Origin of the sequence: Burkholderia anthinoferrum (assembly GCF_002925705.1) — a bacterium.
In the GTDB taxonomy this organism is placed as follows: Bacteria; Pseudomonadota; Gammaproteobacteria; order Burkholderiales; family Burkholderiaceae; genus Burkholderia; species Burkholderia semiarida.
The window spans coordinates 57,672-115,342 of record NZ_LFZP01000049.1 but is presented as its reverse complement, the minus strand read 5'-3'; the positions used below and the strand labels follow the sequence as shown (position 1 = coordinate 115,342).

At 68.2% G+C, this 57,671-nt stretch carries 47 protein-coding genes and 1 pseudogene (2 of these 48 cut by a window edge); 24 read left to right on the top strand and 24 right to left on the bottom strand.

The genetic code is table 11. The features are described from left to right. Positions 1 to 465: the 3' portion of a winged helix-turn-helix domain-containing protein gene (locus C5F75_RS19490; RefSeq protein WP_059584682.1), read on the top strand. Its footprint begins 747 nt before the window's first position; 465 of the gene's 1,212 nt are visible here — the last part of the coding sequence; its start codon lies off the left edge, out of view; its stop codon occupies positions 463 to 465. Positions 466 to 525: 60 nt separating this feature from the next. Here C5F75_RS19490 and fabI read toward each other — a convergent pair whose 3' ends face one another. Genes fabI through C5F75_RS19470 form a run of 4 tightly spaced genes read right to left on the bottom strand, consistent with a single transcriptional unit; the run spans position 526 to position 4,636 of the window. Then, positions 526 to 1,287 carry an enoyl-ACP reductase FabI gene (gene fabI, locus C5F75_RS19485; protein WP_104012628.1) on the bottom strand — a complete coding sequence of 254 codons (762 nt, stop codon included), beginning with the start codon at positions 1,285 to 1,287 and terminating at the stop codon, positions 526 to 528. A gap of 28 nt (positions 1,288 to 1,315) precedes the next feature. Continuing rightward, positions 1,316 to 2,437, bottom strand: coding sequence for an alpha/beta fold hydrolase (locus C5F75_RS19480; protein WP_104012627.1), 1,122 nt, complete (start codon positions 2,435 to 2,437; stop codon positions 1,316 to 1,318). Positions 2,438 to 2,445: 8 nt separating this feature from the next. After that, a complete protein-coding gene (locus tag C5F75_RS19475; RefSeq protein WP_104012626.1) occupies positions 2,446 to 3,654 on the bottom strand; it encodes an acetate/propionate family kinase in 1,209 nt (402 codons plus the stop codon). A 10-nt stretch (positions 3,655 to 3,664) separates the two neighbouring features. Further along, positions 3,665 to 4,636, bottom strand: coding sequence for a phosphate acetyltransferase (locus C5F75_RS19470; protein ID WP_104012647.1), 972 nt, complete (start codon positions 4,634 to 4,636; stop codon positions 3,665 to 3,667). 148 nt (positions 4,637 to 4,784) lie between these two features. Here C5F75_RS19470 and atpG point away from each other — a divergent pair, with 148 nt between their 5' ends. Then, a complete protein-coding gene (gene atpG, locus C5F75_RS19465; protein WP_099317684.1) occupies positions 4,785 to 5,654 on the top strand; it encodes an ATP synthase F1 subunit gamma in 870 nt (289 codons plus the stop codon). Between the two features lie 10 nt (positions 5,655 to 5,664). Then, the gene (atpC, locus tag C5F75_RS19460) at positions 5,665 to 6,123 is read left to right on the top strand and encodes an ATP synthase F1 subunit epsilon (RefSeq protein ID WP_099317685.1); all 459 of its coding nucleotides are present in this window, start codon (positions 5,665 to 5,667) and stop codon (positions 6,121 to 6,123) included. A gap of 27 nt (positions 6,124 to 6,150) precedes the next feature. Here the strand turns inward: atpC and C5F75_RS19455 are convergent, their stop codons facing one another. Together C5F75_RS19455 and C5F75_RS19450 are read right to left on the bottom strand one after the other, a co-directional pair. After that, the gene (locus C5F75_RS19455; protein ID WP_006480837.1) at positions 6,151 to 6,369 is read right to left on the bottom strand and encodes a DUF1653 domain-containing protein; all 219 of its coding nucleotides are present in this window, start codon (positions 6,367 to 6,369) and stop codon (positions 6,151 to 6,153) included. 57 nt (positions 6,370 to 6,426) lie between these two features. Beyond that, positions 6,427 to 6,870 (bottom strand): GNAT family N-acetyltransferase, encoded by a 444-nt coding sequence (locus C5F75_RS19450; RefSeq protein ID WP_104012625.1) that lies wholly within the window; start codon positions 6,868 to 6,870, stop codon positions 6,427 to 6,429. Between the two features lie 162 nt (positions 6,871 to 7,032). On the opposite strand from C5F75_RS19450, the gene C5F75_RS19445 reads away from it, so the two are divergent. Both C5F75_RS19445 and C5F75_RS19440 read left to right on the top strand, forming a co-directional pair. Continuing rightward, a complete protein-coding gene (locus C5F75_RS19445) occupies positions 7,033 to 7,656 on the top strand; it encodes an HAD hydrolase-like protein (protein WP_059584673.1) in 624 nt (207 codons plus the stop codon). 385 nt (positions 7,657 to 8,041) lie between these two features. Further along, the gene (locus tag C5F75_RS19440) at positions 8,042 to 8,620 is read left to right on the top strand and encodes a DUF4142 domain-containing protein (RefSeq protein ID WP_060310633.1); all 579 of its coding nucleotides are present in this window, start codon (positions 8,042 to 8,044) and stop codon (positions 8,618 to 8,620) included. Between the two features lie 111 nt (positions 8,621 to 8,731). On the opposite strand, the gene C5F75_RS19435 is transcribed toward C5F75_RS19440, so the two are convergent. Then, positions 8,732 to 9,331 carry a GNAT family N-acetyltransferase gene (locus C5F75_RS19435; protein ID WP_104012624.1) on the bottom strand — a complete coding sequence of 200 codons (600 nt, stop codon included), beginning with the start codon at positions 9,329 to 9,331 and terminating at the stop codon, positions 8,732 to 8,734. Between the two features lie 60 nt (positions 9,332 to 9,391). After that, complete coding sequence (locus tag C5F75_RS19430; RefSeq protein ID WP_059639790.1) at positions 9,392 to 10,306, bottom strand: LysR family transcriptional regulator; 915 nt, start codon at positions 10,304 to 10,306, stop codon at positions 9,392 to 9,394. 108 nt (positions 10,307 to 10,414) lie between these two features. Here C5F75_RS19430 and lysA point away from each other — a divergent pair, with 108 nt between their 5' ends. Continuing rightward, complete coding sequence (gene lysA / locus C5F75_RS19425) at positions 10,415 to 11,668, top strand: diaminopimelate decarboxylase (RefSeq protein WP_104012623.1); 1,254 nt, start codon at positions 10,415 to 10,417, stop codon at positions 11,666 to 11,668. 132 nt (positions 11,669 to 11,800) lie between these two features. Here the strand turns inward: lysA and C5F75_RS19420 are convergent, their stop codons facing one another. Then, positions 11,801 to 12,688 carry a DMT family transporter gene (locus C5F75_RS19420; RefSeq protein ID WP_104012622.1) on the bottom strand — a complete coding sequence of 296 codons (888 nt, stop codon included), beginning with the start codon at positions 12,686 to 12,688 and terminating at the stop codon, positions 11,801 to 11,803. A 124-nt stretch (positions 12,689 to 12,812) separates the two neighbouring features. On the opposite strand from C5F75_RS19420, the gene C5F75_RS19415 reads away from it, so the two are divergent. Beyond that, a complete protein-coding gene (locus C5F75_RS19415) occupies positions 12,813 to 14,276 on the top strand; it encodes an aminotransferase-like domain-containing protein (RefSeq protein WP_060310629.1) in 1,464 nt (487 codons plus the stop codon). A gap of 42 nt (positions 14,277 to 14,318) precedes the next feature. Here C5F75_RS19415 and C5F75_RS19410 read toward each other — a convergent pair whose 3' ends face one another. Together C5F75_RS19410 and C5F75_RS19405 are read right to left on the bottom strand one after the other, a co-directional pair. Beyond that, a complete protein-coding gene (locus C5F75_RS19410) occupies positions 14,319 to 15,752 on the bottom strand; it encodes a nicotinate phosphoribosyltransferase (RefSeq protein ID WP_104012621.1) in 1,434 nt (477 codons plus the stop codon). Positions 15,753 to 15,825: 73 nt separating this feature from the next. Beyond that, positions 15,826 to 16,866 (bottom strand): bifunctional nicotinamide-nucleotide adenylyltransferase/Nudix hydroxylase, encoded by a 1,041-nt coding sequence (locus C5F75_RS19405; RefSeq protein ID WP_027789549.1) that lies wholly within the window; start codon positions 16,864 to 16,866, stop codon positions 15,826 to 15,828. 191 nt (positions 16,867 to 17,057) lie between these two features. Here C5F75_RS19405 and C5F75_RS19400 point away from each other — a divergent pair, with 191 nt between their 5' ends. Next, on the top strand, positions 17,058 to 17,510 hold the full coding sequence (locus tag C5F75_RS19400; protein WP_059584660.1) for an SRPBCC family protein: 453 nt from the start codon (positions 17,058 to 17,060) through the stop codon (positions 17,508 to 17,510). Here C5F75_RS19400 and speD read toward each other — a convergent pair. The 5 genes from speD to C5F75_RS19380 are packed head-to-tail and all read right to left on the bottom strand — an operon-like array spanning position 17,473 to position 21,010. Beyond that, the gene (gene speD / locus C5F75_RS19395; protein ID WP_104012620.1) at positions 17,473 to 17,889 is read right to left on the bottom strand and encodes an adenosylmethionine decarboxylase; all 417 of its coding nucleotides are present in this window, start codon (positions 17,887 to 17,889) and stop codon (positions 17,473 to 17,475) included. The two genes, C5F75_RS19400 and speD, sit on opposite strands and share 38 nt — an antisense overlap. Then, positions 17,886 to 18,035: a hypothetical protein gene (locus tag C5F75_RS36830; protein WP_155634559.1), complete on the bottom strand. Its 150-nt coding sequence runs from the start codon at positions 18,033 to 18,035 to the stop codon at positions 17,886 to 17,888. The genes speD and C5F75_RS36830 overlap by 4 nt, the downstream gene beginning before the upstream one ends. Further along, positions 18,032 to 19,546, bottom strand: a complete 1,515-nt coding sequence (locus C5F75_RS19390) for a DUF4178 domain-containing protein (RefSeq protein WP_104012619.1) — start codon at positions 19,544 to 19,546, stop codon at positions 18,032 to 18,034. The genes C5F75_RS36830 and C5F75_RS19390 overlap by 4 nt, the downstream gene beginning before the upstream one ends. A gap of 9 nt (positions 19,547 to 19,555) precedes the next feature. After that, positions 19,556 to 20,596, bottom strand: coding sequence for an SPFH domain-containing protein (locus C5F75_RS19385; RefSeq protein WP_060310622.1), 1,041 nt, complete (start codon positions 20,594 to 20,596; stop codon positions 19,556 to 19,558). Positions 20,597 to 20,623: 27 nt separating this feature from the next. Further along, positions 20,624 to 21,010 carry a DUF350 domain-containing protein gene (locus tag C5F75_RS19380; RefSeq protein ID WP_006480820.1) on the bottom strand — a complete coding sequence of 129 codons (387 nt, stop codon included), beginning with the start codon at positions 21,008 to 21,010 and terminating at the stop codon, positions 20,624 to 20,626. 121 nt (positions 21,011 to 21,131) lie between these two features. Between C5F75_RS19380 and C5F75_RS19375 the strand changes: the two genes are divergently transcribed. The 4 genes from C5F75_RS19375 (at position 21,132) to C5F75_RS19360 (ending at position 25,599) form a co-directional block, all read left to right on the top strand. Beyond that, positions 21,132 to 22,646: a polyamine aminopropyltransferase gene (locus tag C5F75_RS19375; RefSeq protein WP_104012618.1), complete on the top strand. Its 1,515-nt coding sequence runs from the start codon at positions 21,132 to 21,134 to the stop codon at positions 22,644 to 22,646. After that, positions 22,646 to 24,265, top strand: a complete 1,620-nt coding sequence (locus C5F75_RS19370) for an FAD-dependent oxidoreductase (RefSeq protein ID WP_104012617.1) — start codon at positions 22,646 to 22,648, stop codon at positions 24,263 to 24,265. The genes C5F75_RS19375 and C5F75_RS19370 overlap by 1 nt, the downstream gene beginning before the upstream one ends. Positions 24,266 to 24,389: 124 nt before the next feature. Then, entirely contained in the window at positions 24,390 to 25,154 is a 765-nt protein-coding gene (locus tag C5F75_RS19365) for an N-acetylmuramoyl-L-alanine amidase family protein (protein ID WP_104012616.1), read from the top strand. 55 nt (positions 25,155 to 25,209) lie between these two features. Next, positions 25,210 to 25,599, top strand: a complete 390-nt coding sequence (locus tag C5F75_RS19360) for a lysozyme inhibitor LprI family protein (protein WP_059584645.1) — start codon at positions 25,210 to 25,212, stop codon at positions 25,597 to 25,599. 133 nt (positions 25,600 to 25,732) lie between these two features. Here C5F75_RS19360 and C5F75_RS19355 read toward each other — a convergent pair whose 3' ends face one another. The 3 genes from C5F75_RS19355 to C5F75_RS19345 form a co-directional block, all read right to left on the bottom strand. After that, the gene (locus tag C5F75_RS19355) at positions 25,733 to 27,079 is read right to left on the bottom strand and encodes a glutamine synthetase family protein (protein ID WP_059584643.1); all 1,347 of its coding nucleotides are present in this window, start codon (positions 27,077 to 27,079) and stop codon (positions 25,733 to 25,735) included. Positions 27,080 to 27,236: 157 nt separating this feature from the next. After that, complete coding sequence (locus C5F75_RS19350; protein WP_059584641.1) at positions 27,237 to 27,794, bottom strand: helix-turn-helix domain-containing protein; 558 nt, start codon at positions 27,792 to 27,794, stop codon at positions 27,237 to 27,239. A gap of 17 nt (positions 27,795 to 27,811) precedes the next feature. Then, positions 27,812 to 29,101 carry an NAD(P)/FAD-dependent oxidoreductase gene (locus C5F75_RS19345; RefSeq protein ID WP_059584639.1) on the bottom strand — a complete coding sequence of 430 codons (1,290 nt, stop codon included), beginning with the start codon at positions 29,099 to 29,101 and terminating at the stop codon, positions 27,812 to 27,814. 155 nt (positions 29,102 to 29,256) lie between these two features. Here C5F75_RS19345 and C5F75_RS37660 point away from each other — a divergent pair. From C5F75_RS37660 to C5F75_RS36825, 5 genes and pseudogenes are all read left to right on the top strand, one after another. Then, positions 29,257 to 29,373 (top strand): annotated as a pseudogene (locus tag C5F75_RS37660) (IS5/IS1182 family transposase); the annotation flags it as partial. A gap of 398 nt (positions 29,374 to 29,771) precedes the next feature. Continuing rightward, a complete protein-coding gene (locus C5F75_RS36420) occupies positions 29,772 to 30,095 on the top strand; it encodes a hypothetical protein (protein ID WP_124657755.1) in 324 nt (107 codons plus the stop codon). 182 nt (positions 30,096 to 30,277) lie between these two features. Continuing rightward, complete coding sequence (locus tag C5F75_RS36415) at positions 30,278 to 30,994, top strand: hypothetical protein (RefSeq protein WP_146075218.1); 717 nt, start codon at positions 30,278 to 30,280, stop codon at positions 30,992 to 30,994. Continuing rightward, on the top strand, positions 30,991 to 31,638 hold the full coding sequence (locus C5F75_RS36410; protein WP_124859842.1) for a hypothetical protein: 648 nt from the start codon (positions 30,991 to 30,993) through the stop codon (positions 31,636 to 31,638). Before C5F75_RS36415 ends, C5F75_RS36410 begins: the two co-directional genes overlap by 4 nt. 163 nt (positions 31,639 to 31,801) lie before the next feature. Further along, complete coding sequence (locus C5F75_RS36825; RefSeq protein WP_180278250.1) at positions 31,802 to 31,945, top strand: hypothetical protein; 144 nt, start codon at positions 31,802 to 31,804, stop codon at positions 31,943 to 31,945. 16 nt (positions 31,946 to 31,961) lie between these two features. On the opposite strand, the gene C5F75_RS19335 is transcribed toward C5F75_RS36825, so the two are convergent. Further along, positions 31,962 to 34,244, bottom strand: a complete 2,283-nt coding sequence (locus C5F75_RS19335; protein ID WP_181035445.1) for a TonB-dependent siderophore receptor — start codon at positions 34,242 to 34,244, stop codon at positions 31,962 to 31,964. A gap of 505 nt (positions 34,245 to 34,749) precedes the next feature. Here C5F75_RS19335 and C5F75_RS19330 point away from each other — a divergent pair. From C5F75_RS19330 to C5F75_RS19320, 3 genes are all read left to right on the top strand, one after another. Further along, positions 34,750 to 35,253: a sigma-70 family RNA polymerase sigma factor gene (locus tag C5F75_RS19330; protein WP_099317930.1), complete on the top strand. Its 504-nt coding sequence runs from the start codon at positions 34,750 to 34,752 to the stop codon at positions 35,251 to 35,253. Continuing rightward, positions 35,250 to 36,233, top strand: a complete 984-nt coding sequence (locus C5F75_RS19325) for a FecR family protein (protein WP_099317700.1) — start codon at positions 35,250 to 35,252, stop codon at positions 36,231 to 36,233. Before C5F75_RS19330 ends, C5F75_RS19325 begins: the two co-directional genes overlap by 4 nt. A 277-nt stretch (positions 36,234 to 36,510) precedes the next feature. Then, complete coding sequence (locus tag C5F75_RS19320; protein WP_104012614.1) at positions 36,511 to 37,272, top strand: response regulator transcription factor; 762 nt, start codon at positions 36,511 to 36,513, stop codon at positions 37,270 to 37,272. Between the two features lie 63 nt (positions 37,273 to 37,335). Here the strand turns inward: C5F75_RS19320 and C5F75_RS37655 are convergent, their stop codons facing one another. Continuing rightward, a complete protein-coding gene (locus tag C5F75_RS37655) occupies positions 37,336 to 37,596 on the bottom strand; it encodes a hypothetical protein (RefSeq protein WP_104012613.1) in 261 nt (86 codons plus the stop codon). Between C5F75_RS37655 and C5F75_RS36405 the strand changes: the two genes are divergently transcribed. The 4 genes from C5F75_RS36405 (at position 37,559) to C5F75_RS19305 (ending at position 40,242) form a co-directional block, all read left to right on the top strand. Continuing rightward, entirely contained in the window at positions 37,559 to 37,918 is a 360-nt protein-coding gene (locus C5F75_RS36405; protein WP_146075217.1) for a hypothetical protein, read from the top strand. The genes C5F75_RS37655 and C5F75_RS36405 overlap by 38 nt on opposite strands. A gap of 354 nt (positions 37,919 to 38,272) precedes the next feature. Then, positions 38,273 to 38,419, top strand: a complete 147-nt coding sequence (locus tag C5F75_RS36820) for a hypothetical protein (protein ID WP_155634556.1) — start codon at positions 38,273 to 38,275, stop codon at positions 38,417 to 38,419. A gap of 146 nt (positions 38,420 to 38,565) precedes the next feature. Beyond that, positions 38,566 to 39,318, top strand: coding sequence for a thioesterase II family protein (locus C5F75_RS19310; RefSeq protein WP_104012612.1), 753 nt, complete (start codon positions 38,566 to 38,568; stop codon positions 39,316 to 39,318). Between the two features lie 261 nt (positions 39,319 to 39,579). After that, positions 39,580 to 40,242: a helix-turn-helix transcriptional regulator gene (locus C5F75_RS19305; RefSeq protein WP_081059157.1), complete on the top strand. Its 663-nt coding sequence runs from the start codon at positions 39,580 to 39,582 to the stop codon at positions 40,240 to 40,242. Between the two features lie 44 nt (positions 40,243 to 40,286). On the opposite strand, the gene C5F75_RS19300 is transcribed toward C5F75_RS19305, so the two are convergent. The 3 genes from C5F75_RS19300 to C5F75_RS19290 form a co-directional block, all read right to left on the bottom strand. After that, the gene (locus tag C5F75_RS19300) at positions 40,287 to 41,543 is read right to left on the bottom strand and encodes an MFS transporter (protein WP_104012610.1); all 1,257 of its coding nucleotides are present in this window, start codon (positions 41,541 to 41,543) and stop codon (positions 40,287 to 40,289) included. Further along, the gene (locus C5F75_RS19295) at positions 41,540 to 54,133 is read right to left on the bottom strand and encodes a non-ribosomal peptide synthetase/type I polyketide synthase (RefSeq protein WP_104012609.1); all 12,594 of its coding nucleotides are present in this window, start codon (positions 54,131 to 54,133) and stop codon (positions 41,540 to 41,542) included. The genes C5F75_RS19300 and C5F75_RS19295 overlap by 4 nt, the downstream gene beginning before the upstream one ends. An 88-nt stretch (positions 54,134 to 54,221) precedes the next feature. Then, a protein-coding gene (locus C5F75_RS19290) for an amino acid adenylation domain-containing protein (RefSeq protein WP_104012646.1) crosses the window boundary here: on the bottom strand, positions 54,222 to 57,671 show its 3' portion. It continues 564 nt past the right edge of the window; the window shows 3,450 of its 4,014 coding nt (coding positions 565–4,014); its start codon lies off the right edge, out of view; its stop codon occupies positions 54,222 to 54,224.

Below are 57,671 nucleotides of genomic sequence, written 5' to 3'. Positions count from 1 at the left end.
CTGATTCCGGTGCGGATCGACGACTGGAAGGAGCCGGCCTACGTGCATCGCTCGCTCGATGCGCTGCTGCCGGCCGCCGCGGCCGACACGCTGCGCTCGACGGTCACGACGCTGCTGTCGCCGTTCGATCCGGTCGTCTGGGACCGGCGGCGCGCGTCGACGCTGTTCGGGTTCGATTACACGATCGAGTGCTATACGCCCGAGCACAAGCGGCGCTACGGCTATTTCTGCCTGCCCGTGCTGCATCGCGGCCGGCTGGTGGGCCGCGTCGATGCGAAAGCGCATCGCACGCTCGGCACGTTCGAACTGAAGGCCGTGCACGTCGAGCCGGGCGTGCGCTTCGGCGCCGGGCTCGCGGCCGACGTCGCGAAAGCCGTGAAGAAACTCGCGGCGTGGCACGGCACGCCGGAGGTCACGGTCGCCCACGCGCCGCCGGCCCTCGTGCAGGCATTCGCGCGCACCTGAACGCCGCGTGCAGCCGGCGCGTCAAGCCCTGTTCACGCCAATAACGGGCTTGCGTCGACCCTAGCCGAGCATGTGCATGCCGGCGTCGATATAGTGCGTGCCGCCCGTGATCGCCCGTGCACCGTCGCCGGCAAGAAACGCGCAGAACGCGCCGACGTCGTCGATGTCCAGTGCGTGATGCAGCGGCGCCCGGCGCGCGGTGTCGTCGAGTAGCCGGCCGAAGTCCGGCAGGCCCGACGCCGCGCGGGTCGGCAACACGCCCGGCGAAATCGCGTTGACGCGAATGCCCGCGCCGCCGAGTTCGGCCGCCAGATACCGCACGCTCGCTTCGAGCGCGGCCTTGACCGGCCCCATCACCCCGTAATTCGCGACGACCTGCTCCGCGCCGAGATAGCTCATCGCCATCAGGCTCCCGCCGCGCGTCATCAGCGGCTCGGCGAGCCGCGCCATCCGGATGAACGAATGGCACGAGGTATCCATCGCGAGCGAGAAGCCTTCCGGCGAACTGTCGACCACGCGGCCGTGCAGGTCCGCCTTCGGTGCATACGCGACCGAATGCAGCACGAAGTCGATCTCGCCCCATTGCGCCGCGATCGCGTCGAACACCGCCGCCATCTGGTCCGGCCGCCCGACGTCGAGCGGCATCCGGATCGGCGCGTCGAGTTGCGCGAACAGCGGCTCGACGTGCGGCAGGGTCCTGTCCGACTGCCACGTCACCGCGAGCGTCGCGCCCGCCCGGCAAAACGCGCGCGCGCATCCCCACGCGATACTCTGTTCGTTCGCGATGCCGACGACGAGCCCGCGCTTGTGTCGCAACGTCATGTCGCTCTCCGTAACGATCCGCGCCGGCCTAGCGCTGCGCCGCGATCCATTGCGCAATGTCCGGCCACACCGTCTTCAGCGTGCGCGTCCCCATGAACAGGCCGATATGGCCGCCCGGCACGAGCCGGCTCTCGATGCGCGACGCGGGCGTGCCGAGACGATCGCGCGCCCCGAACACCTGCTCCGGCGTCGTGATGTCGTCGGCCTCGCCGGCGAGCAGATAGACCGGGCACGCGACATTCTTCAGGTCGAGCGTGCGCCCGAGCGCGACGAACGTGCCCTTCGCGAGCCGGTTCTCCTTGAAGATCTGCACGATCGCCTGCAGGTACCAGCGCCCCGGCAGGTCGATCGGGCTTTCGTACCAGTTCGCGAACACCTCGCGCTTGCGCAGGTATTCGGGATCGTCGAGATGCTCGTACAGGTCGACGTGCTCGGCGAGATAGTGCTGGTCGGGATGCATGTTCTTCCAGCCACGCAGCATGAAGCGCCCGCGCATCAGCCCGCCGCCCATCGTGACGAGTTCCTCGTAGAACGACGTCGGATACGTGTGCACCATCTGCCTGATCGGGCCGTCGCCCGCGTCGGTGTCGATCGGCGAGCCGGCCAGCACGAGACTCGCGACCTTGTGCGGGAAACGCGCCGCGTACATCGCGGACATCCAGCCGCCCTGACACAGCCCGACGAGATTCACGCGGCCGCCGAGTTCGTCGACGCACACGTTCAGTTCGGCCAGATACTGGTCGATCTCGAGATCCTTCATGTCCTCGGTGGCCGAGCGCCAGTCGGTCAGGTACAGACGCGTCACGCCGTGCTCGCCCAGCGTCTGCATCAGGCTCTGCCCCGGCTGGTAGTCGGCGATCATCGCGCTGTGCCCCGCGTACGGCGCATCGACGATCGTCGGCAGCCCGTGCGCCGGCGCGGCCGAATAGTCGCGAAACGTCATCGTGCGCAGTTCCAGCAACGGCCGGTTCGGCGACGCCAGCGCCGGATGCGCTTCGAAATGGAGCTTCTCCTCTTCCGCAAGGAAGCGGAGATTGCGCGCCGCGATCTCGGCGCCGGCCGCGAACATCGCGTTGGCGGCGGCCATCGGCCAGAAAATCGGCAGCGCGAGAGCGCTGGCGGCAGGGGAAAGCGTGTCGCGTGCTGTCATCGAAGGTCTCACCGGGTCGGATACGGCGTGGAAGGGATCGCGTCGTCCAGCACACGGCGCGTGTGCCGCGCGATCATCAGATTCTCGTCGGTCGGGATCACGCGCACCGTCACGCGCGACGCGTCGCCCGAAATCACCGGCAGGCCGGCGGCGTTCGCCGCGTCGTCGAGCACGATGCCGAGCCACGCCGCGCGGCTGCAGATCCGTTCGCGCACGCGCGGCGCGTGCTCGCCGATGCCCGCCGTGAACACGAGCGTGTCGAGGCCGCCGAGCACGCCGGCCAGCGCGGCGAGTTCGCGGGCCGCTCGATAGGCGAACAGCTCGACCGCGTGCGCGGCCGACGATGCGTCGCTCGCGAGCAGCGTGCGCATGTCGCTCGACACGCCGGACACGCCGAGCAAGCCCGATTCGGCATAGATCAGATGCTCGACCTCGTCGAGCGACCGGCCCATGTGACGCTGCAGGTACAGGATCACGCCCGGGTCCAGCGCGCCCGTGCGCGTGCCCATCGGCAGCCCGTCGACGGCCGTGAACCCCATCGTCGTCGCGACGCTGCGGCCGTTCGCGAGCGCACACAGGCTCGCGCCGTTGCCGAGGTGTGCGATCACCGTCCGGTGCCGCCCCCACGATGGATCGAGGGCCGCGAGCGCCGTCGCGATGTACTCGTACGACAGCCCGTGAAACCCGTAGCGCACGATGCCCTGCCCGGTCAACGCGCGCGGCAGCGCGAACTCCCGTTCGAGCGCCGGCACCGTCGAATGGAACGCGGTGTCGAAACACGCGACCTGCGGGAGGTTCGGCGCGACCGCGGCAACCGCGCGAATCGCGTCGACGTGATGCGGCTGGTGCAGCGGCGCGAGCGGCGAAAGCGACGCGATCGCATCGAGCACGCGCGCATCGATCCGCACCGGCGCGGTGAAATACGGGCCGCCATGCACGACCCGGTGCCCGACGCCGTCGAACGCGGCCTCGCGCCCGACATGAGCCGCGAACCACGCGTGCAGCGCCTCGATCGCGCCTTGATGCCCTGGTTGCGCGACGGGGCTGTCGGCGAGCGTCGTGCCGTGCGCGTCGGCCACGAACAGATGCGGCGTGTCATGCAGGTTCTCGACCTGCCCGTGCAGGCCCGCATCGAGCGAACGATCCTCGCGCGTGTCGTAGACCGAGAACTTGAGGCTCGACGAGCCGGCGTTGAGCACCAGGACGGGATGTCGCATCGCGGCCCCGTCAGTGTGCGTCAACCGCAACCGCCGGCGCGGCCACGGGTGCCGCCGTCGTGCGCGCCGCCGCCGCGACGAGCGCCGCGACCGCGCAGCTCGCCAGGCGCGTGCGTTCGCTGTCGGCGCGACTCGTCAGGATCACCGGCACGCGCGCGCCGAGCACGATGCCGGCCGCATCGGCATTCGCGAGGAACGTCAGTTCCTTCGCGAGCATGTTGCCGGCCTCGAGGTCGGGCACGAGCAGGATGTCCGCATCGCCCGCGACCGCGGAACCGAGATGCTTGAGCCGCGCGGCCTCCGGGCTGATCGCGTTGTCGAGCGCGAGCGGCCCGTCGAGCAGCGCGCCGGTGATCTGGCCGCGCTCGGCCATCTTGCACAGCGCGGCCGCGTCGAGCGTCGACGGCAGCTTCGAGCTGACCGTCTCGACCGCCGACAGGATCGCCACCTTCGGCCGGGCGATGCCGAGCGCATGCGCGAGATCGATCGCGTTCTGCGCGATGTCGGCCTTTTGCTCGAGCGTCGGACGGATATTGACGGCCGCGTCGGTGATGAACAGCGGCTTGTGATAAGTCGGCACGTCCATGATGAACACGTGGCTCAGGCGCCGCCCGGTGCGCAGCCCTGTATCGGCGCGCACCACTTCCGCCAGCAACTCGTCGGTGTGCAGGCTGCCCTTCATCAGCGCCTGCGCGTCGCCCGCGCGCACCAGCTCGACCGCGCGCGCCGCCGACGCATGACTGTGCGGCGCATCCACGAGCCGATAGCCGGACAGGTCGATACCCAGCGTCGCGGCGAGCATCGTGATCCGCGCCACCGGGCCGACCAGCACGGGCACGACGATGCCGGCCCGGGCGGCGGCGGCCGCCGCGTGCAGCGATACCTCGTCGCAAGGATGCGCGACCGCGACCGTCACCGGGCGTAATGCGCGGCAACGCGCGATCAGCGCTTCGTATTTCTGATGCGTGCGTACATCGGTCATCGACTGCCCCTTCGCAAGGATCACGTGAACGGATTCTGGTGCGGGACCGGGCGAAGTCGTTTGATTTCAGTCAATCGTTTCAGGTGAAGTCCCGATAGCATGAAGTCGCACGATGACATCCGGATGGCCGCGACGCCTCCCCCCTGACATGCACACACGCGAAATCCGCTCGAAGATCGCCAGCACCTCGTCCACGCGCAAGATCACCAAGGCGATGGAGATGATGGCGCGCACCAAGATGGCGAGCGCGCAGCGACGCGCGCGCGAGTTCCGCCCGTACGCGGCGCGCATCGGCGCGATGGCGGAACGCGTGCTGCGCGACCGCCCCGACCACGTATCGGCGCTGATGGCGCGCCGCGATACCGTGCGCCGCGTCGGCCTGATCGTCGTCAGCACCGATCGCGGGCTGTGCGGCCCGCTCAATGCGCGATTGCTCGTCGAATGCGTGAATGCGCTCGAACGCTGGGACCGGGCCGGCGTCGCCTGCGAACTGAGCGTGATCGGCGCGCGCGGGCTCGCGCCGCTGCTGCGCCACGGCGCGACCATCGCGGCCCGTGCGGGCGGCCTGGCCGCCGAGCCGCACTTCGAGCAGTTGCTCGGGGCGCTGCTCGTGCCGCTGACCGCGTTCGTCAACGGCGAGCTCGACGAAGTGCACGTCGCGTACAACCGGCTGACGAGCCCGCTCGCGTACGAGCCGCGCATCGACGCGATGCTGCCGATCGCAGGGCTCGACACCGGCGCGCCGACCGACGGCGCGGCCGCGTCCGATTATCTGTACGAGCCCGCGCCCAAACCGGTCGTCGACACGTTGCTGCTGCGCTACGTCGAGGCGACGCTCTATCAGGCCGTCGTCGAAAACTACGCGTGCGAGCAATGCGCGCGGATGTTCAGCATGCAGACCGCGACGGACAACGCCGACCGCGTGTTGCGCGAACTGCGGCACCTGTACCAGAAGACGCGACAGGCGCAGATCACCACCGAGCTGTGCGAAATCGTCGCCGGCGCGGCGGCAGTCTGAAGGAGTACGCATGAAGACGTCGATGCGGCTCGACATCGTGAGCGTGGAAGCGGTGCTGTATGCCGGCGACGCGCATTTCGTCGTCGTCCCGGGGGAAAGCGGAGAACTGGGGATCTACCCGCACCACGCGCCGCTGCTCACGCGGATTCGGCCGGGCGTCGTGATGCTCGTCGATGCGCCGACCGGCGAGCATCGCCGCCTGCTCGTCGCGGGCGGCGTGCTGGAAGTCAGCCGCGAAGGCGTGACGCTGATCGCCGATCACGCGCTGCGCACGCCCGAACTCGACGATCTGCGCGCACGCGAAGCGCGGCATGCGGCCGACGAGTGGCGCCGGCGCTACGCGCACGAAAACCGGCGTGCGTTCGATTTCGCGTCGGCCCGCGCGGAACTGATGGATGAAATCCGGCGCTTCTTTGCGATGGCGCTGCGGCAACAGGCGCCGCACGATAAGCCGGGCGGCGCCGGCTAGACGGCGGCTGAGGCGCCGCCCGCCCGCTCAGTCGCGCAGCTTGCGAAAACGCGGCGTGCCGTCTTCGAGATTGCCGTTGAACATCGCTTCCGGCCGCACCCAGAGGCCGCGCGCATGCGGCCACAGATGCTCGTAGACGACCACCGATTCCTCGGTTTCGGAATGGCGGGCAACGCCGATGTAGCGGTACAGGCCGCCCTTGTAGTGGCGGTGCGTCGCGAGCTGTTCGGCTTCCTGTTCGGTCATGGTGTGCTTCTCTTCGGCAAAAACGGAAAGCGCGTATTGTATGCGCTGCGCCGCGCGTCAGCGTTTCGTGTAGATGTCGGGGCGGCGAATCTCCATCAGCCGCTCGGGGTTCGCGGACGGACCGAAACCGACCGGCCGGTACAGTTCGTGTGCATCGGTCGTCACGAGCATGATGCGGCGCAGGCGCTGCACCCACTCCTGCGCGAATATATGGTCGATCAGCGCGCGGCCGTAGCCGTTGCCGCGTTCGGCCGGCAGCACGAACACGTCGCACAGGTACGCGAACGTCGCATGATCGGTGACGAGCCGCGCGAAACCGACGAACCGGCCGCCGACATACGCGCCGAAGCACAGCGAGCCCTCGATCGCCCGCTCGACCACATCGCGCGGAATGCCCTGCGACCAGTACGCGTCGCGATGCAGGAAGTCGAAGATCGCGTCGATGTCGAGTTCGCGCTTGTCGGTGGAAAATCTCAGCGTGGCGGGGGTGGCTGCGGGCACGTCTGTTCTCCGGTTCGAGGGGCGGAAGGCGGAGCATCGACGATACCGCGCTGTCGGGTGGGGGACAAGGGGTACCAGGGTCCGCCGTGGACGAACAGCCGCACTGCCCACCCTCGATTCGGCGACAATGGGATCCGCCCAATAAACCCGCGACGCTGCTTCATGACCTACCGCCTCATCGCCTTCGACTTCGACGGCACACTCGCCGATTCGCTCGACAGTTTTCTCGCCGCGCTGTCGGAAGCGTCGCGCCTGCACGGCTTTCGCGACGCCACGCCCGAACTGCGCCCGGCGCTGCGCGGCATGTCGGCGCGCGAAATCATCCGCGCGCTCGACGTGCCGATGTGGAAAGTGCCGCGCGTAACGATCGACATGCGCCGCCTGATGCGGCCGCGCGCCGCGCAAGTGCGGCTCTTTCCGGGCGTCGACGCAACGTTCGACGCGCTCGCCGCGCGCGGCATCCGCATCGCGATCGCCACGTCGAACACCGAGGAAATCGTGCGCGACCGGCTCGGCCCGCATGCCGGCGCGCGCGTCGACCATTTCGCATGCGGCATTCCGCTGTTCGGCAAGGCGCGCCGGCTGCGCGCGCTCGTTCGCGAGGCCGGTGTGCGCGCCGACGAAGTGCTGTACGTCGGCGACGAAATCCGCGATGCCGACGCGGCACGGCGCGCACGTATCGCGTTCCAGGGCGTCGCGTGGGGTTACACGGCGCCCGACGCGTTGCAGGCGCATTGCGCGATGCCGTTGCTGCCGCGCCTCGATGCGCTGCTCGAGCGCGTATAGCGCTTTCACGCACGCCACGCACCGACGCAGCCCACTCGCGCGACGCCATCACGCCCGTCAAATGCCGATGACACGCACGCGCATCTCATGCATTGCATGCGCCACGCGCACGCAAAAATTGCCGCCGCGGCATGCGCATCAGGTACGCGCTACCTGCCTGCGCGCATGCCGACCGAATCGTCTTACCAACCGTTACACAAGCCACAGCACGGTTGCACCTGCTACCCGACCGCTCTCCTAGAATCAGTCGGGCCGGGAAACACTTCGACCGACGCCGCGGCAGAGCGGCGGTCGACTCCGGTCCGGGCGCGCCCGGTCTCTCTCGCACAGCGACGGATCGCACGATCCGTTTTTCAACCAGAGCCCCGATCGAAAGGAGGTCCCCATGAACCGCTTCCCCCACATTTCGCGCGTTGCCTTGTCTGCCGCCGGCCTGCTTCTCGTCGCCGTGACGGCGACCGCGCAAACCGCGCAGCCGGCGCCCGGCGCATCGGCCGCGCCGGCCGCGACCGCGACGCGCATCCACGAAGCCGACCAGACCTTCATCACCGACGGCACGAAGACCGTGTCGACGCAGCACGACGCCGCGCGCATCGCCGATTCGCGCACGTCGGACAGCCAGGTCAAGGCATTCGCGCAACGCGTGTCGACCGACGATGCGAAGATCATCCAGGCGATGCGCGCGGCGAGCCCGCGCGGCGTCGACGTGCCGGCCAACGACCCCGACACGACCGTGCTGAACAGCATCAAGAGCCTGCGCGGCGCCGAGTTCGACAAGGCGTATATCGAACAGGTCGCGCTCGCCGGCCAGCAGAAGACGATCTCAGCATTCCAGGCCGAAATCGCGTCGGGCCGCGACACCAAGCTGAAGGAAGTCGCCCGCCAGGCGCTGCCGATCCTGCAGGCGCACTACGCGGACGCGCAGAAGCTCGCGCAGCGTCATCACCTCGCATCGGCGCAGTAACCGCTGCGATGCCGCGCCGCGCCACGTGCGCGGCGCACCGTTTCCCCCGCCGTCGCGCGGCCGCCTCCGCTGCCGGCCGCGCGACGCACGTCAAGCATCAAGCGTCCCGCGTTACGTCGCCAGCTTCGCCTCGAGCCGCGCCCGCACTTCCGGCCATTCGTCGTCGATGATGCTGAAACGCACCGAGTTGCGCTTGCGGCCATCCGGCATGATCCGTTCGTGACGCACGATGCCCTCCTGTTTCGCACCGAGCCTCAGGATCGCCGCGCGCGATCGCTCGTTCAGTTCGTCCGTCGTGAACTGCACGCGCACGCATTGCAGCGTGTCGAACGCATAAGCCAGCAGCAACCACTTCGCTTCGGTATTCGCACGCGTACGCTGCGCCGATTCGCTTAGCCACGTATGGCCGATCTCGAGCTTGCGGTTCTTGCGATCGATCTTCCAGAAGCGCGTGCTGCCGATCGCGCGGCCCGATGCGCGATCGACGATCACGAACGGCATCACGGTGCCGGCCGCCCGCCCCTGCAACGCCGTATCGATGTAGGCGTCGACCGTCGGCACACCCGGCACGACCGTGACCTTCAGGTTCCACAACGCGCCGTCGGCCGCGGCGTCCAGCAGCGCCTGCCGATCGGATGCGTCGAGCGGGCGCAGGACGACACGTTCGCCGGTAAGGGTCGGTTGTTCGAGGAAAGACGATGCGTCGGTCATGACGGGATTCCGGAGAAATGACGGCGATGGCGGTGAAGCGCCCATCATACGGCGATGCCGCTAGCCGAGGTGTGCGGCGAGCCGGCGGCGGATCGCCTTCGCTTCGCCGCGCAGTGCATCGGCGAACGCGTCGACGAGCAGGTTCTTCGGCCGGTGCTCGGGCACGATCAGGCTGACGCGGTACGGAAACGAACGCGTCAGCGGCCGCACGTGCAGGTCCCGGCCGACGAAATCGAGCGCCGTGAGCGGGTTGACGATCGCGGCCCCGAGCCCTTGCCGCACGAACGCGCATACCGACACGGCCGACGGCGTGTCGACCACCGAGCGCGGCGCGACGCCGAGCTGCGCGAACGCCTCGTCGATCAGGATGCGGTACGGATCGTTCAGTGACAGGCTCACGAACGGACGGTCGGCGAGATCCAGCAGGTCGATCGCGTCCTGCGCGAGCAACGGATGACCGTCGGGCAGCACGCACACCTCGTCGACTTCCAGCAGCGGCGTGAGCACGGTGCCGGCCGGCGCGACATCGTGCTCGGTCAGCCCGAGGTCGTAACGCTGCGCGGTCAACCACTCCTCCAGCACCGGCGACTCCTGCGTCGCGACCGACACGCTGACGCCCGCATGCGCGTCGTGAAAGCGCCGGCACGCACCGGGCAGGATCGCATGCGAGAACGCGGGCAGCGCGATCACCGACAATTGCCCGTCGCGAAACTCGCGCAGGCGCGCGGCCGTCGCCGCGACGCGTTCGAGCCCCACATACGCGAGCCGCACGTCGTCGAACAGCGTGAGTGCGGCCATCGTCGGGCGCAGCCGACCGTGCGCGCGCTCGAACAGCGCAAAGCCGACGACCTGCTCCATCCGCGCGAGCTCGCGGCTGATCGTCGGTTGCGACGTGTACAGCATCTCGGCCGCCCGGGTCGTGCTGCCGGTGACCATCAGCGCGCGGAAAACCTCGATATGACGGTGCGTCAGCATGATCGTATATATCAGAAATGAATCGAGTATCGATATATAGGCATTTTACTGTATAGCCGATCAGGCGCATCATCCGGCTATCCGTTCATTCGATCCGATTCATCCGCCATGTCCCTCGATTCCCGCCAGCTCGCAGCGCTCGCGCAGCAATACGGCACCCCGCTGTGGGTGTACGACGCCGACGTCATCCGCGACCGCATCGCCCAACTGCGCCAGTTCGACGTGATCCGCTATGCGCAGAAGGCGAACTCGAACGTCCATATCCTGAAGCTGATGCGCGAGGAAGGCGCGTGCGTCGACGCCGTGTCGCTCGGCGAGATCGAGCGCAGCCTCGCGGCGGGGTTCAGTCCGGCAGGCGATCCTGCGGCAGGCGAGCCGGAAGGCGTCGTGTTCACGGCCGACCTGATCGACCGCCCGACGCTCGCGGCGGTGCTCAAGCACGGCGTGACCGTGAACGCCGGTTCGCTCGACATGCTCGCGCGCGTCGGCGAGCACGCGCCCGGCCACCGCGTGTGGCTGCGCGTCAACCCGGGCTTCGGCCACGGCCACAGCAACAAGACCAACACCGGCGGCCCGCAGAGCAAGCACGGCATCTGGATCGACGACGTACCGCGCGCGATCGAGATCGTGCGCCAGTACGGGCTGAAGCTGGTCGGCATCCACATGCACATCGGTTCGGGCGTCGACTACGGCCATCTGTCGCAGGTGTGCGATGCGATGGTCGATCTCGTCACGTCGCTCGGCCACGACATCGACGCGATCTCGGCCGGCGGCGGCCTGTCGATTCCGTATCGCGACGGCGAGCCGCGCGTCGACGTCGGCCACTACTTCAGCCAGTGGGACGCCGCGCGCAAGCGCATTGAACGGCATCTCGGCCACCCGGTGCGCATCGAGATCGAACCGGGCCGCTTTCTCGTCGCCGAAGCCGGCACGCTCGTCACCGAAGTGCAGGCCGTCAACCATCGGCCGAAGCACGATTTCGTGCTGATCGACGCGGGCTTCAACGACCTGATGCGCCCGTCGATGTACGGCAGCTACCACGCGGTGTCGCTGCACGCGCACGATGGCGCGCTGCCTGCCGGCCGGCCGCTCGTCGACCTCGCGATCGCCGGGCCGCTGTGCGAATCGGGCGACGTGTTCACGCAGGATGCGGGCGGCGTGGTCACGCACCGCAAGCTCGCGCAGCCGCAGATCGGCGACCTGCTGTTCCTGCACGACGCGGGCGCGTACGGCGCGTCGATGTCGTCGAACTACAACAGCCGGCCGCTCGCGCCGGAAGTGCTCGTCGATCGCGGCACGCCGCGGCTGATCCGCCGCCGGCAGACGATCGGCGAATTGCTCTCGCTCGAAACGTTCGAGTAACCCGCGTCCGGCGTGGCGAACGCCCACGGCCAGGCTTGCCGCGACCGGCGGCCTGGCCGTTCTGCGTTGGGTCGCCGCCAGCCGCGCACCGGGTGATGTCAGCCCGAGGCCCGGCAAGCCGCGGTACCTGCGTCAACCCGCGCGCTGCACGGGCGCCATCTTCGAGAAATACTTCGCGCCCGCCACGCAGCCCACCACCACGACCGTCACGACGACCATCGACGGCGGTACCGTCTCGTGCAGCAGTCCGGCCGCGAGCAGGAAGCCGAAGAACGGCTGCAGCAGCTGCAACTGGCCGACGCCCGCGATCCCGCCGAGCGCGAGCCCGCGATACCAGAACACGAAGCCGATCAACATGCTGAACAGCGACACGTACGCGAGCCCCCACAGCGCGGCGGCATCGACGCCGTCGAACGACGCGGGCCAGGTCAGCCACGCGAGCGGCAGCATCAGCGGCAGCGACAACACGAGCGCCCACGAGATCACCTGCCAGCCGCCGAGCTCGCGCGACAGGCGCGCGCCTTCCGCATAACCGAGCCCGCACGCGACGATCGCGGCCAGCATCAGCGCATCGCCCACCACCGACGCCTGCCCGCCGTTGCGCAGCGCAAATGCGGCCACCGCGCCGCTGCCGACGATCGAGAAGATCCAGAACGGCAGCCGCGGCCGTTCGCCGCCGCGCCACACGCCGAACAGCGCGGTCGCGAGCGGCAGCAGCCCGACGAACACGATCGCATGCGCCGACGTCACGTGCTTCAGCGCAAGCGCCGTCAGCAACGGAAAACCGACCACGACACCGAGCGCGACGATGGCCAGCGACGCGGCCTCGGCACGCGACGGCCGCCGCTGCTTCAGCACGACGAGCAGCAGCAGGCCGAGCGCGCCGGCGATCGTCGCGCGGGCGAACGTGAGGAACAGCGGGTCGAGCCCTTGCACCGCGACGCGCGTCGCGGGCAGCGAGCCACTGAAGATGATGACGCCCAGCAGGCCGCTGAGCCATCCGTCGGTCGTTTTCTGCACGGTCGATCCTGATGGGAAAGGGGATGACCGATGATCCGCCGCCGGCCAAAACGGCGTAAGCTACAGCCCAATACAATTCACACAAACTGTACTGGACAACCGGCCGTACAGTTCATCGTTCGCCATGCGCCATTCCGCCCCGCTTCCCGTCCCGATTCCCGCTCCGCCCGCGCCGTCGCGCACGCGCGTGGAAACCGTCATGGACACGCTGCGCGCGCGGATCGCGAGCCGTGCGCTGATGCCCGGCGCGCGCGTGCCGTCGATCCGGATGATGGCCGACGCGCTCGGCGTGTCGAAATCGACGGTCGTCGATGCGTACGAGCGGCTCGCGAGCGAAGGCGTGCTCGTCGCCCGGCGCGGCTCGGGCTTCTACGTGTCGGGCCACGCCCCGCCGCTCGCGCTCGCGGAGCTCGGCCCGCGCCTCGATCGCGAGCTCGATCCGCTGTGGCTGTCGCGCCAGTCGCTCGAAGCGGCGCCGACGTCGGTGAAGCCCGGCTGCGGCTGGTTGCCGTCGTCGTGGCTGCCCGACGAAAGCCTGCGTCGCGCGCTGCGCGCCGTGTCGCGCGACGAATCCGACGCGCTGACCGACTATGCGACGCCGCTCGGCCTGCCCGCGCTGCGCCAGCAGCTCGCGTGGCGGCTCGCGCAGCACGGCGTCCACGCGGAACCCGCGCAGATCATGCTGACCGACGGCGGCACGCACGCGCTCGACCTCGTGTGCCGCCTGCTGCTGGAGCCCGGCGATACGGTCGTGCTCGACGATCCGTGCTACTTCAACTTCCAGGCGCTGCTGCGCGCGCACCGCGCACGGATCGTCAGCGTGCCGTTCACGCCGAACGGCCCCGATCTCGTGCGCTTCGAACAGGTGCTCGCCGAGCATCGGCCGCGCCTGTACATCACCAACGCCGCGCTGCACAACCCGACCGGCGCGACGCTCGCGCCGCCCGTCGCGCACCGGCTGCTGACGCTCGCGGCCGAGCACGGGCTGCTGATCGTCGAGGACGACATCTTCGCGGATTTCGAGAGCACGCCCGCGCCGCGCCTCGCGGCGTTCGACGGGCTGTCGCGGGTCGTGTCGATCGGCAGCTTCTCGAAGACGCTGTCGGCCGCGATCCGCTGCGGCTATGTCGCCGCGCGCCCGGAATGGATCGACGCGCTCGTCGACCTGAAGCTCGCGACGTCGTTCGGCAACGCGCAGATCGGCGCGAACGTCGTGCACCGGCTGCTGATCGACGGTACGTACCGGCGCCATCTCGACAGCCTGCGCGCGCGTCTCGCGGATGCGATGGGCGAAACGATCCGGCGTCTCGCACGGGCCGGGCTCGAAATCTGGACCGAGCCGCGCGGCGGGTTGTTCGTGTGGGCGCAATTGCCGGACGGGCTCGACGCCGCGCGCGTCGCACGTCATGCGCTGGACCACGACGTGGTGCTCGCGCCGGGCGACGTGTTCAGCGCGTCGCGCAGCGCGACGTCGTACATGCGCTTCAACGTGTCGCGCTGCAAGGGGCCGGCGGTGTTCGATGCACTGGCGCGCGCGATGGAGGCGGCGCGAGTGGTGGCGCGCGGCGACGTGCCGGCCGGCAATTGACGCAAGCCGGCGGCGCAGCGGCGGGAGACCCCGCCGCCCGCGTCACACCTCGCCCGCATGCGCCCTCGCCCGCACCTCGGCGAACGACGTATCGACGAGCAGACGGCCGGTGTCGAACACCGTCTCGAGCGCTTCGTCCCATTCGCCTTCCAGCGTGCGATCGTCCCACGCAACCGGCAGCGTCACGGTTCGATAGTCGCCGGTGCGGCGATTGCGCAGCAGCGTGAGCCGCCCCTTCTTCGAGCGCTTGCCCTGATCGGTGGCCGGGTCCTTCCGGACGTCATGCCATACGTCGCCACGCCGGATCGCCGAGCACTTCATCGCGAAGCGCTGCGTATCGCGGTTCACGCGCTGCAACAACGCGCCGCCCATGCCGAACACCACGTTGCCGGCCGCGTAGCCGGCCTCGTCGAGCGCGACGAGGATCGCCTCGAGCGACTGCTCGTCGACCCCATCGCCCTGGATCACGCGCACGCGGTTCAGCACGCGCCGCCCTTTGCCGTTCACCGTCGAGCCGAACGACGCGTCGAGCGCACGCACCGTTTGCAGCACGATCGTCACCGGGTCGCCGGAATCGGGACGCACGACGAGCGTCGCGCCCGAATCGATCACCGCCTGGCGCAGCGGGCCGCCCCACATCTCCAGCGCGGCGAACAGATCGTAGGAGTCCGACACGACCGATACGATCGCGCCCGGCAAACCGAAGCGGGCGATCATGTTGCGGTACGCATCGGCCTCGCCTTCGCGCCCCCACGACGTGATCGTGCTGTGCTCGGCCGCCGGCACCGAGTACGCGGCCATCGGCTCGCGATAGAAGCGGTTCGCGGCCAGCACGCCGAGCACCGTGTCCGAACCCATGAAGCTCACGAGGTGCGCGGCGCCGCCGATCGCGGCCGATTCCGCGCTCGACACGCCGCGCGCGCCGAAGTCGTGCAGCTTGAACGGCAGTTGCGCGAGATCGTCGTCGGTCTTGTCGAGGAAGCGGCGAATCGTCTGCCGCAGGTGCCAGCTGCGGGTCGCCACCGTCACCGGATACCAGACGCGCAACAGCATCGTCTCGAGATACGACGCGAGCCAGAACACCTGCGGATCGTCGCATTCGACCGTCATCAGCACGTTGTGCACCGGCACGATCGACCCCTCCGGCACCGCGCGGATCTTCACCGGCAGGTAGCCGTCGTGGCGTTCGACGATATGGCGCCATCCGGCTTCGTTGAACGGCTCGCCGTGCACGGTGAAGAAATCGCGCGCCTCGTCGATCATCGCGTGCGTAACGGGCTTGCACAGATACTCCTTCAGCAGCATCTGCAGGCCGAAGAACAGCGTGCGGTCGTAGCGGCCGCCGCGCGATTCGACGTACGAGAACATCGCCGATGCATCCGGCGGATATTGCAGGAAGTGGGAAGCCTTGTACGAATCCGTGTTGAGAATCGGATTGGCGAGAACCGCGGCAAAGCCGCCGGGAACGTTTTGCATGGCTAGAGCTCCTCTAGGCCGTTGAAGTGCCGCCGCGTCTGTCGCGGCGGACCGGATGCGGGGAATCAGCGCGTCACAGCTTCCCCAGGAAGTGATACGCGATGTCGAAGTGATCCTCGAACATCACGTTGCGCATCTGCGCGAATTCGTTGAGCGGGACCCAGCGCGCCTTGTCGGCGTCGTCGCTGCCCTTCACGCGCGGCAGCTCGCCGGTCGGAAAGTTGAACAGGCACGCATGCGTGATCGTGCGGCCGCGCAGCGAGCGCGTCGGGTGATCGAACACCTGGCGATCCTTGATCGAGCCGCGCAGCACCGGCTCCGGCAGCTTGAGCCCGGTTTCCTCGCGCAATTCGCGGATGCAGGCCGCATCGAGCCGTTCGTCCTGGTTCACGAAACCGCCCGGCAGCGCCCACAGGCCGCGGCCCGGTTCGCTGCGGCGGCGCACGAGCAGGATATGCCCCGAGTGCACGACCACCGCGTCGACCGTCACGAACGTGACGGGATACGGCGCGGCCGCCCACGCCTTGCGATACGCGGCGATGAATTCGGCTTCCGACTTCAGTTGCGCGAATTCCGGCTGCGTGCGGAACCGCTCGAGCCAGCCGAACACGGGTTCCGGCACGGCCCACTGCACGAAGCTGTTGGTTCGTTCGGCGAAATACTGGTCGCGGATTTCGGTCGCGGAAATGTCTTCCGTCGCGTCGACGTCGACGAGCTCCCATTGCGGGAACATCCGCAGGTAGTACGACGTGGCGTCCTTCTCGTGGCCGATCAGCCCGACCTTGCGCTGCGCGACGTCGCCGAGCGCGGAGGCAACCGCGTCCTGCACCCAGCGCACCCAGTCGCCGTCGTTGTAGGTCGAATCCTGCAGCGGCGCGATCGTCACGCGATCGCGCTCGGACGCGTCGAGCAGCGAAGCCAGCATCTGCCGGCGCTCGTCGAACGAGAACGGATCCTTGATGGTGCGGGGCTTGTCGGTCGACCCGATCAGCACGCACACGCGCTCGGCCCGGCTCAGTGCCGACTTCAGCACGTTCAGGTGACCACGATGCGGAGGCTGGAAACGACCAATGAAAACGAGCGCGTCGAAGCGCCGGTTCTGTTGCGTACTCATGAGGCTCCCTCAAGAGATTGAAACGCTCCGGGTCTGTCCCGAAGGGTTGAAGTGAATCCTAGGGGAAATCCCGGGGTACGTCAATCGAGCAGGGTCGAGCTCGCACTCGACTTGACGAAGTCTGACGAAACACCGTTTATTGGCGCGTTACACTCGATTTCATCCCAATCCGCAACCTGGCGCCCGCCCTCATGAGGATCTCAGTCAGCCGGACCGTCGACGTCGATCGCAGGCGCCTCTTCACGTGGTCGCAGGACTACGGCCGGCGGCTCGTGTGGGACAACTTCCTCATCGATGCGTATTTGCCCGACGGAACGACCGCCGACGTCGGCGTCGACGCGTTCTGCCGCAGCCGGTCGGGCGCGACGATGGTGTCGCGCTACATCTCGTACCGTCCGCCGCAGGTCGCCGCCGTCGAAATGGTCGAAGGACCGAAGGTGCTCGAACGCTTCAGCGGCAGCTGGAACTTCACCGAGCACACGCCCGGGTCGACCGAGGTGAAGTTCACGTACCACTTCCGGGCGCAGCCGTCGTGGCTGCGCTGGCTGCTGGAGCCGCTGATCGGCGCGTTCTATCTCGTGCAGACGCGCCGGCGTCTCGATTCGTTCAAGCGCTGGGCCGAAGCCGAAGCGCTGCCGCGCTGATCGGCGCACCCCCGCGCGCCACCTGCTGCCGAACCTGCGCATGCGTGCCGAGCGCCGTGGCGATCGCATCGACGGCATCGGCCGCGCGCGCCGCGCCGCACATGAACGCGTCGACGGCCGCGAAACGATGCTCGGGCCACGTATGGATCGTGATGTGCGACTCCGCCAGCAGCACGACGCCCGTCACGCCATGCTCGCCGCCGAAATGGTGGAAGTGCGCGCCGATCACGCGCGCGCCGGCCCGTTGCGCCGCGTCGGTGAGGATCGCCTCGAGCCGCGCGGCGTCGCGCAGCAGCGCCGCGTCGATGCCGGCCAGGTCGGCCAGCACGTGCGAGCCGAGCACCGCGCAGGGCGGCGCGATCCCGTCGCGCGCGGTCATTTGTGCGACCCGTACGACGAGTAGCCGCTGCGCGCGGAGGAACTGCCCCACCCGCCACCGCCCGAACCGCCGCCGCCGATCGACGCGCAACTGAACAGCGTGACGACGATCAGGCCGTAGATGCCGTAAAGGATGTACCGGATCACGCGTTGCCCCCGTCCGACGCAAAACGCGCCCACAGCCATTCCGGCAGCCACAGCACCAGCAGGCCGACCAGCACGTAGACGGCGCGTCCGGTGAACGAGAACAGCGAACCCAGGTTGAAGATCACGAGCAACGCGCTGAACATGAACGGCAGCGGCGCGAAACTGTGCGGCCCCTTCCTGCCGAACAGGCCCGTCGATTCGGTGGCGCCCGCGGCAGCCGCGGCGGCTGTCGCAAGCGCCGGCGTGCCGAAACGCTCGGCAAGCGCGCTGCCCGACAGCGGCCGGGCACGCGACCAGACGATCTCCGCGTCACTGCGCTCGCGCGTCAGCTTGTCCTTCTGCCAGCCATAGTCGACGATCGACGTGCGGTCGCCCGCCTGCACGCGCCAGTTGAATGCCCCGACCGCGTAGACGACCTCCGATTCGTATTCCTCGCGCAAACGGTAGGTCTTGCCGCCATCGGTCACGCTGGATTCGCCGCCGATCGTCGGCCAATGGTCGAGCACCTGCACGCGCTCCCAGCGCCCTTCGCTTTGCACCAGCCACAGGAAGCCGCGCTTCGGGTTCAGCAACAGGTATTCGTCCCATGTCTCGGCGTCGCCCGGCACCCGGCAGCGCATCATGCCGATCACCGTGTACTTCACGCCGTCGAACGTGCCGATCGCGCCGAGTTCGAGCGCGCCCTTCACCGATTCGAGCTTGCGCTGCGCCGCGAACACGGTCTGCTGCTCGGCCGTGCACTGCACACCCGCATGGCAGTTGCCGCACACGACGTAGTCGGCCACGTTCGGCGCATAGGACAGTGGCGCACCGCAGCTCGGGCACGCGAACGGCACCATCTCCGCGCCGCGTTTCTCGCGCGTATCGTTTTCGGTATCGCGCAAGCCCGTGAACGCGAGCGCATCGAATTCCAGCGCCTCGCCCGAATAGACGGCCGGGATGCCGCCGTTCGACTCGGCGTCGGAATAGTCGTAGGTCGCGAATGCATTGCCGGTGCGCAGGTCGACGACGCGCGCTTCCCACCCGGCATCGACGCGGAACGGCAGCTCGCCGTCGCCGCCCGTGCAGCTTGCGGTACGCACGTCGGACACCAGATACGCGCGGCCGCCGTGGTCGATCCGCATGCCCGGTTCGAGCGTGCCGAATGCGGGCCACGCTCGGCCTGCCGCATCGTCGGGTTCGCGCACCGTGATCGCGTACTGGCCCGACGCATCCGACAGCCATCCGAACGCGCCGTCGTCGAACACGACGTACCATTCGCTCCACGCACCGGCGTCGTAGGTCATCTGGAGGCGGCCGAGCACCGTGAACACGCGGTTACCGTAGCGCCCTGCCGTGCCGATCTGGATCGGCGATGCATCGTCGAGCACCGTGGCCAGTTCGCCGATGCGCTCGACGTCGGCGCCGCGCTTGAGCAGCGTGCTGCGGCAGAACGCGCAGACGGCCATCACCGCCGCGGCCGAGCGAAACTCGACCGGCGCGCCGCATTGGGGGCACGAGGTACGGAACATGCGCGACGCTTACCGCGTGAGCTTCGCGAGGATCTCGGCCTTCGCGCGCGAATATTCGTCTTCGGTCACGAGGCCCTTGTCGAGCAGCGCCTTCAACTGCTCGAGCCGCTGCACGTAATCGGTGCCGTCGGCCGCTGCCGCGGCGATCGGCGCCGCAACGGGCGCGGGCGGCGCAGCCTGCGCCGGTTGCGCGGCGCCCGCGATCTGGCCGGCCATCGCCTGGCCGATCGCCGCACCGGCGGCCAGCCCCGCGCCGACCCCGGCGATGCCGCCCGGGTTTTGCGCGGCGAGCGGAATCGCCTGCGCGGTCTGGTATTGCGTGGCGCGCGCGAGATCGCCGGCCATCCCCGCTCCGATCCGCAGATCGAGGGCCTTTTGCAGCTCGGCCGGCAGCGACACGCTCTCGACCGCGAACGCGTCGAGCGCGAGCCCGTAGCGCGTGAACACCGGCACCAGCGCGTCGGCGACACGCTGCGACAGCAGCGACTGGTTCGCGGCCATGTCGACGAACGGCACGTCGGCCGAGCCGAACGTCGTGCTCATCGCGGTGACGACCAGGTTGCGCAGTTGCTGCTCGAGATCGTCGACCGTATAGGCCGCGCGCGTGCCGCTGACCTCGCGATGGAACGCGGCCGCATCGACGATCCGGTACGAGTAGATGCCGAACGCGCGCAGTTGCACGAAGCCGAATTCGCGATCGCGGATCGTTACCGGCTGCGCGGTGCCCCACCGCCGGCCGAGCTGCAACCGCGTGCTGAAGAAGTAGACGTCCGACTTGAAAGGCGACTGAAAGAATTTGTCCCAGTTCTTCAGGTTCGTGAGCACCGGCAGCGTGCGCGTTTCCAGCGTATAGAGCCCCGGCTGGAACACGTCGGCAACCTTGCCCTCGTTGACGAAGATCGCGACCTGCGTTTCGCGCACGGTCAGCTTGCCGCCGTACTGGATTTCCTGGTCTTCCATCGGATAGCGCCAGGCCAGCACGCCGTCGGTGTCTTCCGTCCATTGCAGGACGTCGATGAACTGCTTGCGGATGAATGAACCCAGACTCATGTCGGTCTCCTCGAAGCGCGTGGCGCGTCAGGTCAGGCAGGCGGCATTGATGATGCCGACGACGAGCGACGCGGTGCCCATCAGGCCGCCCATCGCGACGTTGCGATCCTCGATCGCATGATTCATGCCGGGCATCACGCGCGTCAGCACCGCATAGGTGATCAGTTGCACGATCATCGCGCCGACGGCCCAGATCACGACTTCGCCGAGCGTGGAATTGTGCGCGATGCTGGACGCGAGCGTCAGGCAGAAACCGATCAGCGCGCCGCCGAACGACAGCGTCGCGGCCGCGTTGCCGTCGCGGATCAGCGCGAGTTCGTCGAACGGGGTGACCTTCAGGTACACTGCCGCGAACACAAGAAGCAGCACGAACGCCGACAGTAAATGAACCGCATAAAGATAGGCACTATTCATTCTTTTCCTCGGATTTTGTGCTCGGTTCGCCGCCCCGTCGCCGGTCGGCCCGCGCGGGGCCGCCAGACGAAAATCCGCGCCAGTATATCCACATTGCCGAACACTGCACAACGGATGCGCGATGCTGCATAAGCGTGCGCTCGTCCTGTCGATCCTCGTGCTCGCGTCGTGCGGGCTCGGCTACGAACTGATCAGCAGCGCGCTGTCGAGCTACCTGCTCGGCGATTCGATCCTGCAGTTCTCGTCGGTGATCGGCTGCTACCTGTTCGCGATGGGGATCGGCTCGTGGCTCGCGAAGTTCGTCGAGGACGACGACGTGCTCGACCGCTTCGTCGACATCGAGCTGCTCGTCGGCCTGCTCGGCGGCGTATCGGCCGCGCTGCTGTTCGTCGTGTTCGCCTGGCTCGCCGCACCGTTTCGCGCGGCGCTTTACGCACTGGTGCTCGCGCTCGGCCTGCTGATCGGGATGGAAATTCCGCTCGTGATGCGCGCGTTCCAGCAGCGGCGCCAGGCGTTCCGCCATACCGTCAGCGAGGTGCTGACCTTCGACTATCTCGGCTCGCTCGCCGTGTCGCTGATCTTCCCGCTCGTGCTCGCGCCGCGTCTCGGCCTGCTGCGTACGAGCTTCCTGTTCGGGCTCCTGAACGCATTCGTCGCACTGTGGACGACCCACCTGTTCCGCGACGAAATCCGCAACGTGCGCGGCAAGCTGATGCGCGCGTCGCTCGTGATCGGGCTGCTGATCGCCGGGTTCGCGCTGTCGGAGCGCATCACGCACTGGGCCGAGCGCGGCGTATACGGCGACGAGACGATCTATTCGGAAACGACGCCGTACCAGCGCATCGTGCTCACGCAGTGGCACGACGACATGCGGCTGTACCTGAACGGCAACCTGCAATTCTCGTCGCGCGACGAGCACCGCTATCACGAAGCGCTGATCCATCCGGCCATCGAGGCGCTGCCGTGGGCCAAGCGCGTGCTCGTGCTGGGCGGCGGCGACGGCCTCGCGGTGCGCGAACTGCTCAAGCACCGCAATCTCGAACGCATCACGCTCGTCGATCTCGATCCCGCGATGACGAAGCTGTTCTCGACGTCCGCGCCGCTCGTCAAGCTGAACCAGGGCGCGCTGAAGGATCCGCGCGTGCAGGTGATCAACGACGACGCGGTGCGCTGGCTCGAAGCGAATGCCGACGTGTACGACGCGATCGTCGTCGACTTCCCCGATCCGACCAACTTCGGGCTCGGCCGCCTGTATTCGGTGCCCGTATTCCGGCTGCTCGCGCGGCACCTGTCGGAGAACGGCTACACGGTGATCCAGTCGACGTCGCCGTATTTCGCGCCGCATGCGTACTGGACCATCATCGCGACGCTGCGCGAAGCCGGGTTCAACACGTGGCCGTACCACTGCTACGTGCCGTCGTTCGGCGACTGGGGCTTCGTGATCGCCGGCAAGCGCCGCGATTTCACGGTGCCGACGCACTACTCGGTGCCGACGCGCTGGCTCGATCCGCAAACGGCCGCCGAGATGTTCCACTTTCCGGCCGACATGCCGGCGCTGCCGATGTCGCCGAACGAACTCAACGACCAGCCGCTCGTGCGCCGCTTCGACGACGACTGGAAGCACGTACTGCGCTGATGGACCGTCGCACGTTCCTCGTCGCGTCGGCGGCCGCGTCGCTCGCCGCCTGCGGCCGCACCGGCTGGATCGAGACGACGCCGCGCATCGACTACCCCGGCATGCGCGAAGGCCATGCGCTGCGCGACCATGCCACGCTGCCGCCGCCGTCCGGCACGATCGAGACGGACGTCGCGATTCTCGGCGCCGGCGCGGCCGGGCTGTCGTGCGCATGGCAGCTCGCGCGCGCCGGTCATACGCGCTTCACGGTCCTCGCCGGCCCCGAATTCGGCGGCAACGCGGCCGGTGGCCGCTTCGGCGAGCTCGGCTATCCGAAGGGCGCGCACTACCTGCCGCTGCCGTCGCTCGAATCCGTGCATCTGCGCGACATGCTCGCCGATCTCGGCGTGATCGAATCCGCGCCGTTCTCCGCGCGCCCCGTGTACGACGAGCGTGCCCTCGTCCACGCACCGGACGAACGGCTGTTCATCGGCGGGCAGTGGCAGGACGGCATCGTGCCGACCGCCGGCCTCGACGCCGACGCACTCGCGCAGCAGGCGCGCTTCTTCGCGTACACCGACGGGCTGCGCACCGCGCGCGGCACCGACGGCCGCAAGGTGTTCTGCATCCCGATCGCGGAATCGTCGCGCGACCCGCGCTGGCGCGCACTCGACCGGCGCTCGTTTCGCCAGTGGCTGCGCGACGAGGGCTACACCGCGAAGGCGCTGCACTGGTATCTGGACTATTGCTGCCGCGACGACTACGGCGCCGGTTACGAGCACGTCTCCGCATGGGCCGGGCTGCACTATTTCTCGTCGCGCGGCGGCCATGCGGGCGACGCGGGCGACGGCGCGGTGCTGACCTGGCCCGACGGGCTGCACACGATGGTGACGAAGCTGGGCGATTCGATCGCCGCACGCACCGGCTCGAACGCATGGTCGCGGGACGGCTTCGCGGTGCGCGCGACCGAACGTGCGGGCGGCGTCGACGTGCTGTGCGCCCGCGTCGGCCACGACGGCGCGCTGTCGACGTTCATGCTGAAGGCGCGCCGGGTCGTTTCCGCGACGCCGCTGTTCGTCGCGGCGCGCGTGTTTCCGCAGATGCCCGCATACGGCTTCGATCCCGCGCGCGATCTGCCGCCGCGCGCGCCGTGGCTCGTGTCCAATTTCCTGCTCGACGGCATGCCGGCCGAGGAAGCCGGCGTACCGCTCGCGTGGGACAACGTCGTCTACGACAGCGCGGGGCTCGGCTATGTCGTGTCGACGCACCAGTTGATCCGGATGTCGCCGCCGACGCGCTCCGTCTTCTCCGCCTATCAGGCATTGAGCACGCAAACGCCGGACGATACGCGCCGCTGGCTCGCGCAGGCGAAGCCCGACGCGTTGCGCGAGCAGGCGGCAATCGACCTGCAGGCCGTGTACGGACGCGAGCTGTGGAAGCATGCGACCGCACTCGAGATCACCGTGCGCGGCCATGCGATGGCGACACCCGACGTCGGCTTCCTGAGCCGACCGGGGCTGCTCGCGCTGCGCGAGGCCGACGGCCCCGTCGTGTTCGCGCATGCCGACCTGTCCGGGCTGTCGCTGTTCGAGGAAGCGTCGTACTGGGGCATGCTGGCGGCCCGGCGCGTGCTGGCCTGACAACCGCCGTTCGTCATTGCGGCGTCGCCGCCACCCGCTATAATCGCGCGACATTCCGACTGCATTGAGCAGGCCGACGGTGGCGCGCCGTTCGACGCGCCGCACGCCCTTCTCGACAACAACAATGACGAACCAAACCCTCCGACGCCTTCGCCCGTTCGTGCGCGCCGCCGCGCGCGTGCTCGCGTGCGCCCCGCTCCTCGGCGCGCCACTGGCGCTGCATGCGGCCGACGCCGCCGGCACGACCGCTGCCGTGCCCACGTCCGGGCGCTACATCGTCGTCGACACCGGCCACACGCCCGCGCATCCGGGCTCCACCGGCGCCAGCGGCCGCGTCGAATACCTGTACAACCTCGACCTGTCCGGCGCGGTCGCCGACACACTCGCCGCACACGGCGATCGCGTGCTGCGCACGTCGGCGGACGGCCGCGAGATCGCGCTCGATCGGCGCTCGACGCAAGCGCCCGACGCGAACCTGTTCGTATCGATCCATCACGACTCGATGCAGCAACAGTTCATCGACGCGGGCCGGCAGCGCGAATTCCGCGGCTTCTCGGTGTTCGTGTCGGCGCGCAACCCGCACTATGCGGAAAGCCTGCGTTGCGCGAAGGCGATCGCCGAGCGGCTGGTCGCGGCCGGCGAACGGCCGTCGCTCTATCACGCGCAGCCGATCAAGGGCGAGAACCGCCCGCTGATCGACCCGCCACTCGGCATCCATCGCTTCGACGATCTCGTCGTGCTGCGCACCGCGCCGATTCCCGCCGTGCTCGTCGAGGCGGGCGTGATCGTCAATCCGGACGAAGAAGCGCGGCTCGCGCGACGCGAGACGATCCAGCGCCTGTCCGCCGCGATCGCGGGCGGCATCGACGCGTGTACGACGCCCGGATAAACGACGGTATCGCCCGCCCGGTTCACCGGTTTTCACCCCAGTCAGGAGACTCACCATGAAGAAAAAGAATCTGCTCGCGTCCTGCGCGTTGCTCGCCCTTGCCGTTCCGTTCGCCGCGCATGCGGCCGGCTGCGGGAAGCCGCGCAGCGCGTTCGACCAGGTGTATTGCACGAGCACGCAGTTCTCGCAGTCCGACCGCGATCTCAACGACGAGTACGGCCGGCTACGCAAGCAACTGAGCGGCGACCAGCAGGCGGCGCTGAAGTCCGGGCAACTCGCGTGGCTGAAACAACGCGATGCGCAGTGCAGCGAGACGCGCGGCAGCAGCTACCTCGTCGATATCCAGTGCGCGAACGACATGACGCAGGCGCGGCTGTCGTTCCTGCGCGAGCGTGAGCGCGAATGCTCGAGCACCGGGTGCGTGACGTCGAAGCTCGGGGAGTAAGGGCGCGACGCATGCGATGCCGCGACGCGTTTTGCGGCATTGCACCCCGAAAGGAATCACACGAGGGCGCTTGACGTCGAACACGACGACGATCGCCCCCTTCCCTGATCGACTTTTCCGACGCGCGCGGCAATCACAGAAACCACCGATACTCCCGCGCGCCGATCTCGTTGCGGAAATCCAGCTCCTCCTGACGTTTGTTCTCGCAATACACCATCACGAACTCGCTGCCGAGCCCTTTGCGCACGGCCGGATGGTCCCGCATCGCGGCGACCGCCGACAGCATCTCCTTCGGAAAATCGATGCCGCTGCCGCGATCGTCGTTGAGCGGCGCGATCGGCTCGAGCCGTGCATCGAGCCCGTGCTCCATCCCGCTCAGGATCGCCGCCAGCACCAGGTACGGGTTCGCATCCGCGCTCGCGAGCCGGTGCTCGATCCGCAGGTTGCGTGTGTCCGACGCCGGAATCCGGATGCACGCGTCGCGATCCTCGAAGCCCCAGCTCGCGCGGCTCGCCGCGTTCACCATCGACCCGTAGCGGCGAAACGCGTTGTGATTCGGCGCGAACACCGGCATGCAATGCGGCAGCAGCGCGAGGCAGCCGGCCACCGCGTGCCGCAACGGCCGCTGCCCGTCTGCCGCAAGCACGTTGCGTCCCGCATCGTCATACAGGCTCACGTGCACGTGCATCCCGCTGCCCGGCGCATGCAGATACGGCTTGCCCATGAAGCTCGCGCGATAGCCATGCCGCAACGCGACGCCGCGGGTACTGCGGCAGAACAGCGCCGACCAGTCTGCTGCGCGCAGCGCGTCGTCGGTATGCCCGAAATTGATCTCGAACTGGCCGGGCCCGAGCTCGGCGGTGATCACCGTCGCATCGACACCCTGGTCGCACGCGGCGTCGACCATCTCGTGCAACACCTCGGAGAAGCGCGACAGGCGCTCGATATGCATGTTCGGTCGATCGTCGCGGTCGTCGCTGAGACGATCGCGCGGATACTGCGGCATGCCTTCCACAAGCTGCGCGGCGAACAGGTAGAACTCGAGCTCGAATGCGACGACCGGCCGGATGCCGCGCGCCGCGAACCGCCGCAGCACGCGCGCGAGCACCTCGCGCGGCTCGAATTCGATCGGCGAATCGGTACCGTCGGAGCTGATCAGCATCTGCGCGAGCGGCTGCCGCTCCCACCGCACAGGCTTCAGCGTGCCGGGGATCAGGCGGCGCGGCGCGTCGGGATCGCCGTCGTTGAAACAGTAATCGCCGATCTTGTAGAGGCCACCCTGCGTGCCGAGCAGCACGCAGTTCTGCGGCAGCTTCAGCAGCGAGCCGGACGCGACTTTCTCGAGCGCGTCGATCGGATAGCGCTTGCCGTAGAAATGCCCGGGCAGGTCGAGGCAGATCAGGTCGACATAACGGATCTCGGGGTGCGCCTGCCGGAATGCGCGGACTTCACCGACCAGCGCGGGAACGACGTCAGTCATGTCTCATCCTTTCCATGTCTTGTAGGGCGGTGCCGCAACGCGGCGAACCGGATTCATGCGGCGCACGGCGCAACGCATGCCGCATGTCGATCAGTACTGCAAACAGGCCGTGTGGCGCGACGGACTGCGGAGGCGCCCGCCCCGCCGACCATTCAGCTCAGGTAAATACCCAGATCACGCGCGTCGGCGCGTCGGTCAGGTTCGCATACCGGAAGCGCTTGTGCGCGGGAAGCTGGAATGCATCGTTCGGGCCGAGCGTGACGGGCGTGTCGTCGCCGTCGATCCAGATCGTCAGCGCTCCTTCGAGCACGAAGCCGCCCTGCTCGTCGCTGTCGTCGACCGGCCGCTCGCCGCTGCTCGCCCCCGGCGCGAGATGGCTTTCGAGGATCGAGAAGCGCGAACGCATGTTCGGCGACACGAGAATGTCGGTAATGCCGGCTGCGTAATGCACGGTGCGGCGTTCGTCGGGCCGCGTGACCCACGGCACGCTGCGCGGCTTGCTCAGGCTGTAAAAATACGTGGTCGGCACGCCGAGCACCTCGCCGATCGCGGTGAGATCCGCGACCGTCGGACGCGACAGCCCGCGCTCGACCTGCGACAGAAAGCCGACCGAGCGGCCGATCCGTTCGGCGAGATCGCTCAGCGTGACCTTGCGATGCTTGCGCAGGTCGCGGATCAGGATCGCCAGACTTTCTATCTCTTCCTGTTCGTTCATGAAGGATTCCGATGCAATCAAACGGTATCGCGCAGGCGGTACCAGACCTTGCCGATCGCCTCCAGCGGCGCGGCCAGCCGGTCGCCGCCGGGAAAGCGCGGGTTGCGAATGCGCTGATACTGCGCGAGCAGATGCGCGTCGCCGAGCACGGCATCGGCCACCGCGCGCGCGCCGGCGAGCGTCGGCAGCACGCCATGCCCCGAAAAGCCCTGCAGCCAGAAGCGCTGCCCGTGGCGGCCGATGTCCGGCGTGCGGCGCATGCTGATGTCGATGTGACCGCCCCACGCGTAGTCGAGCGGCACGCCGGCCAGTTGCGGGAACACGCGTTCGAGGCGCGGGCGCGTCGCCGCCGGGATATCGGCCGGAATGCCGCCGAGATACGTGCAGCCGCCGCCGAACAGCAGCCGGTTGTCGGGGCTCAGGCGGAAATAGTCGGGCACGAACTGGTTGTCGATCACGCAACTGTTGCGCGGCAATAGCGCCCGCGCGACGTCGGGTGCGAGCGGCGCGGTTGCGACCTGGTACGTGCCGACCGGCAGCAGCCGGCGCGCAAGGTCGCGATCGAGCCGGTCGACGTATGCGTTACACGCGAGCACCAGCACGTCCGCGCGCACTTCGCCGCGCGCCGTGCGGGCGACGTGGCCGCCGGCCGTCTCGCGACAGTCGAGCACGCGGCTCTGTTCGAAGATGCGGCCGCCCGCGCGCTCGATCGTTCGCGCGAGGCCGAGTGCGAGCTTGAGCGGATTCAGGTGGCCGGCCTCCGGATCGTGAAGCGCCGCGAGATAGCGCGTGCCGCCGATCCATTCGGGCATCTCGTCACGGCCTATCATGCGCAACCGGTCGTAGCCCCAGCGCTCGGCGGCCTCGTCGCGCGCCTGCGCCAGCATCGCGACGCGCCGCGGCCGCACCGCGGCCCACAGGCTGCCGGGCCGGTAGTCGATGTCGAAACCGTGTCGCGCCGGCAGTTCGCGCACTTCGGCCGCCGCCCAGCGCATGCTGTCCCAGAGCAACCGGGCGCCGTCGCGGCCGAGCGCATCCTCGAGCGGCCGCATGTCGCACGACCAGCCGAGCAGCGCCTGTCCGCCGTTGCGGCCCGACGCGGCCCACGCGACGCGGCTCGCTTCGAGCATGACGACGCGCCTGCCGGCGAGCGCGAGCCGCAGCGCCGTATGCAGCCCGCTGAAGCCCGCGCCGACGACCAGCACGTCGGCGTCGACACGTTCGTCCAGCGCCGGCCGATGCGGGATCGGCGCCGGGTAGGTACCGGCGTAGTAGCTTGCGACGTGACGGTCGGACTGCACGAACATGCGAGCCTCCGTGAAAATATTGCTGCGACATTTCATGAAAAACTAGCACGACAATTTCACGGAAGCAACGCCAAGAAATTCCAACAAAATAAATTGCGAAGGCCACTAACCCGTCGCGCGTTCCGTTAACCGCTTCGTTGTTTCGCCGAGAGGCCATGGCCAAACCGATACTCGATGACGAATCGTGGTCACTCACCCAACCGCTGTTGTCACCACCGAAGCGGCGTCCGACGCGATACCCCGGACGCAAGCGTCTCGACGATCGCGGCGTCGCCCTCCATTCATACAGTGGGATCGGGTCGAAAGCAGGACCCAATCCCACTGCGTATCCGGTTCGAACGCCTCGCCACCATACATGAGGCGTTCATGAAAATCGCCGTCTGAATCATCTGCTGGAGGCACGTTCAAAAATCGTTCTGTTAGCGTTCCTTAGCGGATGGGATCGCCAACCGGAGCAACGAAACATTCGCTGCGGTCAAGGCTTCGCACGCACTTCCTTGTGAGCATTTTTGAGAATCCACAGTTTCTACACCTATATATTTTCACCACGCGTTCGATAACAAGGCGGGTTCGCCGTCCCCGGCATACGCGCGCAAGCGAAAACGTTTGCCGCCGCCGCGTGAGAGTTTCGTCTCCGCGTGGCCAACATTACGGACGTAACGATACGAACATGAGCGACACGAAACATCGACTTGAAGCGAGTGCTGGCCTTTCCCGTCGCACGTTCCTCTACAGCCTCGGCGCACTCGCGCTTTCGGCGTGCGGCAGCGGCCCGGATACGAGCGAGGCGGCCGCCGCCGGCCGCGCGACAGGCACGGCAGACGCAGCGGCGGGCAATCGCGCGCTTGCGCGCGTCGCGACCGGCACCGACGCCGTCATGACGAGCCAGGCCTTCGTAACCGCCACCAACCGAATATTTTTACGCCCAGGATGTGGGCCGACGTCAATCGAAAGAACATTCCTATATTTTTCAGAAACGAAAGATGCCATCTAGCCCGGCGTTATTCCGCTTTCGAATGTTCGATTTTGTTCGATATCGCATTACCTCCGAGCGAAGTCACGCTCCTTAAATATTTATCATTTAAAAATCGCATGCCACGAATCCGAATGGCGGATACTTTACCAAGACCTATCCAAATCGTCCAACATAAAAAGACATGACATTTTGCATTTCATATGCATCAATTCCAGACGAAGCAAATTACCGAACCATCGGCCATGACATTTTTTGAGGATCGAATGTTAAATACCACATATATTTCAGGTTTGATTCTGCTTGTTTCTTCTATTTTGCAGGGATGCTCCGGCGGCGACGCCTTGCCGTCAAAGCCGGCTCAGAACTCAACAGATCAAAGCTTGAATCAGCAAAATGTCGCGCAAAATCTGCACTCTACGCCTCCGCCTCCGCCTCCGGGCAACACGGTACTCGTAGCCAGCGGGTCGATGCCTCAACAGAAAGTCCGAAATCTGGGATCGGGGACGGGGTTCGTTGCGTCGGCACTGTCTGAGAAACTCCCGCCGGGAACGGCCGGTGACTACGATGTTCTGGTCGTTTCCAGCGACCAGACTGCAAATCCGGGCGTAATGAAGGAAATTGTCGACGGCCTGGGAAATGGCAAAGAGATAGTCATCGATTCCGCCGGTAGCGGAAAGCCCGGGGGCGCGACCGTCAATTCCGCCGTAGAACAAATTGTCGGCCCGGGAACCGCGGTTGCCGGCGACGCAGTCCGAATTCAACGAGGCCCGAACGGCGACGGCTATCTGATCACCCCGATATTCAACACCGGCGGCGGAAATACCAACGGAGGCCCCGACCAGAAGGTTTCAGGCATCGATGCGACACAAAACAACGTCGCGAATATTTTTCAAACCAATGATGGGGGTAACAAGTGAAGTCGAAATCGCTTTTCAATTCCGCGATTGCGGGCGTCGTTTGCCTGTTTCAGGTCGGCCATGCCGTTGCCGGGACGACGTGCCTGCTCGATAGCCAAACCAACCAGGCAAATCTGGTGGGAAACAGCTCGTCCTGGTCGATTCCTATTCAGCAAGCAACCAATACGTGGCAAGACTGGATATGGAGAGGTGATACCTTCCTGTGCAATGGCGTCCGCAATGTAGCTGCCCCGTGTACGTATACATGGACGAAAACCCGTTCCAATGGATACACCGTCAGCGGCAGTGCCAGTTTGAATCCGGAAAGTATTCCGATCGTGGGAGGCATCTTGAATCTGCTTCACGTTGACGCCTCGTATGGGCGCACCGTGACTAATACGGAATCGACTGGCTGGAGTCAACAGGTTCCGGCGGGGAAATATGCCACGTTCGTCGAGGTTGTCGTGCGTCGCTGGAAGCAAGGCGTGTTTCAAGGGGCGTATCAAATCACAAGCAAGCGATGCACGATCGACGAAATTGGGGATGGGCATTTCGCGTGGGGGCATGTGTATTCCTGGAATGGATCGGCCAGATACGGAAACTGGACGGCGAACCAGGCGGTCAATGGTTCCAATTCCGCGTACGGCATGGTCTGGATTCACTGACTTTGTTGCAAGGGTCGTCCGTGATACGCCAAGCCTCAACCGAGGAACGGCTTCAATTCCCGGAAGGAGAGCCGGTTTTTCGTTAACACCCAAGACAGGTCATCACGGCGGCCCGAAATTCGCTCTTTTCGGGCACTTTGGCGCCTCCTGACCGGGCTCGATATTGTCTAGTCATCCTGATTATTCCGCGCTGAAGCTGCGCGGCGCGCGGATGATCGTCACCGGCACGGCCGACGCCGAGCCCGGCTTCGCGCTCGAAGGCCTCGGCTACCGGCCAATCGAACGCGTGTACGGCACGCAGCCGTGAGCGCGGCGCAAGATATTCAGCCCGGCGAGAACGTCGTCGTCAGCAAGAACGTGCGCCCGGGCAGCACGGGGATGAAGTTCGGGTAAAGCGCGGCGCCGTAAAGCTTCCGGTCGAACACGTTCTTCACGCCAAGCTGCACGGCCCACCTCTGCGCGCGGTAGAACACCATCGCATCGACGCGCGCATCGCCGGGCACGACGTAGCCGGGTGCGCCTGTCGCCCGCTGCGAGCGGAAAAACACGCCGCTGCCGACGCCCCAGCCGCGCCACGCCGGCGCCTGCAGCGCGTAGGTCATCCACAGACTGCCGGCGCGCGCCGGCGTGCCCGGCGCCCGGACCTGCGTACCACGCGGGTCGACCGCCACGCCCGAATCGGACACCGTCAGCGAGCCAATCACGTCCAGTCCCGTCAGAACCTTCCCGGCCAAGTCGAACTCGACGCCGCGGTTGTGCTCGCCCGGCACGCGTGCGTAAAAGCCCGGATGCGTCGGATCGCCGATGATCTTGCCATCGTCGCGCAGCTGGTACGCGGCGGCGGTCGCGGTCAGCGCATCGCCGAAGAGCGTGAACTTGATGCCGGTCTCGATCTGCTCGGTGCGGGTGGCCTGCAGGGTCTTGCCGTCCCACGACACGGTGTCGAGCGACGGCCGAAAACCGCGCATCCAGTTTGCATAGATGCTGACCGACGGCGTGATCGCATAGCTGGCGGCGACGCTCGGCGACCAAACCGAATTGCGCACCAACGGCGAGCTTAGCGATTTGTCCAGCAGCGCGTTCGTGTGCCGCAGCGATGCGAGCAGCGTCACCCGATCGGCGATCAGCGCCTGGAGCTGCACGTAACCGCTCAATTGCCGCATCGCCGAATCGGATTCGCGCGCGAGCGGACCGGACGGAATCGACGGCAGCGGATGCGGCGCATACAGGTTCTGGACGGCGGACGCGTACGGTGCGATGTCGGCCGTCGACGACAGCCGCCAGTGCTCGACGCCCGCGAGCATGGTGCCGGACACACCGCCCGCGCGGAACGTGCGCAGCAGTTCCACCGCCACATCCGATTCATGCCGCCGCTCGACAGAATGCAGGCCGTAGAGTGCGATGTCGCCGGAGCCGTCCAGCAGCGCGTAGGGCACGTGCCAATGCGACACGGTTTCGTATTTCAGCCAGATCGCGCGCACGCGCGCCTGCCCGCCGTCGCCGAACGCACGCTCGGCGTTCAGCGACGCGCGCAGCGAATCGGTGCCCATGTGGTCGTCGCGCGCGCCGGCGGGCTCGAGCGACGTTTGCGGTAACGGATTGCCGTCGTCGCCGCCGACCGAATACGGCAGGACCGGCATGCGCTGCCGGTAATGCTCGAGACGCAGCGTCACATCGGTGTCGGCGTCCCGGTAGCGCACCGACGGCGCGACGAAAAAGCCGCGCTGCCCATCGTAGCCGCCATAGCTGCGTCCGTTCAGGTTGCCGCTCGCTACGAACCGGTAGCCGACCTGCGCGTCGCTCGACACGTCACTCATGTCGAGCATGCTCTCGCGCCGCCCGCGCGACGACAGCGTCGTCTGCAGCGTCGCATGGCGCGCGAACTGCGGCCGCTTCGTGACCAGGTTGACGATGCCGCCGTTTGGCGCACCTCCGACGAGCGCCGTCGCCGGGCCCTTGACGACCTCGATGCGTTCGATGCCCGCGAGCGGCGGGTAATCGGCGGATTCGACGACGCTCCCGTCGACGAGCAGCGCCTGCGCGGTATAGCCGCGTATCCCGATGCCGTAGTTCGCGTTGTTTTCGTCGAACACCGACGTCGCGCCGCTGACGTTCGCGATCGCGTCCGCGACCGATTCCGCCTGCTGGCTCGTCAGCACGGCATGGCTCACGACGCCGACCGACTGCGGCGTGTCGACGAGCGGCAGGTCGAGCCGAGCCGCGGCCGACGAGCGCGTCTCGGCGAAGCCGCCGTCCGTGCCAACCCGAGCGCGCATGCGAATGGGCGGCAACATGATGGTCGCCGCGCCGGCATCCGGTGTACGGGTGCGCTGCAGCGTCCACGTGCCGCCCGCGACGCTGGCCGGTTCGAGCGGCGTGCCCGCCAGCGCGCAGGCGAGCGCGTCGCGCGCGGTCATCGTGCCATCGACCGGCCCGGCCCAGCGGCCGGCCGTCAGTGCGCTGTCGAACGACAGCACGACGTGCGCCTGCCGCGCAACCTCGAGCAACACGGCATCGAGCGCGCCGCCCGGTACGTGAAAGGTGACGACGCCCTCGTCGGCGCAGGCGGCGGCCGTCGCCGCGCCCCACCAGACGCCCGCCAGCATCGCTCGTCCGACGACGTCGTTTATTTCGAATCGACTAAACACACTAAACATGCTTACTTCTCTGTCAGGTCGGAGCGCGAGCATACAGGGTCCGCGTGAACGTCAAAAAAAGCGGTGGCCGGCATGCATTCACGGCAATAGGATGTGTAGCATCACGAAGAACAGCGGCGGTGCACCGCAGAGCGATTGCGAAACCGTGTCGGATTCGCAGCCTGCGACACGCAGGCTCCGGCCCTCGGGCACGCACGCCTGGGGGACGCTCCCGCTCGACGCGATACGCCCGTGGACGGGCTGTACGGGCCGGCCGATAACCCGACACGCGCAGCGATGCGGCCGCCGCGCGACCGTCACGGCAACGTCGCCACACCGCAGCGAATTCGTCTTGCGCGAATCGCGGGTAAAAATGCGCACCGGCATCGAGGTTGAGTGCTCGTATATTCTTTGCTAGCCTGCGTGCAAGGCGCTCCTGGCCGCTCCAACCGTTCGATGCAACATGGAATTCAGCATGACGACGCTTGCCGCTGTCCCACCCGTCGAAGCAATCTTCCGCAACGACTACCCTTGGCTGCTTGGCCGTCTGCGCTACAAGCTCGGCTGTGCGTTTACGGCTGAAGACATCGCTTCCGAAACGTTCGTGCAACTGATCGCGCAAGCCGGCGCATCGTCCGTGCGGGAGCCGCGCGCGTTGCTGACGACAATCGCCCACCGCCTCGTCTACGACTTCTGGCGCCGCCGCGACCTCGAGCGCGCGTACCTCGCCGTGCTCGCCGCACGCCCGGAAAGCGTCGCGCCGTCCGAGGAGGAGCGCGCGCTTGTCGTCGAAACGCTGCATGCGATCGACCGGATGCTGGCCGGGCTGTCCGCGAAGGCGCGCAACGCGTTCATCTACAGCCAGTTCCACGGGCTCACGCATGCCGAAATCGCCGACCGGCTCGGCGTATCGAAGCGCACCGTGCGCGACTATCTCGCGCAGGCGCTGCGCGCGTGCTATCTCGCGTCTTTGCAGTGAATCTGGCCGATCAACCGAAAGTGGTCGACGCGATCGACCCGCGCGTACTCGACGATGCGATCCGCTGGATGGTGCTGCTGCGCTCGGGCGATGCGACCGGGCGCGACCGCGCGCGCTTCGACGCGTGGCTGCGCGCCGATCCCGCACACGCGCGCGCGGTCGCGCGGCTCGACGCATCGCTCGGCGCGCTGACGCCGCCGGCAACGCACGGCCTCGCGCCGAGCGCGCTCGGCGATGCGCTACTGGCCGTACCCGCACGCCGGCGCGTCGTGCGCGGCGTGCTGTCGTTCGGCGCGCTCGTCGCCGGCGCGGGCGCGCTCGCCGATCGCTTCTCCCCCATCGCCGAGTGGTCGGCCGACCTGCAGACGAACACCGGCGAGCAGCGCACCGCGACGCTTGCCGACGGCTCGTCGCTGATGCTCGCCGCGCGCAGCGCGGTCGACCTCGACTACCGGGCGGACGAGCGCGGCGTGCGATTGCGCGCGGGCGCGCTGCTCGTGCGCGCGGCGGCGAACACGCGCCCGTTCGTGGTCCGGCATGCCGAGCGCATGGTGCGCGCGCGCGCCGGCAGGTTCGCGGTTCGCGTGGACGGCCCGTGGCTGCACGTCGCCGCGCTCGATGCGCCGGTCGGAATCGCGGTGCCGGGTGGCGCGACGCTGTCGCTGCGGCCCGGACTCACCGCGCGCGCCGGCGCCGACCTCATCGAGCCACTCGCCGCCAACGCGACGGACGAAGCCGCATGGACCGGCGGCCAGCTGGTCATACACACCGAGCCGCTCGGCGCGGTGATTGCGCGGCTGCGTCCGTACTACCCCGGCGTGATCCGCGTGACCGACGCCGCCGCCGCGCTGCCCGTCACCGGCGTGTTCCGACTCGACGATCCGCCGCGCACCCTCGCCGCGCTCGCCGCGACGCTACCGCTGGAGGTCCGGCGCTATGCGGGATGCGTTGTGCTCGTTTCGCTCGCGTCGCAAGCCTGACGCGCACCGGGAGCGCGGCGCGATTGCCCGGGTGATCGCCCGATTGCCCGTGGTAACCCATCCAACGCCAGACAGCAAAAATTTTTTGCGGAAGGCACGTCACTTTTCGTCACTCGTCGCACAAGCAATCTGAAACACCGCGAAGTCGCGACACCGCAGGCGAACGGCAAAACCGTCCCGTGCGTGCAGGCACGGCCCGTCCCGGCGAACTGCCGGGCGCCGCCGCGCGACGACGGGCGCGGACGCCGATATTCCGTTTCGATTTGAAGAGGTCACTTTGGACTATGCCCTCCTGACCCGCGACCTGCGTCTGGCCGACCGCATCGCGGACAGCCTCGGGCGCGGCGCGCACTGCGGCGAGCGCCGCGGCGACCGGTTCGCCGACGAGCTGACGATGCTGCGCGCATTGCGCCACCGGCCGTACGACCTGATCGTGTTCGACGCGCGCTGCGTCAGTGCTACCCACAATCCGGTGCTGTCGTGGCGCGCGTGCCACGCGGACAGCCGCGCGCCGGTCGTGGTGGTCGGCTCGTTCGACGGGCCCGCCGAGATGTTCCTCTGGTACGACCTCGGCGCGGCCGACGTGTTGACGCTGCCGTTCGATCCCAACGAGCTGTACGTACGCGCGACGCTCGCCCGGCGCGGGCAGGCCCGCGCCGCCTCGGCCCCGGCCCGCTTGTCGGTCGGTCCGTATGCGCTCGATCGCGATACGGGCACGGTCAAGCTGCACGGCGGCGCGATCGCGCTGACGTCGCGCGAGTTCGCGATGGCCTGGCTGTTCTTCTCGAACCCCGGCACCTGCTTCAATCGCGGCCAGGTCGCAAAATCGATCTGGGGCAACTACCGCGACTGCGCGGACCGGACGATCGAGCAACACATCTACAAGCTGCGCAAGAAGCTCTCGCTCGGCATTGCGAACGACGTCGCGCTGCGCACCGTGTATGGCTTTGGCTACAAGCTCGAAGTCGGGTCGTGCAGCGACGCGCATGAGCCGGAATTCGCGACGCCGACAGCAGCCGGCCCGCACCCGGCCGCGTGAGGTAGGCTGTCGAACGCGTGCGCGGCGGCAGGTTCGTCGCGCATCGTGTCCGGCCGCCCGCCGTCACCGCGAACCGGTGGCGGCGGCCGCTGCCCGCAGGCGCGACCGGTCCGCGACGCGCCGCGCAGCGCAGCGCAGCGCAGCGCAGCGCAGCGCAGCGAAGAACGCGATGCCTTGGTCTATCGCGCACACATAGCCGACGCGGGGCGCGAGCCGGTTGTCCGTAGGCGGCGAAAACGGACCGGCCGAAAACGCGACGGTCTGGCCGGGCTTCACCCGACAGCGGATGAACCTCCAGACCGGCCGCCCCGACTCATCGACCATCGCGGGTTCGTCGGCGAAGCTCAGCGTGCCGTCCGGCGTGATCCGCTACGCGTTGATTCGCAGCCCGCCGCATGTCGAGCCCGGCGCGGTTGCCGTGCCGGCCGGCGCGCATTTCGGCAGATCGCCCTCGAAGGACACGCCCGCGCGCTGGTTCAGCGTGTTTTCCACTTCGCTCGGACCGGACAACCGTATCGTCGGCCCTTGTGGGCGGAAAGGCATGGCGCGTCCGCGGCCCCTCGCCGCGCAGTCGCCCGGCGACTCGCTTGACAGCTCACCACGAAAGTCAACATTCTCGATGAGTGTTTTTGAAATCGTCTCTTAGCAAAAATCCAACTATCCATATCAATTCAGTTAGCCGCATATCTAAAAATTTTTCAATTTTTTGTGCATATTTGGTGCTTTTTAAGCGATTTTCATCCACATAATCCGGACATCGGTGGTCCATCGATATTCGGATGACCAGGAATTCCGCCGCGATTACGACAGCACTTGATGCCTTCCATGAGATTTTTTGAGGATTCCGGCGTGATTCACCTTATATATTTTCGTCCTGTGTTCGTTAACCCGACGAACTCGCCGTTCTCCGCATACGCTCGCAAGCGCAAACGTTTGCCGTCGTTGCGCGAGTCGCTTATCGCTGCATGAATCAAGTTATGGACGACAGAACGATACGAACATGACCGACACGAAACATCGACTCGAAACGAATGCCGACCTCTTCCGACGCACGTTTCTTCACAGTCTCGGTGCGATCGACAGGTTCCGCCTCCATCACGACGCGCCGCCCGCCGATCAGGCCGTGGTGCTTGCCTGCGGGATCTGATGCGTCCTCGCAACGGCTCACTCGCCATCCGGACGTCACGCTCACGTCGGAATGGGGCGATTCCGCTTCCTCTCGAAATGCGCGTCCCGTGCCCTCTACACACGCTGTCCGCCTGCGCTGCGCCGTGATTTCCACTCCGAATCCGCATGCTCATCAATCACACACCCTGGTTCGTCCTGCATCGCCCGCGTCCCCGGGCAACGCACCGGCTGTTCTGCTTCCCGTATGCCGGCGGCGGATCGCTGCTGTACCGGAGCTGGGCGTTTGACCTGCCAGACTGGCTCGAAGTCGTCGCCATCGAACCACCGGGGCGCCAAACCCGCTTTGCGGAAGCGGCGCTCACGTCGCTCGACACAATGTGCACCGCGCTTGCGACGGCGGCGGCCGGCCTGCTCGACAAGCCGTTTGGCACGTTCGGCTACAGCTTGGGCAGCGTCGTCAGCATCGAATGGACAAGGGAACTCGTTCGGCGCGGCCTTCCCACCCCTTCGCACGCATTCAGCGCCGCACACCGCGCGCCGCACGTGGCGCCAAGCGGGCCGCCGGCCCATCGGCTATCCGATCCGGAACTGATCGAGTGGCTGAAAGCGATGGGCGGAACGCCGGCTGCCTTGCTGTCGGAGCCCGAATGGCTAGGGCACTTCCTGACGTCGCTGCGTGCCGATCTCGCACTCGCCGACGGGTACCGGGTGGATACGCCATTCGTGTTGCCGTGCGGGCTGACGGTGTTCGGTGGTCTGCGCGATCCCCATGTCGCGAGCGATGCATTGGCCGAGTGGGCCCGCTACAGCGGGGGGCCATTCGCGCTGCACCGGTTCGACGGCGGGCACTTCTTTCTCCAGGCGTGGGAACAGGAGATTCGGAACCGCGTCGTCGCCGCGCTGACCGACCCTACGTAGCAGTCCCGTCAAATCGGCACCAGCATGCCGCGGGGAAATCTGCCGGCCAGTGTACGCCCGGTGCCGCGCACCGGTCGCACCTGCCGGCATTTGCGGCATTGCATGCCGACATCGGGATTGAAAAGGAGAACGACCTCGATCGACACGATCAGTATGAGTTGAAAGTCCATAACGATGAATAAGCAAGCGCTATCGGTCAGCGGGAGACACACCTTCAGTAACACGGGCCGAATTTATTCAAATTTCATCGGGTATCGAACCATGACGACTCAATGGCATGAAATTTACTTGGGCATAGAGAATGCGAAGACCATGTCCGATCTTGCCGATACAGCCTCGCGCGCTGTATCGAGGATCGGCTTTTCCAACTGGCTTTTCGAAGTCAAATCCACATGCTCCGGCAACGACTCGGAATTCTTTTCCGACCGCGGGCAATACGAAAGCTGGATCAAGTATTACAAGGATGCGGATTTCCTTCCGGGTGGCAGTCCCGTCTATGCCGCACTCCGAACCAAAGGCCTGGCAGAATGGAGCGACGGCGCACGCTTCGTTCTTACCCAGTGCAGCTGGATCGGTGCCGATTTACCCGCCCTGTTTTCGGTCGGACGAGAAATCACACCTGTAAGAGTCGAGGAAAAGGCGACGAATGCCCCGTACATCGCGTGGCTCGCCGGCGCGATCCATGCGAAGTTCATCGCGCTGTCGGCGCCGACGCCGAAAACGGGCGACGTGTGCAGTCTTACGGACCGCGAACGGGAACTGCTGCGGTGGACCGCGCTCGGCAAGACAGCCGGCGAAGTCGCGTCTATCGTCGGGCTCACGACACGCACCGTCTATTTCCACCTGAAAAACGCGATGCTCAAGATGAATGCGACCAATACGCTGCAAGCGGTCGTGAAGGCGATGGTACTCGGCCTGATCTGAGGCCGTACCATGCCGCGCGACATGCGCCGCGCGGCATGGCCCGCTCAGCGAGCAGCGGCGCGCCCCGCCGGCGCACGCGCCACGATGGCAAGCGCGCACGCGTACGACGCCACGCCCAGCGCGAACGGCCATCCCGCCGCGGCCGCGCGGCCGCCCGTGCGCGCGGCCGCGGCGAGCGCGGCCGACCCGAGGAGCGGCGCGATCGCCCCGACCAGACTGACGAGCGACGCGAGACCGCCCTGCAGTTCGCCTTGATGCCGGCCGGACGCATGGCGCGACAACTCGGCGCGCAGCGCGGGGTCGGCCACGAGTCCCAGTGCCTGGGCCATCATCCCCGCGTACGTGAGCCATGGAGACGAAGCAGCGAAATAGCACAGATACGCGACCGCACAACAGCCGTAACCCAGTGCGAGGATCGCTCGGTTGTCGACGCGCGCGGTCAACCGCCGCACGAGATAGCGTTGCGACAGGGCCATCCCGACAGCGAGCGCGGCGAGCGCCCGCGACGCATCGATCACGCTCCATCCGTAACGCGCCTGGTTCGCGAGCACGAAGCAGCTCTGGAACACGCCGTATGCGGCCCAGGTCAGCAGTAACGCCAGCAGGTACGGACGCAGCGTTTGGTTGCCGAACAGCGCGCGCAGGCTGCCCAAAGGCTGCGCACGGCGCCAGTCGAACGTTCGCCGGTGCGCGGCAGGCAGGCTTTCCGGCAGCCACGATGCGACGTACGCCGCATTCAGCGCGGCCAGCGCGCCGGCGATCGCGAACGGCAGGTACGGGTCGAACGACGCGAGCCAGCCGCCAGCGACCGGGCCAGCCACGAGTCCGACCGCGATGACCCCGCCCGCGCTGCCGTACAGATGCGTGCGGCGCTCGCCGTCGCTGACATCGGCCAGATACGCCATCACGGTCGACACGTTCGCGGCGGCGGCACCGCCGAGCGCGCGGCCGATCAGCAGCGACGCCAGACCGCCACCGAACGCGACGGTCCAGTGGCTCGCCGCGATGCCGACGAGCGCGGCCAGCAGCACCGGGCGGCGTCCGTACCGGTCGCTGAGCGCGCCCAGCATCGGTGCGCACAGGAACTGCATTGCCGAGTAGGACGCGATCGCCGCGCCCAGCACGAGCGAAACGCGCGCGGGCGACAGGCCCGCGAGCCCCGCGACGAGCGTCGGCAGCACCGGCATCGCCAGCCCCGTGCCGAGAACGTCGAGCGCGAGGATCGCGAGCACCACGCGCACCGCGCGCGTGCCGCCGTGCCCGGCAGGCGGCGCGCCGTTGACGTGCGGTTGCGCGCTCATCGCTCGAACGCCTGCAGGCGATCGGCCAGCGGCAGCGCGATCGCATGGGCGTGCACGTCGGACAGGCACGTGAAGTGATCGCCCGGCACGTCAATGCATTCGACCGGTGCGCGACTGAATGCCTCCCACCCCCACGCGGGCGTCTGCCGGATCTCCGGCAGATTGATGCCCGACGGCATCGAATCGACCGCCCGGAACAGCACGAACGACCAGTCCGACGGTTGCTTCGGCGGGTCGTAAGCCATTCCGAACGCCGCGGCCGCGCGATAGACGTTGAAGATGCCGCCGATGCTGCCGTCGTCGGCGCGCGCGTCGATCAGCCCGTGAGCCTGGAGCTGCGTCTTCAGGAAGCGCAGGCGTTCTTCGTGCGATGCGGCTTCGAGACGCGCCAGCATATCGCGCGTCACGTCGACTGGCTTGCCCGAGTAGCGTCCGAAAATGCCCAGCAGCGAACCGACTACCTGGGCATCGGTCGGCGTCGTCATGCGCAGGTACGGCGGCGCAGCGGAGTCGAACAACGCGATCAGGCCGGGGGGCTCCCCTTCGGCGTCGAGCCGTCGCGCCATCTCGAGCGCGACCTTGCCGCCGAGCGAATGGCCGCCCAGCAGATACGGCCCGTGAGGCTGAACGGTGCGGATGCAGCGCACGTAGTGCTCGGCCATCGCCTCGACGCTATCGTGCGGTTCGGCCTTGCCGTCGAGCCCGAGGCACTGCAGACCGTAGAACGGCCGCGCCGCGCCCATCGCGCGTGCGAGCGGCAGCACCTGGGTAACGTTGCCGCCCATGCCCGGTACGCAGAAGAACGGCGTCCCGGCACCCGTACGCTGCACGGGCACGAGGCAGTAGCGCACGTGCGCGTCATCCTCGCCGCGGGTCGTATCGGCCGCGTCCGGCGCGCCGAGCGACCGCGCCATCCGTTCGATCGTAGGCTCGTCCAGAAACTCGGCAAGCGTCAGGCAATTCGCAAAGCGCTCCCGCACGCGCGATATCAGCTGCGCGCCGAGCAACGAGTGCCCGCCCAGCGTGAAGAAATTGTCGGTCACGCCGGGCAGTTCGCCGCCCAGCAGCTCGCGCCAGAGTTGCGCCAGCTCGCGCTCGACGTCGTTGCGCGGTGCGATCCGCTCGTCGACGGGCGGCGCCGCATGCGCGCCGCCGCGCTCGCCGCGCGCATCGGTGCCGCCCGCGAGGCGGCGCAGCCACACCTCGACGTCCTCGGCCTTGCTCACCGCGATTTGCGCGCCATCGTGCGCGAGCGCGATGTCGAACACGCGGCAGCCCTCGTCGTTCAGCAGACCGTGGGCCGCGTCGATCGGCGTCTGGTTCGGATGAGCACGATCGTATGCGACCCGCATGCCGACCTCGGCCCAGGCATCCCAGTTGATCGAGACGACCGGCAGCCCGTCGTGGCGCGCCGCATGCGCGACCGCGTCGAGATACGCGTTCGCCGCCGCGTAGTCGGCCTGGCCGAGACCGCCGACGAGCGCCGCCAGCGACGAACACAGCAGCACGAAATCCGGCCGGTGCGCGCGCAGCGCATCGAGCAACGCGTCCGTGCCGAGCGTCTTCGGCGCCAGCACGCGCGCCCATGCTGCCGGCTCGCCGAGCTGGACAGGCCCGCTGGCCTCGATCCCCGCCGCGTGGATCGCTCCGTCGATGCGGCCGCAGCGTGCGGCGATATCCGCCAGCGCCGCGGCCCACGCGCGAGGTTCGCCGCAGTCGGCCTGCACGAGCGTCACGTCGGCGCCGAGCGCACGCAGCGCGGCAGTCGCCGCCGCGACGTCCGGCCGCGACGCATCGACCGTGCGCGATACCAGGAACAGGCGCGGCGCGGCGACTCGGCGCGCGATATGCTCGGCAAACGTCAACCCCATGCCGCCCAGGCCGCCCGTGATCACGTACGCGCCACCGTCGACCAGCACAGGCGTCGCGTCCACGTCGGGCAGCGCCCGGAAGCCCGGCTCGTGGAACGTGCCGTCGCGCAGCGCGAGCGTCGGCACGAGCGGCGCCGGCGAGCCGGCGTCGGCGCGCGCAAGCAGCCCGCGCAGCGCCGCATGATCGGCATCGCCCGGCTCGGCCGGAAGATCGACGTGGCGACAGCGCAGATGCGCGAACTCCCGGCTCGCTGCACGCAGTGCGCCGACCAGCGCGGCTTGCACGCCGCTCGGCCGTTCGCCGGCACGCACGGCGCAGGCGCCCGTGGTGACGAGCGTCAGAACCGTGCCGGATGCGGCTTGCGGGCCGAACGTCTGCAACAGGCGCATCAGATCGTCGAAGCGCTCCACCGCCGAACGGCGATCGTCGGCGCCGACGCAATACAGGATCTGCGCCGGCCGGGAATTCCGTTCGAACGCGCGCGCATGGCCGTAACCGTCGCCGGCCTCGGGCGCGTGCGTGCCGCGCGCATCCTCGTCGACCAGGATGCTGCCGTGCGGTGCATGCGTCGCGATCGCGTCGCGCATCGACTTGCCGCGTGCGACGATCGTCCAGGCCGCATCGGGCAACGCATCGCCGCGCGGCGGCAGTGCGGGCCGCCATGCGGGGCGCGAGCACCATGCGGCCGGCGACGAGCGGTCGGCCGCCGCCGCGGGCGCACGCTCGTCGCGCAGCGTGAAGCCCTCCACCTCGACGAGCGCGGGCCCGACGCCTCCCGCCTCGTCGAGCGCGAACAGCGTCACATCGAAGACGTTCTCGCGCACGCGGCGCGCATGGCTGAACAGCCGCGCGGTCAACGGTGCATGGAGCGACAGCCTGCGATAGTGGAACGGCAGCCGCGCGCCGCGGTTTTCCAGCGTCGACAGGAAACCGGTGGCCATGTCGAGCAACGCCGGATGCAGCGGGGTATTCTCCAGGTCGGCCGCGAACGCGGGATCGAGCTCGAGCTGCGCGACCCCTTCGTCGTCGGCGAGCCACAACGCGCGGAAACAATGCCAGCGCGGGCCGAACAGCGCGAGCCGGTCGTCGAGCGCGGCGCGCGCGGCGGGACTCGCGAGCGTGTCCGCACGCTGCGCGAGCACGTGCTCGAACCGGGCCGGCGGAGCCGGCATCTGGTCGGCATCGGCGATCGTGCCTTGCGCGTGCACGGTCCACGCCGCCGCATCGTCCGCGGCGGCGGAAGTGACTGCGAAGTCCTGAACACCGCCGTCCGCGCCGCCGAAGCTCACGCGCACGATACGTGCGCCGTGCGCGTCGTCGAGCACGAGCGGCGCCGGGAAATAGACGTCGCTCAATGCAATCCGCGGCCCGTGTCCCATCCGCTCGAATGCGCCTCGCACGAGCTCGAGACAGCCGGTGCCGGGCAGCACCGGCTTGCCGTCGAACACGCGATGCTCGTCGACGACCCACCACGACGGCGGCAATGCAAGCTCGTACGTGCGCCGCCCGCCGGCAACACGCCGCCAGTGACGGTAAAGCGCAGGCGGCCCGCTTCGCTCGACCGGCGCGTCGATCCAGTGTCGTGCGCGCGCGAACGGATAAGCCGGCAGCGGCACGCGCCGCGCGGCGTTGCTGCCGCACGCGCGGCGCCAGTCGACGCGTGCACCCAGCCGCCACAATGTGGCGATCGCATGCGCGAAGGTCGACACGTCATCCGAACGATCGCGCGGATGACGGCCGCAGCCGAGCACATCGTATGCCCGGCCGTCCGCCTCCAGCGCGGTGCGCAGCGTCCGCCCCGGGCCTACTTCGACGAGCAGCGGCGCATCGAACGCGTCGTGCAACGTCGCGATCCCGTCGGCGAAACGCACCGTGTCGCGCAGGTGCGATGCCCAATAGCCGGCGTGGTTGGAGGCGTCGAGCGACAACCAGGCGCCGGTGCGGTTCGATATGACGGGCACCGTGCTCGCCTGCACCGGAATCCGGGCGACGATGGCCTCGAGCGCCTGCGCGGCCGCCGCCATCCGGTGCGAATGAAATGCGTGCGACGTCGCAAGCGGCTGGCTCTGCACGCCTGCCTCGGCAAGCGCTTGCCGCAGCCGCTCGATCGCCTCGGTCCCGCCGGCCAGCACGCACTGGTTGCGACCGTTGACGGCCGCCAGCTCCACGTCCGCGTCGAGCCAGCGCGCGCATGCGTGCTCGTCCAGCGCGACGGCAAGCATCGCGCCGCGATCGGCGGCCTGCATGAGGCGTCCGCGCGTCGCGACGATTGCGAGCGCATCCGCCAGCGTGTAGTAGCCGCCGACGCACGCGGCCACCAGCTCGCCGAGACTGTGGCCGATCAGCGCGTCCGGCTCGACACCGCGTGCGCGCAGCAGCATCGCGCACGAATAGTCGACGGCGAACAGCGCCGGTTGCGCGATACCCGTCTCGCGCAGCCCGGCGGACGCATCGGTCTCCCTGCCGGGGTCCGGGTACATGGCCGCGAGGATGTCGAGCCCGTGCTGTGTGCGCAGCAGCGCCGCGCATTCGTCCAGCGCGTCGCGGAACGCCGGTTCGCGTTCATAGAGCCCCTTCAGCATCCCGATATGCTGCGCCCCCTGACCGGGGAACATGAACACGACCGGGCGATTCTCTCGCGGCTCACCCGCCGGCGCATCCCACGGCGCGTCCAGCGCCGTGCATGCGGCCTCGCGCGTCGCGCACACGATCGTGTCGCGCACCGGCAATCGCGCACGGCCCGCGCCGAGCGAGAACGCGACGTCTGACAGCCGCGCGGACGACGCGCGCAGGTGCGCGGCCAGGCGGCGACGCATGCGTCGAAGCGCGGCCGGCGTGCGGGCCGACAGCGGCAGAACCTGCACGCCAGCATCGGGTGCGTCGGGCGACGGCAACGGCCGCGGCGGCGGCGCCTCGACGATCACGTGCGCATTGGTGCCGCCGATCCCGAACGAGCTGACGCCCGCGCGACGTGGCCAGGGTGCATCGGGCCACGTGTACCGCTCGGTGTTGATATGAAACGGGCTGCCCTCGAGATCGATCTCGGGATTCGGTTTCGTAAAATATGGCATCGGCGGCACCTCGCCGTGCTCGACGGCGAGAACGGCCTTCACGAAGCCGACGATCCCTGCCGCCGCATCGAGATGCCCGAGGTTCGCCTTAAGCGAGCCGAGCGCGCACCGGCGGCCGGCCGGCCATGCGCCGTTCGGGGCATAGGCCTGCGTGAGCGCGCGGAATTCGACCGGATCGCCAAGCCGCGTGCCGGTACCGTGCGCTTCCACGTACCCGACCGTGTCGGCCGGCACGTCGGTATCCCGCAGCGCGGCCGCGATGACGCCGGCCTGCCCGGCGACGCTCGGCGCGGTGTAGCTCACCTTGCCGGCGCCGTCGTTGTTGATCGCCGAGCCCCGGATCACCGCATGCACGTGATCGCCGTCCTCCAGCGCCTTCGCGAGCGGCTTGAGCATGACGACCGCGCAGCCGCTGCCGCCCGTCGTGCCGGACGCATCGGCGTCGAACGGCCGGCACCGGCCGTCCGTCGAGATGATGCTGTCCGGCATGGGTCGATAACCGTAATACTCTGCCTCGAGCGACACGCCGCCGACGAGCGCCATCTCGCAGTCGCCCGCGCGCAGGCTCGCGCAAGCGGCATGCACTGCCACGAGCGAGGACGAGCAGGCGGTCTCGACGGTCACGGCCGGGCCGGCCAGGCCCAGCTTGTACGCGACGCGGGTGGCGAGGAAGTCGCGGCCGTTGCCGAGCAGCCACTGGATGTTCTCGAGCTTCAGTTCGCGTCTGCGCGGATAGACGTTGTCGAGCAGATAGTGGCTCGTGCCGGCGCTCGCGAACACGCCCACCCGGGCGCCGCGCGCGGCACCATAGCCGGCCGCCTCGGCAGCCTCCCACGCACACTCGAGAAACAGTCGCTGCTGCGGGTCCATCAGCGCCGCTTCGCGAGCGGAGTAGCCGAAGAACTCGGCGTCGAAGCCGTCCACGTCCTCGAGCCGGTTGCCGAGCCCGACGAAGTCCGGCTGCGCGCGCGTCTGCGCATCGACGCCGTGTTCGGCGAGCAGTTCGTCGCTGAAGTGCAGCGTCGACTCGACGCCGTCGAGCAGGTTGTCCCAGAAGGCCTGCAGATCGGGAGCGCCGCAGAAGCGGCCCGCCATCCCGATCACCGCGATCGCGCGATCGCTTGCCGGCGGCACGGCGGCCGGCGCATCGGCCGCGGCCGGAGCCTGCGCCGGCGCATCGTCGGCCTCGGCTTCGGCCACGCTCACGCGGTTGCGCTCCAGGTGCGCGACCAGTGCGCGCAACGTCGGATGCTCGAACAGGTCGGCAATCGCGATCCGAGTCGCAAACGCGTCCTCGAGGCGCTTGCGCATCTCGACGATCCGCAGCGAATGCCCGCCGAGATCGAAGAAATTGCTGTCGGGCTCGACGTCGTCGCGTTCGAGCACGGCTTGCCAGATCGCTTTCACGTGCGCGAGGAGCCGGCGGCCGCCGGTCGGCACACGTTCGCCCTGCACCGGAGCAGTTGCTGCCGGTGGCGCCGAAGCATCGCCGGCCGGTGCGTCCGCGACGGGCGCGACGGGCGCGACAGGCGCGACCGGCCCGGCCGCCTGGGCGGCGAGCGCGTTGCGGTCCACCTTGCCGGTACGCGCGCGCGGCAGATCGGGCAGCCTCACGAGGCGCTCCGGAACAAGATGGGCCGGCAATTGCTGCGCAAGCCGCGTGCGCACCTCGCCTTCCGCGGGTTCGCCCACGTAGTAGCCGACCAGGATCCGATGCCCGTTCGCATCGAACGGCGCGAGCACGACGCCCTGCGTGATCCCCGGCAGCGCGTTCAGGCGCGCCTCCACCTCGCCCGGTTCGACCCGGAAGCCGCGGATCTTGACCTGCGCGTCCGCGCGTCCGACGTACGTCAGGCTGCCGTCCGGCTGGCGGATCACGTAGTCGCCGGTCCGGTAGCGGCGCGCGCCGGGCTCGCTTGAACGCGGATCCGGCACGAAGCGGCGCGCGGTCTCCTCGTCGAGGTTCAGGTAGCCGGCCGCCACGCCCTCGCCGCCGATGTACAGCTCACCGGGCACGCCGCACGGCAACGGATGGCCGTAGCGATCGAGCACCTCGAACGTCACGTTCGCCAGCGGTCGCAACACCAGCGCGCCGCGGGCATCCCAATAGTCGGTCGCCGATGCGTAGATCGTCGTCTCGGTCGGCCCATAACCATTGATGAAGCGCCGGCCTTGCGCCCACTCCCGCGCGATGTTCGCCGGACAGGCCTCGCCCGCGGCCACGATCGTCGCAAGCTCCGGCAACTCGGCGTACGGCAGCAGGCGTAGCGCGGTCGGCGTGATCTGCAGATGCGTGATCCGCTCGGCGCGCAGCAGCCCGAGCAGCTCGGGCCCCGGCAGCAGCCGGGCGGCGGGCGCGAACACGAGCGTCGCGCCCGACACGAGCACCGGAAACACTTCGCCGCACACGCCGTCGAAGACGGGCGAAAAATACTGCAGCTGGCGCGCGCCCGGATGCAGCCCGACGGACGCTGCGAATGCGTGCGCGGTATTGAGCAGGTTGCGCCGCGTCACCATCACGCCTTTCGGACGTCCGGTCGAGCCCGACGTGTAAAGCACGTACGCGAGATCGGTCGGCGCGTGCACGAGACCCGGCGCGCGCACGGCCGGCGCGCGGTCGTCGTCGATATCGTCGGCGATCAGTGTCGTCACGCCGAGCGCGGCGCAGCGCGACGCGAGGTCGCGCTGGGCGACGACCAGCCGCACGCCGGCGTCGGCCACCGTGTAGCCGAGACCTCCGTCGACCGTGTCGTCGGGATTCAGCGGCACGAACGCGCAGCGCGCCTTCAGCGCGCCGAGCATGCCTGCAACGAGATAGGGATGGCGTCCGGTGAACAGCCCGACATGCGTGCCGGGCGTCGCGCCGTGCGCGCGCAGCGCGCCGGCGATCCGGTTCGCGAGTTGGTCGAGCTGCGCGTAGGTCCAGCGCCGTGCGTCGAACTCCAGCGCAATCGCGTCCGGCGTCGCCGCCGCGTGCGCTTCCAGTTGCGCGATCACGTCACCCGTCGCGCCGAAATCGCGCCGCGTCCCACGGCACGCGTCCGTCAATGCCGCGTATTCGTCGGCCGGCAGCATCATCACGTCCGACACGGTCTGGCCGGCATCGGCCAGCAGATTGCGCAGCAATTCGCCGAAATGGCGCGCGAGCCCGCCCACAAATGCGCGCGCGTAGCGTGACGTACGGTACTTGAAGCTGCCGCCGAGCGATGCGCCGTCGAATGCGCGCACTTCGACCATCAGGTCGAGCTTGACGTCGGCGGGCGCGACCGCGAGCTCGTCCACCGCCAGCCCCGCCAGGTCGAGCGCGTCGGGCGCCGCACTCTGCACCACCAGCCCGATCTGGAAGAACGGGTGCCGACCCGGCGCGCGAGCCGGATTCAGCGTTTCGACGAGATGATCGAGCGGCACCGACTGTCCGGCGTCGGCCTCGAGCAGCATGCGCCGACTTGCTGCGATAACGTCCGCGAGTCGCATCGGCGCGTCCAACTGCAACCGTACCGGCAACAGATTGACGAAGAACCCCATCAACGCTTCGGCATCCGGATGATCTCGTCCCGCGAACGGGATGCCGATCACGATATCGTCCTGCCCGGTGTAGCGATGCAGCAGGACCGCGAGCGCCGCGTGCATCACCATCGTCGGCGTGCAGTTCAGCCGCTCGCACAGCCGCTTCAGCTGCGGTGCGCACGATGCGGGCAACGCGAAATCGACGTAATCGGCGCCCGGTGCGCCGGCGCCCGGCGCGTCGGTCCGCTCCGGCAGCGGCAGCGCGGACGGCAGATCGCTCAGGCGCTCCCGCCATGCGGCGACGGATTCCGCAAAACCGCTCGTCGCCGTCCGTGCGCGCTGCCACGCCGCGTAGTCCTGATACTGCAACGCGGGCTCGCTCGACACGAGCGCCTCGCCTGCGGCGCACGCCCGATAGGCTTGCGCCAGCTCGCGGCGCAACAGTCCGCTCGACCAGCCGTCGTACGCGATGTGATGCAGCACGATGCACAGCACGTGTTCGTCCGGCGAGACGTGCAGCAGCAATGCGCGGATCGGCCACTCGCGGTCCAGCTCGAACGGACGCGCCGCTTCGCGCGCGAGTCGCTCGTTCACGCACCCCGGCTCGATCGGCTCGACGACGAACGGCACCGGCGCCGGGGCGTCGATCTGCGCAAGCGGCTCGCGGCGCGGATGGCCGGCATCGTCCACCCACGCCTGCACGTCCGCGGTGAAGCGCGTTCGCAGCACCTCGTGGCGCCCGACCACGCGGTTCAGCGCCGCTTCGAGCGCGTCTCGATCCAGGCGGCCGCGCACACGAAACACTTCCGGCATGTTGTACGCCGCGCCCGGCTCCGCCTGCCGGGCGAACCACATACGCCGCTGCGCGAACGACAGGCGCCGGCGCTCGTGGCCGTCCGCGCGCGGAATCGGCGCATCCGCGCGAGCGGCCACGCCTTCCCGGGCAGCCGACATCATGTGCTCCATCACGCGCTCGGCAAGCTGCTCGATCGTGGGCCGCTCGAACACGTCGGCCACCTTCAATTTCACGCCGAACGCATCGTGGACGCGCGTCAGCGCCTGCGTGACGAGCAGCGAATGGCCGCCTCGCTCGAAGAAATTGTCGTGCACGCCGATGCGCGTCGTGCGCAGCAGCGCCTCCCAGTCCTGCGCAAGCCGCGCCTCGAGCGGGTTTCGCGGCGCGACGTACGCATGCGCGAGCGCATCCCAGTCCGGATCGGGCAAGCGCTTGCGGTCGATCTTGCCGTTCGGCGACAGCGGCAGCGCCGGCAACAGGACCAGCGCACGCGGCACCATGTGCTCGGGCAGCCGCGCGCGCAGATGCTCGAACAACGCTTCCCGGGTTGCCCCCGCATCGGCATAACCGACCAGTTCGAGCTCGCCGCCCGGCGCCCCGCGCGCCACGACCGCGCATTCGCGCACGCCCGGATGCTCCGCGAGCACGCTTTCGATCTCGCCGAGCTCGATCCGGAAGCCGCGAACCTTGACCTGGTTGTCGAGCCGGCCGATGAACTCGATCGTGCCGTCCGCAAGATGCCGGCAAAGATCGCCGGTGCGGTAGAAGCGGCGGCCGCCCGGATCGGACACGAAGCGCCCGTCGGCATCGAACCCGCCGACCGGGAAACGTTCGCGGGTCAGCTCCGGCCGATTCAGGTAACCCGACGCGACGGCGCCGCCGCCGATCAGCAGTTCACCGGGCACGCCGAGCGGAACGAGATTCAGTGCGTCGTCGACCACGTACATCGACGTGTTCGGCAACGGCGTGCCGATCGGCATGCTGCGTTCGGACTCGTACCACGCGTCGCGCGGTTCGAAGGTCGCGCTTTCGCACGTGGCTTCCGTCACGCCATACACGCTGAGCACGCGGGTATCCGGCGCGCACAGCGCGCGCAGCTTGCGGTACTCGTGGACGAACCAGACGTCCGCACCGCACGTGACCGCCTGCACCCCGTCCAGGCGCTTGCCGCTGCGTTCGAGATATTCGATCATCTGGCGCACGACGGCCGGCACGAATTCCATCACGGTCGCACGCTCGCGCTCGATCAGCGCATGCAGCGCCTGCGCATCGGTCAGGCTCTCCCTTGGGCACATGATCAGCCGCCCTCCCCCGCCGAGGCCGCGAATCACGTCGCTCATGAACACGTCGAACGTATGGTTCGCCATCTGCAACACGGCCGTCACACCCGGCTGCGTGCGGCCGTAAGCTGCCTCGAATGCATGAAACAGCGACATCCAGCTCCCGTGCGAAACCTCGACGCCTTTTGGGCGACCGGTGGAGCCCGACGTGAAAATCACATAGGCGATGTCGTCGGCGGTCGTCATCGCTCCATCGGGATCGAAGCCCGCGAGCGGTGCGCCCGGCTCGCACACAAGCGCTTCCATCGCGATCGCGGTGCAATCGAACCCTGCGCCATCGCGCGGATGTTCGACGACGATCGCCGCCGGCGCCACGTCGGCGATCAGTGCATCGCGTCTCGCGTCGTCGGGCGACACCGGCACGAACACGGCGCCGGCCTTGTGGATCGCGAGCAGCGCGACGACCACGTCCGGACCATAGCGCCGCAACACGACGACGCGATCGCCGCGCCGCACGCCCGACGCCCGCAATTGCGCGGCCAGCGCCGTCGCTCGCGCGTCGACGTCCGCGTAGGTGGCGCGCCGCTCGCCGTATACCAGCGCCAGCGCACCGCCGTCGCGCTGCGCCGCCTGCTCGAACGCGCGGTGAAACGGCACGAATGGGCGGCCCGGGTCTCGCGCGCCGTCGTTCGCGAGCGCCAGCATCGCGGCCGCGGCCTCGCGCGACAGCAGCGGCGCCGCGTCGATCCGCGCGTCGGGGTCGGTCACCAGGCAACGCAGGATGCGCACGAGGCTGTCGGTCATCTGCTCGACGAGCGCGCCGCCGAGCAGGTCGCAGTCGTACTCGAACGCTGCACGCATGCCGTCGCCGGCGAGTGCCAGCGTGAGGCTGAGATCGTACTTCGCGGTGCAGGAGTCCAGCGTATGCATCCGCGCTTCGATTCCGGCGCCGAAGTCCACCTCGAACCCTTCGGCCGCGAAATCGAACAGCACCTGGAATATCGGCGCATGAGCCAACGAACGCGGCGGCTGGACGGCTTCGACGATCTTCTCGAACGGTACATATGCGTGCTCGAGCGTGTCCAGCACCGTCGCACGCACGCGTTCGAGCACGTCGGAAAAAGTCGGCGTGCCCGATACGTCGACACGGTTGGGCAGTGTGTTCACGAAATAGCCGATCACGTCGTCGCGCTCGAGCGCATAGCGATTCGAAATCGGCGATCCGATCACGATGTCGCCCTCGTGCGTATAGCGGCGAAGCAGCACCGCGAACGCCGCGAGCCCGACCATGTACATCGACAGGCCGCGCGCCCGCGCGACCTCCTTGAGCCCGTTGGCCACATCGAGCGGCACATCGAATTCGATCCGGCGCCCGTTGAAGCGCCGCGCGGCCGGCCGCGGATGATCGAGCGGCAGCGGCAGCACGGCAGGCGCGCCCGACAGCCGGGCCTCCCAATACGCGAGGCCGGCGGCGAGATCCGCGGATGCGGCGTTCGCATCGGCATGCAGGCCGTCGTCGAGCGGCGCGGCGTCCGGTTCGCGGCCGTGTGCGAGTTCGGCATACGCCCGCGCGAGTTCATCGAGGAACAGCTGCAGCGAACGGCCATCGAACACGATGTGATGCACGGTCGCGACGAGACGGTAGTCGTCGTCGGCCACCCGCGCGAGCGTCGCGCGCAACGGAGCATCGCGCTCGAGGTCGAACGGTGCTCGTGCCTGCTCGCTCTCGAGTTCCGCCACGCTCGCCGCCGGATCAGGCAGGCTCGAGAAGTCGACGCGCGTCAGTGCGGCCGGCGCGTCGACGATCTGCACGACCGGCTGGCCGCCGCGGCTCGGAAACCGGCAGCGCAGCGCGGGATGCCGCCGCTGCACGACGTCGAGCGCGCGCGCGAGCGCATCGGGGTCGACACGGCCGGACAGGCGCAACGAGAACGGGACGTTGTAGGTCACCCCGCCACGTTCGAACTGATTCAGGAACCACAGGCTCTGCTGAGCCGCGGACATGCCGGTCGGGCCGGCGGCGATGGACTGGACGGACGTTTCCGCCGGACTTGCGAGATCCATGCATTGCTCCAGGATGGAAGGCGCGCGCCGGTCGGCGCGCGCGGAGGTGCTTCGAGGATGGGAAAGGTTCGGCCGGGCCGGCCGCGGGTCAGACAGCCTGGCCGGCCGCCACGGCGGCGGCCGGCGTCGCGTGGGCCGGGCTGTCGGACAGCGCGCCGGCGAACGACGCGACCGTCGGGAAGCGGAACAGCGTGTCGAGCGACACGCGCCGGCCGAGCGTCTTGCCGAGGCGCGATACGATCCGCATGCCGGCGAGCGAATGGCCGCCGATCGAGAAGAAGTCCTGCTCGCGCTCGATGACGTCGAGTTTCAGCACGTCGGCCCAGACCGCGGCAATCGCCTCTTCCAGCGCACCGGTCGGCGCGGTGCGGCGCACATCCTGCTGGGCGCCCGCGTCCGTTTCCACGGGCGCGAGTGCGTCGCGCAGCGCGCGCTTGTCCAGCTTGCCGCTGGCCGTCATCGGCAGGCGCTCCACGACGTGGACACGCGCGGGCACCATGTAGTCGGGCAGGATATCGACCAGTGCGTCGCGCAGCACGGCCGCGGAGGGCGTCGCGCCGCGCGTGGCCGTGACGAACGCCTCGATCCGCTTGTCCGCCCCTTGCGCGGCCACCACCACCGCGCACTGGGCGACGCCGTCCAGTGCCCGCATGGCCTGCTCGATTTCGCCCGTCTCGATCCGAAACCCGCGAATCTTGATCTGGCTGTCGCGCCGGCCCAGGAACTCGACGCAACCTTCGGCGGTCCAGCGGCCGATGTCGCCGGATCGGAACAGCGTGCGCCCACTCAACCACGGCAGGCTGACAAAGCGTTGCGCCGTCAGGTCGGGCCGCTTCAGATAGCCGTCCGTCACGCCGCCGCCCACGTACAGTTCACCGGGCACGCCTGGCGCGGCCAGATTGCCAAACACGTCGATCACGTACAGGTCGCGATGCGAAATCGGCCGACCGATCAGCGCGCGCGCATCGATATCCTCCGGGCGTTCGAGCGTATATGCCGTCGTGAACACGGTGCCTTCGGTCGGCCCGTAGCACACCGTGAGCGCCCGCCCGCCTGCCGCGAAGAAACCGCGCATCGCGTCGGTCGACACGACGTCGCCGCCGGTCAGCACCTGCCGCGCGTGCCGCAGCGCTTGCGGATGCTGCGCGACCATCTCCTGGAACAACGCGGAAGTGAGCCATATCACGCTCGCCTGCGACGACACGAGCGTATCGGCAAGATCCTCGAGGCTCGCATGCGTGCCAGGCTGCACGATCAGTTGCGCGCCGTTGAGCAGCGCGCCCCAGATCTCGAACGTCGACGCGTCGAACGCGAGCGGCGCGAACATCAGCACGCGGTCGTCCTGCCCGATCTTCACGCAGCTGTCGCTCGTCAGGAAATTCACCACGTCGCGATGGCGGCTCGGCGTCGCCTTCGGCTCGCCGGTCGAACCGGACGTGAACATGTAGTAGCACGGCGCGTCGATGCCTGCGTCGGGCCTGCCGGCATCGCGAATCCCGGCGTACGATCCGAGCGGCACGCGATCGACGCAGTGGGTCGCGACACCGTCTGCGAACGGCGGCGCGTCCGCGTCGACCAACACATGCGCGACTCCGGCTGCACTGACCTGCCAGTCGCGACGCGCGGCGGGCAGTGCCGCATCGAGCGACAAATAGCAGGCCCCCGCTTTCAGGATGCCGAGCAGCGCACCCACCTGCGCGGGCGAGCGGGCCATGCTGACGCCTACCACATCCCCAGGCCGCACACCGCACGCGATCAGGTGCGCAGCGACCTCGCTTCCTTTCGCATCGAGTTCCGCATAGGTCCATACGGACTCGCCGCACCGCACCGCGGGCGCATCGGGCCGTTCGGCCGCCCAGCGCTCGACGAGCGCATGCAGCGTCGCTTCCCGGTACGGCGGCCGCGCGCCTTCCGCCTGCCGGCGCAGTGCGGCGATCTCGCCCGGCTCGCCCACAGCGTCGGCGGCGCCGATGCGCATGTCGAGCGACAGCGCGGCCGCATCGACCAACCGTTCGACCGCCCGCGCGAACGACGCGACAGTCTGCGCCGACAACCCTTCGGAGGTATAAACCGGGGTCGGCGTCGTGCCGCCTGGCGTAACGCACAGCAGCGCGTCGATGCGGGTGCGACCGCCCTGCGTCGCGGCGTGCGACGCGGGCGAGTCGTACGTCACGGCGAACGTCGACTGGAAGCCCGGCGCCGTTGCATGGCCCGTACCCGCGCGCCATTCGGCCGTCGCGACATCCAACGCCTGCGGTGCGCGTGCATGACGCTCAACTGCCTGTCGCCACGCGCGCCCGGCCATTCCGGACAATTCGGCGAATGAGGCGGACGGGTCGACGTGCAGCGCGACCGGCAGCGGCACGGGCAGTGTGCGACCGTCGATGTCCGATGCAAGCCCGATCACGACATCGAGACTGCCGCTGAAGCGCGCGAGGGCCGCCGCATGCAGCGCGAGCGACGCAGCGGCCGGCGCGATCCCGCTCGCGTCGCATGCCGCGTCCAACTGCATGAGCGACTCGGCGCCGCTGGCCGGGTCCTGCCGCCCGGTGTAGAACTCGACGGGCGGCGTCCCGGCGGGTGCATCCGCGATCAGCTCGCCCACCTCCGTGTCGAGTTGCGCGCGCCAGAACGCGACGTCCGCGTCGCCGGCCACGGGCTGCGCATCGTCCGCGCCACCGGCCGGCGCGCCCGCAAGCGCGCCGAGACGGCGATCGGGATCGTCGAGCCAGGCATTCGCGGTCGCGAAGAACGCATTCATCAGCGCGAGCACATCCGCCTCGGCCGCCGCGGACGTCGAATATTCGAGCATGAAGCGCCCACCGGCTTCGGGGCGCGTCTCGTCGTCGAACACGACTATCACGTTCAGATCGAACTTGGCCGAACCATTGCTGAGCCCTTCGAGAATGTCGACGTCCAGCCCGTCGAATTTGAGCTTGCGCGTCATCGAATTATGGAAACTGAACGCGACCTGAATGTACGGCAGCAGATTCGTCGCGCGTTCGGGCTGAAGATCGGCGACCATGCTCGAGAACGGCACGTGCGAATGCGAACATCCGGCGCGGATCTCGTCCTTCACGCGGTCGATCAGGGCAGGCCATTGCATGTCGGGCGACAGCTCGACGCATACCGGCAGCATGTTCACGAGCATGCCGATCGTGTTCTGAATCCCCTGGACGTCTCGATTAGCGACGGCCGTGCCGACGATCTGGCGTGTATTGCCCGAGCGCGCGGCAACCACGGATGCAAACACCGAGAACATCGTCTCGAACAGCGTTGCCTTGCGCTGCGCCGCGTAATGCTTCAGGCGCGTGGCCAGCGCGGCGGGGAACGGCACCGATACCGAACTGCCAACGAAATCGAGATTCGCGACCGGCGCGCCGGCGCGCGGGAACGGCGAATGGCCGTAAGGGGACCATGTCCGCAGGCGTTCCCGCCAGTACGCGCGTCCCGCGAGGCCGGCCGTCGATTCGAGCCACGCACGTTCGAACTCGCAATAGTCGATGAACTGAATGACCGGCTCGAGCGGCGCAAGGTC

Bases quoted from the DNA above. Each gene is read 5' to 3' on its own strand.
- fabI (WP_104012628.1), bottom strand. From the start codon at position 1,287: ATGACGTTGCGACACAAGCGCGGGCTCGTCGTCGGCATCGCGAACGAA.
- C5F75_RS19480 (WP_104012627.1), bottom strand. From the start codon at position 2,437: ATGACAGCACGCGACACGCTTTCCCCTGCCGCCAGCGCTCTCGCGCTG.
- C5F75_RS19475 (WP_104012626.1), bottom strand. From the start codon at position 3,654: ATGCGACATCCCGTCCTGGTGCTCAACGCCGGCTCGTCGAGCCTCAAG.
- C5F75_RS19470 (WP_104012647.1), bottom strand. From the start codon at position 4,636: ATGACCGATGTACGCACGCATCAGAAATACGAAGCGCTGATCGCGCGT.
- atpG (WP_099317684.1), top strand. From the start codon at position 4,785: ATGCACACACGCGAAATCCGCTCGAAGATCGCCAGCACCTCGTCCACG.
- atpC (WP_099317685.1), top strand. From the start codon at position 5,665: ATGAAGACGTCGATGCGGCTCGACATCGTGAGCGTGGAAGCGGTGCTG.
- C5F75_RS19455 (WP_006480837.1), bottom strand. From the start codon at position 6,369: ATGACCGAACAGGAAGCCGAACAGCTCGCGACGCACCGCCACTACAAG.
- C5F75_RS19445 (WP_059584673.1), top strand. From the start codon at position 7,033: ATGACCTACCGCCTCATCGCCTTCGACTTCGACGGCACACTCGCCGAT.
- C5F75_RS19440 (WP_060310633.1), top strand. From the start codon at position 8,042: ATGAACCGCTTCCCCCACATTTCGCGCGTTGCCTTGTCTGCCGCCGGC.
- C5F75_RS19435 (WP_104012624.1), bottom strand. From the start codon at position 9,331: ATGACCGACGCATCGTCTTTCCTCGAACAACCGACCCTTACCGGCGAA.
- C5F75_RS19430 (WP_059639790.1), bottom strand. From the start codon at position 10,306: ATGCTGACGCACCGTCATATCGAGGTTTTCCGCGCGCTGATGGTCACC.
- lysA (WP_104012623.1), top strand. From the start codon at position 10,415: ATGTCCCTCGATTCCCGCCAGCTCGCAGCGCTCGCGCAGCAATACGGC.
- C5F75_RS19415 (WP_060310629.1), top strand. From the start codon at position 12,813: ATGCGCCATTCCGCCCCGCTTCCCGTCCCGATTCCCGCTCCGCCCGCG.
- C5F75_RS19410 (WP_104012621.1), bottom strand. From the start codon at position 15,752: ATGCAAAACGTTCCCGGCGGCTTTGCCGCGGTTCTCGCCAATCCGATT.
- C5F75_RS19405 (WP_027789549.1), bottom strand. From the start codon at position 16,866: ATGAGTACGCAACAGAACCGGCGCTTCGACGCGCTCGTTTTCATTGGT.
- C5F75_RS19400 (WP_059584660.1), top strand. From the start codon at position 17,058: ATGAGGATCTCAGTCAGCCGGACCGTCGACGTCGATCGCAGGCGCCTC.
- speD (WP_104012620.1), bottom strand. From the start codon at position 17,889: ATGACCGCGCGCGACGGGATCGCGCCGCCCTGCGCGGTGCTCGGCTCG.
- C5F75_RS19390 (WP_104012619.1), bottom strand. From the start codon at position 19,546: ATGTTCCGTACCTCGTGCCCCCAATGCGGCGCGCCGGTCGAGTTTCGC.
- C5F75_RS19385 (WP_060310622.1), bottom strand. From the start codon at position 20,596: ATGAGTCTGGGTTCATTCATCCGCAAGCAGTTCATCGACGTCCTGCAA.
- C5F75_RS19380 (WP_006480820.1), bottom strand. From the start codon at position 21,010: ATGAATAGTGCCTATCTTTATGCGGTTCATTTACTGTCGGCGTTCGTG.
- C5F75_RS19375 (WP_104012618.1), top strand. From the start codon at position 21,132: ATGCTGCATAAGCGTGCGCTCGTCCTGTCGATCCTCGTGCTCGCGTCG.
- C5F75_RS19370 (WP_104012617.1), top strand. From the start codon at position 22,646: ATGGACCGTCGCACGTTCCTCGTCGCGTCGGCGGCCGCGTCGCTCGCC.
- C5F75_RS19365 (WP_104012616.1), top strand. From the start codon at position 24,390: ATGACGAACCAAACCCTCCGACGCCTTCGCCCGTTCGTGCGCGCCGCC.
- C5F75_RS19360 (WP_059584645.1), top strand. From the start codon at position 25,210: ATGAAGAAAAAGAATCTGCTCGCGTCCTGCGCGTTGCTCGCCCTTGCC.
- C5F75_RS19355 (WP_059584643.1), bottom strand. From the start codon at position 27,079: ATGACTGACGTCGTTCCCGCGCTGGTCGGTGAAGTCCGCGCATTCCGG.
- C5F75_RS19350 (WP_059584641.1), bottom strand. From the start codon at position 27,794: ATGAACGAACAGGAAGAGATAGAAAGTCTGGCGATCCTGATCCGCGAC.
- C5F75_RS19345 (WP_059584639.1), bottom strand. From the start codon at position 29,101: ATGTTCGTGCAGTCCGACCGTCACGTCGCAAGCTACTACGCCGGTACC.
- C5F75_RS36420 (WP_124657755.1), top strand. From the start codon at position 29,772: ATGAGCGACACGAAACATCGACTTGAAGCGAGTGCTGGCCTTTCCCGT.
- C5F75_RS36415 (WP_146075218.1), top strand. From the start codon at position 30,278: ATGCATCAATTCCAGACGAAGCAAATTACCGAACCATCGGCCATGACA.
- C5F75_RS19335 (WP_181035445.1), bottom strand. From the start codon at position 34,244: ATGCTGGCGGGCGTCTGGTGGGGCGCGGCGACGGCCGCCGCCTGCGCC.
- C5F75_RS19330 (WP_099317930.1), top strand. From the start codon at position 34,750: ATGACGACGCTTGCCGCTGTCCCACCCGTCGAAGCAATCTTCCGCAAC.
- C5F75_RS36405 (WP_146075217.1), top strand. From the start codon at position 37,559: ATGAACCTCCAGACCGGCCGCCCCGACTCATCGACCATCGCGGGTTCG.
- C5F75_RS37655 (WP_104012613.1), bottom strand. From the start codon at position 37,596: ATGGTCGATGAGTCGGGGCGGCCGGTCTGGAGGTTCATCCGCTGTCGG.
- C5F75_RS36820 (WP_155634556.1), top strand. From the start codon at position 38,273: ATGACCGACACGAAACATCGACTCGAAACGAATGCCGACCTCTTCCGA.
- C5F75_RS19310 (WP_104012612.1), top strand. From the start codon at position 38,566: ATGCTCATCAATCACACACCCTGGTTCGTCCTGCATCGCCCGCGTCCC.
- C5F75_RS19305 (WP_081059157.1), top strand. From the start codon at position 39,580: ATGACGACTCAATGGCATGAAATTTACTTGGGCATAGAGAATGCGAAG.
- C5F75_RS19300 (WP_104012610.1), bottom strand. From the start codon at position 41,543: ATGAGCGCGCAACCGCACGTCAACGGCGCGCCGCCTGCCGGGCACGGC.
- C5F75_RS19295 (WP_104012609.1), bottom strand. From the start codon at position 54,133: ATGGATCTCGCAAGTCCGGCGGAAACGTCCGTCCAGTCCATCGCCGCC.